The sequence below is a fragment of the Bradyrhizobium sp. LB13.1 genome (assembly GCF_054056815.1).
On the sequence record NZ_JBSRYQ010000001.1, the window covers coordinates 6,943,249 to 7,000,470 of the forward strand.

General features: G+C 59.4%; 50 protein-coding genes and 5 pseudogenes (2 of these 55 cut by a window edge). 33 read left to right on the forward strand and 22 right to left on the reverse strand.

Going from position 1 to position 57,222, the window contains the following annotated elements; translation table 11 throughout:
* Positions 1-1,090 carry the 5' portion of a recombinase family protein gene (locus tag ACVWYI_RS33570; RefSeq protein ID WP_456664250.1) on the reverse strand. It extends 74 nt beyond the left edge of the window, so only the first 1,090 of its 1,164 coding nucleotides appear in the window; it begins with the start codon at positions 1,088-1,090; its stop codon lies off the left edge, out of view.
* 70 nt (positions 1,091-1,160) lie between these two features.
* A complete protein-coding gene (locus tag ACVWYI_RS33575) occupies positions 1,161-1,376 on the reverse strand; it encodes a hypothetical protein (RefSeq protein WP_247447250.1) in 216 nt (71 codons plus the stop codon).
* 1,784 nt (positions 1,377-3,160) lie between these two features.
* Here ACVWYI_RS33575 and ACVWYI_RS33580 point away from each other — a divergent pair.
* Together ACVWYI_RS33580 and ACVWYI_RS33585 are read left to right on the forward strand one after the other, a co-directional pair.
* A complete protein-coding gene (locus tag ACVWYI_RS33580) occupies positions 3,161-3,715 on the forward strand; it encodes an ATP-dependent DNA ligase (protein ID WP_456664251.1) in 555 nt (184 codons plus the stop codon).
* An 856-nt stretch (positions 3,716-4,571) separates the two neighbouring features.
* Positions 4,572-5,209, forward strand: a pseudogene (locus ACVWYI_RS33585) (LabA-like NYN domain-containing protein).
* Positions 5,210-5,267: 58 nt separating this feature from the next.
* On the opposite strand, the gene ACVWYI_RS33590 reads toward ACVWYI_RS33585, so the two are convergent.
* Positions 5,268-5,474 (reverse strand): cold-shock protein, encoded by a 207-nt coding sequence (locus tag ACVWYI_RS33590; RefSeq protein ID WP_247447253.1) that lies wholly within the window; start codon positions 5,472-5,474, stop codon positions 5,268-5,270.
* Positions 5,475-5,782: 308 nt separating this feature from the next.
* On the opposite strand from ACVWYI_RS33590, the gene ACVWYI_RS33595 reads away from it, so the two are divergent.
* The 5 genes from ACVWYI_RS33595 to ACVWYI_RS33615 all read left to right on the forward strand — a co-directional run bounded on the left by ACVWYI_RS33595 (position 5,783) and on the right by ACVWYI_RS33615 (position 9,359).
* Positions 5,783-6,013, forward strand: coding sequence for a hypothetical protein (locus tag ACVWYI_RS33595; protein ID WP_247447254.1), 231 nt, complete (start codon positions 5,783-5,785; stop codon positions 6,011-6,013).
* Between the two features lie 84 nt (positions 6,014-6,097).
* A complete protein-coding gene (locus ACVWYI_RS33600; protein WP_456664252.1) occupies positions 6,098-6,286 on the forward strand; it encodes a hypothetical protein in 189 nt (62 codons plus the stop codon).
* 428 nt (positions 6,287-6,714) lie between these two features.
* Entirely contained in the window at positions 6,715-7,209 is a 495-nt protein-coding gene (locus tag ACVWYI_RS33605) for a septal ring lytic transglycosylase RlpA family protein (protein ID WP_354051780.1), read from the forward strand.
* Positions 7,210-8,244: 1,035 nt separating this feature from the next.
* Entirely contained in the window at positions 8,245-8,451 is a 207-nt protein-coding gene (locus tag ACVWYI_RS33610; protein WP_456664253.1) for a PilZ domain-containing protein, read from the forward strand.
* A 554-nt stretch (positions 8,452-9,005) separates the two neighbouring features.
* The gene (locus ACVWYI_RS33615; RefSeq protein ID WP_456664607.1) at positions 9,006-9,359 is read left to right on the forward strand and encodes a Crp/Fnr family transcriptional regulator; all 354 of its coding nucleotides are present in this window, start codon (positions 9,006-9,008) and stop codon (positions 9,357-9,359) included.
* A gap of 654 nt (positions 9,360-10,013) precedes the next feature.
* On the opposite strand, the gene ACVWYI_RS33620 is transcribed toward ACVWYI_RS33615, so the two are convergent.
* The gene (locus ACVWYI_RS33620) at positions 10,014-10,220 is read right to left on the reverse strand and encodes a hypothetical protein (RefSeq protein WP_247447258.1); all 207 of its coding nucleotides are present in this window, start codon (positions 10,218-10,220) and stop codon (positions 10,014-10,016) included.
* 1,228 nt (positions 10,221-11,448) lie between these two features.
* Here ACVWYI_RS33620 and ACVWYI_RS33625 point away from each other — a divergent pair.
* Positions 11,449-12,858 carry a patatin-like phospholipase family protein gene (locus ACVWYI_RS33625; RefSeq protein ID WP_247447260.1) on the forward strand — a complete coding sequence of 470 codons (1,410 nt, stop codon included), beginning with the start codon at positions 11,449-11,451 and terminating at the stop codon, positions 12,856-12,858.
* Positions 12,859-12,907: 49 nt separating this feature from the next.
* Here ACVWYI_RS33625 and ACVWYI_RS33630 read toward each other — a convergent pair whose 3' ends face one another.
* On the reverse strand, positions 12,908-16,258 hold the full coding sequence (locus tag ACVWYI_RS33630; RefSeq protein ID WP_456664254.1) for an AAA family ATPase: 3,351 nt from the start codon (positions 16,256-16,258) through the stop codon (positions 12,908-12,910).
* 1,636 nt (positions 16,259-17,894) lie between these two features.
* Here ACVWYI_RS33630 and ACVWYI_RS33635 point away from each other — a divergent pair.
* Together ACVWYI_RS33635 and ACVWYI_RS33640 are read left to right on the forward strand one after the other, a co-directional pair.
* Positions 17,895-19,494, forward strand: a pseudogene (locus tag ACVWYI_RS33635) (glycoside hydrolase family 17 protein).
* A 71-nt stretch (positions 19,495-19,565) separates the two neighbouring features.
* On the forward strand, positions 19,566-19,982 hold the full coding sequence (locus ACVWYI_RS33640; protein WP_456664255.1) for a hypothetical protein: 417 nt from the start codon (positions 19,566-19,568) through the stop codon (positions 19,980-19,982).
* Positions 19,983-20,455: 473 nt separating this feature from the next.
* Here ACVWYI_RS33640 and ACVWYI_RS33645 read toward each other — a convergent pair whose 3' ends face one another.
* Positions 20,456-20,776, reverse strand: coding sequence for a hypothetical protein (locus ACVWYI_RS33645; protein ID WP_456664256.1), 321 nt, complete (start codon positions 20,774-20,776; stop codon positions 20,456-20,458).
* A gap of 1,438 nt (positions 20,777-22,214) precedes the next feature.
* Entirely contained in the window at positions 22,215-22,931 is a 717-nt protein-coding gene (locus ACVWYI_RS33650) for a hypothetical protein (RefSeq protein ID WP_456664257.1), read from the reverse strand.
* Between the two features lie 1,240 nt (positions 22,932-24,171).
* Between ACVWYI_RS33650 and ACVWYI_RS33655 the strand changes: the two genes are divergently transcribed.
* The 4 genes and pseudogenes from ACVWYI_RS33655 (at position 24,172) to ACVWYI_RS33670 (ending at position 27,100) form a co-directional block, all read left to right on the forward strand.
* Entirely contained in the window at positions 24,172-24,408 is a 237-nt protein-coding gene (locus ACVWYI_RS33655; protein WP_247446118.1) for a hypothetical protein, read from the forward strand.
* 732 nt (positions 24,409-25,140) lie between these two features.
* Complete coding sequence (locus ACVWYI_RS33660; protein WP_247445023.1) at positions 25,141-25,563, forward strand: hypothetical protein; 423 nt, start codon at positions 25,141-25,143, stop codon at positions 25,561-25,563.
* 179 nt (positions 25,564-25,742) lie between these two features.
* Positions 25,743-26,714 (forward strand): annotated as a pseudogene (opgC, locus tag ACVWYI_RS33665) (OpgC domain-containing protein); the annotation flags it as partial.
* 176 nt (positions 26,715-26,890) lie between these two features.
* Complete coding sequence (locus tag ACVWYI_RS33670; protein WP_247446477.1) at positions 26,891-27,100, forward strand: hypothetical protein; 210 nt, start codon at positions 26,891-26,893, stop codon at positions 27,098-27,100.
* Positions 27,101-27,532: 432 nt separating this feature from the next.
* On the opposite strand, the gene ACVWYI_RS33675 is transcribed toward ACVWYI_RS33670, so the two are convergent.
* Both ACVWYI_RS33675 and ACVWYI_RS33680 read right to left on the reverse strand, forming a co-directional pair.
* A complete protein-coding gene (locus ACVWYI_RS33675) occupies positions 27,533-27,769 on the reverse strand; it encodes a hypothetical protein (RefSeq protein WP_354051725.1) in 237 nt (78 codons plus the stop codon).
* Between the two features lie 394 nt (positions 27,770-28,163).
* Complete coding sequence (locus ACVWYI_RS33680; RefSeq protein WP_247446479.1) at positions 28,164-28,553, reverse strand: response regulator; 390 nt, start codon at positions 28,551-28,553, stop codon at positions 28,164-28,166.
* A 192-nt stretch (positions 28,554-28,745) separates the two neighbouring features.
* Here ACVWYI_RS33680 and ACVWYI_RS33685 point away from each other — a divergent pair, with 192 nt between their 5' ends.
* The 3 genes from ACVWYI_RS33685 to ACVWYI_RS33695 all read left to right on the forward strand — a co-directional run bounded on the left by ACVWYI_RS33685 (position 28,746) and on the right by ACVWYI_RS33695 (position 30,776).
* A complete protein-coding gene (locus ACVWYI_RS33685; protein WP_247446480.1) occupies positions 28,746-29,054 on the forward strand; it encodes a hypothetical protein in 309 nt (102 codons plus the stop codon).
* An 876-nt stretch (positions 29,055-29,930) separates the two neighbouring features.
* Positions 29,931-30,368: a response regulator gene (locus ACVWYI_RS33690; RefSeq protein ID WP_247446481.1), complete on the forward strand. Its 438-nt coding sequence runs from the start codon at positions 29,931-29,933 to the stop codon at positions 30,366-30,368.
* Between the two features lie 180 nt (positions 30,369-30,548).
* Entirely contained in the window at positions 30,549-30,776 is a 228-nt protein-coding gene (locus tag ACVWYI_RS33695) for a hypothetical protein (RefSeq protein ID WP_247350976.1), read from the forward strand.
* 1,362 nt (positions 30,777-32,138) lie between these two features.
* Here the strand turns inward: ACVWYI_RS33695 and ACVWYI_RS33700 are convergent.
* Positions 32,139-32,351, reverse strand: coding sequence for a hypothetical protein (locus ACVWYI_RS33700; protein ID WP_247446482.1), 213 nt, complete (start codon positions 32,349-32,351; stop codon positions 32,139-32,141).
* 1,096 nt (positions 32,352-33,447) lie between these two features.
* On the opposite strand from ACVWYI_RS33700, the gene ACVWYI_RS33705 reads away from it, so the two are divergent.
* A complete protein-coding gene (locus ACVWYI_RS33705) occupies positions 33,448-33,666 on the forward strand; it encodes a hypothetical protein (RefSeq protein WP_354051729.1) in 219 nt (72 codons plus the stop codon).
* Between the two features lie 449 nt (positions 33,667-34,115).
* Positions 34,116-34,508 carry a response regulator gene (locus ACVWYI_RS33710; protein ID WP_354051730.1) on the forward strand — a complete coding sequence of 131 codons (393 nt, stop codon included), beginning with the start codon at positions 34,116-34,118 and terminating at the stop codon, positions 34,506-34,508.
* Between the two features lie 271 nt (positions 34,509-34,779).
* On the opposite strand, the gene ACVWYI_RS33715 is transcribed toward ACVWYI_RS33710, so the two are convergent.
* On the reverse strand, positions 34,780-35,016 hold the full coding sequence (locus ACVWYI_RS33715) for a hypothetical protein (protein WP_354051731.1): 237 nt from the start codon (positions 35,014-35,016) through the stop codon (positions 34,780-34,782).
* Between the two features lie 822 nt (positions 35,017-35,838).
* Here ACVWYI_RS33715 and ACVWYI_RS33720 point away from each other — a divergent pair.
* Entirely contained in the window at positions 35,839-36,651 is an 813-nt protein-coding gene (locus ACVWYI_RS33720; RefSeq protein ID WP_456664258.1) for a hypothetical protein, read from the forward strand.
* Positions 36,652-37,631: 980 nt separating this feature from the next.
* Here ACVWYI_RS33720 and ACVWYI_RS33725 read toward each other — a convergent pair.
* The 5 genes and pseudogenes from ACVWYI_RS33725 to ACVWYI_RS33745 all read right to left on the reverse strand — a co-directional run bounded on the left by ACVWYI_RS33725 (position 37,632) and on the right by ACVWYI_RS33745 (position 43,218).
* A complete protein-coding gene (locus tag ACVWYI_RS33725) occupies positions 37,632-38,756 on the reverse strand; it encodes a hypothetical protein (protein WP_456664259.1) in 1,125 nt (374 codons plus the stop codon).
* Positions 38,677-39,690: a LuxR C-terminal-related transcriptional regulator gene (locus ACVWYI_RS33730; RefSeq protein WP_456664260.1), complete on the reverse strand. Its 1,014-nt coding sequence runs from the start codon at positions 39,688-39,690 to the stop codon at positions 38,677-38,679. Before ACVWYI_RS33730 ends, ACVWYI_RS33725 begins: the two co-directional genes overlap by 80 nt.
* 263 nt (positions 39,691-39,953) lie before the next feature.
* Positions 39,954-40,577, reverse strand: coding sequence for a response regulator transcription factor (locus tag ACVWYI_RS33735; RefSeq protein ID WP_247446486.1), 624 nt, complete (start codon positions 40,575-40,577; stop codon positions 39,954-39,956).
* Between the two features lie 295 nt (positions 40,578-40,872).
* Positions 40,873-41,328: an MOSC domain-containing protein gene (locus ACVWYI_RS33740; protein ID WP_456664608.1), complete on the reverse strand. Its 456-nt coding sequence runs from the start codon at positions 41,326-41,328 to the stop codon at positions 40,873-40,875.
* 207 nt (positions 41,329-41,535) lie between these two features.
* A pseudogene (locus ACVWYI_RS33745) lies at positions 41,536-43,218 on the reverse strand (PHP domain-containing protein).
* 1,128 nt (positions 43,219-44,346) lie between these two features.
* Here ACVWYI_RS33745 and ACVWYI_RS33750 point away from each other — a divergent pair.
* From ACVWYI_RS33750 to ACVWYI_RS33775, 6 genes are all read left to right on the forward strand, one after another.
* Positions 44,347-44,517 (forward strand): hypothetical protein, encoded by a 171-nt coding sequence (locus tag ACVWYI_RS33750; RefSeq protein WP_247446488.1) that lies wholly within the window; start codon positions 44,347-44,349, stop codon positions 44,515-44,517.
* 287 nt (positions 44,518-44,804) lie between these two features.
* Positions 44,805-45,041, forward strand: coding sequence for a DNA ligase-like domain-containing protein (locus ACVWYI_RS33755; protein ID WP_345946940.1), 237 nt, complete (start codon positions 44,805-44,807; stop codon positions 45,039-45,041).
* Between the two features lie 82 nt (positions 45,042-45,123).
* Positions 45,124-45,333, forward strand: a complete 210-nt coding sequence (locus tag ACVWYI_RS33760; RefSeq protein ID WP_345946937.1) for an ATP dependent DNA ligase — start codon at positions 45,124-45,126, stop codon at positions 45,331-45,333.
* Positions 45,334-45,368: 35 nt separating this feature from the next.
* Positions 45,369-45,674, forward strand: coding sequence for a hypothetical protein (locus tag ACVWYI_RS33765; RefSeq protein ID WP_247446489.1), 306 nt, complete (start codon positions 45,369-45,371; stop codon positions 45,672-45,674).
* Positions 45,671-45,841 (forward strand): hypothetical protein, encoded by a 171-nt coding sequence (locus ACVWYI_RS33770; RefSeq protein WP_456664261.1) that lies wholly within the window; start codon positions 45,671-45,673, stop codon positions 45,839-45,841. The genes ACVWYI_RS33765 and ACVWYI_RS33770 overlap by 4 nt, the downstream gene beginning before the upstream one ends.
* Positions 45,838-46,044 carry a hypothetical protein gene (locus tag ACVWYI_RS33775; protein WP_456664262.1) on the forward strand — a complete coding sequence of 69 codons (207 nt, stop codon included), beginning with the start codon at positions 45,838-45,840 and terminating at the stop codon, positions 46,042-46,044. Before ACVWYI_RS33770 ends, ACVWYI_RS33775 begins: the two co-directional genes overlap by 4 nt.
* Positions 46,045-46,077: 33 nt before the next feature.
* Here the strand turns inward: ACVWYI_RS33775 and ACVWYI_RS33780 are convergent.
* From ACVWYI_RS33780 to ACVWYI_RS33795, 4 genes and pseudogenes are all read right to left on the reverse strand, one after another.
* Positions 46,078-46,941, reverse strand: a pseudogene (locus ACVWYI_RS33780) (3'-5' exonuclease).
* A 520-nt stretch (positions 46,942-47,461) separates the two neighbouring features.
* Complete coding sequence (locus ACVWYI_RS33785; protein ID WP_247446490.1) at positions 47,462-47,680, reverse strand: hypothetical protein; 219 nt, start codon at positions 47,678-47,680, stop codon at positions 47,462-47,464.
* 98 nt (positions 47,681-47,778) lie between these two features.
* A complete protein-coding gene (locus ACVWYI_RS33790) occupies positions 47,779-47,934 on the reverse strand; it encodes a hypothetical protein (protein ID WP_247446491.1) in 156 nt (51 codons plus the stop codon).
* A 224-nt stretch (positions 47,935-48,158) separates the two neighbouring features.
* Positions 48,159-48,368, reverse strand: a complete 210-nt coding sequence (locus ACVWYI_RS33795; protein WP_456664263.1) for a response regulator — start codon at positions 48,366-48,368, stop codon at positions 48,159-48,161.
* Positions 48,369-48,674: 306 nt separating this feature from the next.
* Between ACVWYI_RS33795 and ACVWYI_RS33800 the strand changes: the two genes are divergently transcribed.
* The 6 genes from ACVWYI_RS33800 (at position 48,675) to ACVWYI_RS33825 (ending at position 54,764) form a co-directional block, all read left to right on the forward strand.
* Complete coding sequence (locus tag ACVWYI_RS33800; protein WP_456664264.1) at positions 48,675-48,839, forward strand: hypothetical protein; 165 nt, start codon at positions 48,675-48,677, stop codon at positions 48,837-48,839.
* A 680-nt stretch (positions 48,840-49,519) separates the two neighbouring features.
* Entirely contained in the window at positions 49,520-50,263 is a 744-nt protein-coding gene (locus tag ACVWYI_RS33805; RefSeq protein ID WP_456664265.1) for a molybdate ABC transporter substrate-binding protein, read from the forward strand.
* A gap of 94 nt (positions 50,264-50,357) precedes the next feature.
* Positions 50,358-50,777 carry a cupin domain-containing protein gene (locus ACVWYI_RS33810; RefSeq protein WP_456664266.1) on the forward strand — a complete coding sequence of 140 codons (420 nt, stop codon included), beginning with the start codon at positions 50,358-50,360 and terminating at the stop codon, positions 50,775-50,777.
* Positions 50,778-51,577: 800 nt separating this feature from the next.
* Entirely contained in the window at positions 51,578-53,419 is a 1,842-nt protein-coding gene (locus ACVWYI_RS33815; RefSeq protein ID WP_456664267.1) for a glycoside hydrolase family 15 protein, read from the forward strand.
* The gene (locus tag ACVWYI_RS33820; protein ID WP_247446497.1) at positions 53,412-54,284 is read left to right on the forward strand and encodes an SDR family oxidoreductase; all 873 of its coding nucleotides are present in this window, start codon (positions 53,412-53,414) and stop codon (positions 54,282-54,284) included. Before ACVWYI_RS33815 ends, ACVWYI_RS33820 begins: the two co-directional genes overlap by 8 nt.
* 30 nt (positions 54,285-54,314) lie before the next feature.
* Complete coding sequence (locus ACVWYI_RS33825) at positions 54,315-54,764, forward strand: low affinity iron permease family protein (protein WP_354051746.1); 450 nt, start codon at positions 54,315-54,317, stop codon at positions 54,762-54,764.
* Between the two features lie 318 nt (positions 54,765-55,082).
* Here ACVWYI_RS33825 and ACVWYI_RS33830 read toward each other — a convergent pair whose 3' ends face one another.
* Both ACVWYI_RS33830 and ACVWYI_RS33835 read right to left on the reverse strand, forming a co-directional pair.
* On the reverse strand, positions 55,083-55,487 hold the full coding sequence (locus ACVWYI_RS33830; protein ID WP_247446499.1) for a hypothetical protein: 405 nt from the start codon (positions 55,485-55,487) through the stop codon (positions 55,083-55,085).
* 19 nt (positions 55,488-55,506) lie between these two features.
* Entirely contained in the window at positions 55,507-55,707 is a 201-nt protein-coding gene (locus ACVWYI_RS33835) for a hypothetical protein (RefSeq protein WP_247446500.1), read from the reverse strand.
* Between the two features lie 261 nt (positions 55,708-55,968).
* On the opposite strand from ACVWYI_RS33835, the gene ACVWYI_RS33840 reads away from it, so the two are divergent.
* Positions 55,969-57,222 carry the 5' portion of a carbohydrate porin gene (locus tag ACVWYI_RS33840; protein WP_456664268.1) on the forward strand. The gene runs 111 nt beyond the window's last position, so 1,254 of the gene's 1,365 nt are visible here — the first part of the coding sequence; the start codon lies at positions 55,969-55,971; its stop codon lies off the right edge, out of view.

A 57,222-nucleotide genomic window follows, 5' to 3' on the forward strand; every position in this document is an offset into this window, starting at 1 on the left:
GGTAAACAGATGGACGCGGCACGCCGGGAGCCGCATCAATAATGGCGCGAGTGAGCTTCCCCCTTTTTTGCAGGACAATTCTCAGGCGCTTCAGCATCTCTTCGTTGGAAAGACCTTTCTGGCTCTTGCGAGCTGCAATGATAGACTGCGCCTTCGCGAACAAATCCGCAGCAATCACCGGCTCGAATGCGCCGACCTTTCTGATCCATCGATCAGCAGGAGTCCTCGTGCGCCGTTGCCGAAGACGGTACGGATGGCGATCGTAGACGATGTTGCCGATGTAATTCTCGTTCACCAGCAGATTGTGGATGATCCAAGCCGTCCAAGGCCTACCCGTCGGGCAATGGATCCCAGCGGAATTCAGGCTCCGCGCAATCTTCGTCTCGCTCCTCCGTTCAATAACGAACTGCCGGAAGATCGAGCGCACCTGTTCCACCTCGTCCGCGGGGCCTGGTTGCAGAATGACTCGATCTGTCTGGAGGTATTTCCGCTCACCATTTTGCAGCACGCCTCGCGAGCGTCCATTCACATCAATCAACTCTCTGCGCAACGCGAGACAGGGTCGGCCGCCCTGCCTGAATCCCAATCGAGAGAGATGACAAGCTCCAGCATAGACCTTTTCTGATCGCTCCCTGCTCCATTCAGCAGCCATGGCCCGCTTCAGGTTCTTCCCAATACTTGACATGAGACCGCCATCGTTACCGAATAATTCGGCGCAATAGACGACCTTGATACCCGCCCGTTTGCAGATGAACTCGTAGTACGCGCTTTCATCAACGTCCTGAAATCGCCCCCACCGGCTGACGTCGTAGACGAGGATGTTACTAAAATCTGGGCGACCGCACTGAACGTCGTCGATCAGATCGAGCAGGCCCTTCCTGTTCTTGATGTGAAGGCCGCTTTTGCTCTCATCCCGATAGGTTCGAACGATCTGCCACTCGAGCCTTAGCGCATAGGCGGCGATCACCGCGGTCTGGTTCGCGATCGAATACTGCTGGTAGTCGGTCGACATTCTGACGTACTGCGCTGCGCGGCACGCCCACCGTGCTTTCGGTAAGCTGCTCTTAAGCGGGACGAGCGCATTGACCATCGGACCGAGCCTCAAAGCGCGGCGGCCTCCGTAACCTAAGTCAGTTGAGCGGCGCAAAGAATTCACGTCTTCATGAACCGGGCCACGGCCATTCTTGCCTCGCCAGCCACGTCAAAGCGGCCGTGATCAAAGCGACGATCAAGCCGCCCCATTGAGATGTTCGCCGCGCTGCACTGATCGAGCGCAAGTACAGGATGGCGCCAAGCAAGGTTCCGTAATTTCTTCTGAAGTCTCCGTTGAGATTAGCAATCTTCGATAGCTCGGTCGTCTCGACTTCATTCGACATTGGCTGGCTCTCGCGTTGGACCAGCACCCTATGAACCACTGTTTTGCCCGACGGCACAAGCGATATTTCGCTATTTCCGCAGCAGTGCCGACGTCCTTTTTGACGCACATCGCAACTTCTGATAGCGCTCCTCTGACTGGAGGGACGCAATGCTGGGGTCGTTTTGCAGCGCTGGCCAGTGCGAAGACTCGCGTTAATCTGCCCAAATTGCCGGAGAGACGCTTCGCTGGCCAACGTCTCGCGCGGTCGCACTATGCTTACAGGTTATCTGACCTGCGAAGGCTGTCTCCAGACCCCAGACGTTGCCGGATGGCATCTTGCAGCAAAGCCGCAAGCTCGCGACGGGTCACGTTCCACTTGAATAGGGTGCGGACATGGAATCGGGCCTCGCCCCTATTGCGTTTTCCACACCCACGACGCGCGGTAGCTCGCCGGCGTTCCAAGACCCAAGCGATTGACTCTTGGAGCCGCGGCGTTTCGATGGCGACATCCGCATACGTAAGCACGAAGCTGTGCCCCAAACCGGCGGCCACGAAGTCTGCTTCGCGATGGTCGGCCGAGCGTGTACCTCTACTGGGTCGATATCGCGGGACGTCGGCTCGCGCCGAACCTGTTGACCGGGGCAGAAGCGCTTGAGTAGGCCCGGGCACTCGCAAGAGCGGAACTTGCCGGCTATCGGGAGACATGATTGGCCAACCACGTTCGTGTCGTCCACTATTCGTTCTTTTAAAACCGCGTCCCACAACATGGCACTCGCAGCGTGTTCCGCACGGTGAACACCAGACTGGGCCGCCGCCAGATTTAAGTCGAGCAACAAGGGGTTAAAGCCGGCTAGCACCCATCATGCCTGCCAGAAGAACGTTACGGCAACCGAGAACGCGCCCGCCAGCGTGAACCGGCGGGGCTGCCCTCCCACCCTCGGCACGAAGCCATTTCGCACTCCTGGCGAAATCTTCTTGAAACATACCAGGTCGAAGCTGGCCGCATCAAATATGGGGATGCCACATGCTAGTCCTGATGAACCTGATTTGGCGTCGGCTTGCCTACACAATGCTGATCGGTATGCGCTCTTAAGCTCGTTCGGCAGTAAGGGTTAGGCGGCTTTCGTCAGGAGGCCACGACCATGCCCAAAGAGATCGCTATAGTGCTCTGGTCCTTGGCTGCTGCCTGCGTAGTCGCATTCAGTATGGCAGCTCTGGTTGCGCCTCGCTAAGAGAGATAAACCGCCAGCGCGAACCGGCCGCGTGCCGCGGCGGCGGCCAAAAAGCCGGCCCCTCAGGAGGATGAATCCTTTGAGGCCGGGAGTCTACGCTACGCTGCTCCGAGACACTGCCCGGAGCTGGAAGAAAACGCACTCGGATTGCCGGTTGTTCCCGACTCCCAAAATACCGCTAAAAGCCTATCTTTTCACGCGGAAGAGTCGGGAGCGATTGCTGCTCGCATCTTTGAGCGGATCACTGAACTCGAGCTGGAGCTTGCCGCGCGGGATTTCAACATCCCCACGAGCGGCGATGACGTGACGAGCCATCGGTCCGTGGCCGCGTCCTCGGCCTCTCGCTCGCCGCGGCGCGCAGCTTGGGATTACGGATCGTGGCGTGGCTCAGGTTCAATGTAGCGACATAGGTCTGCAACGGGCCTTGGTAGTGTAAAAACGCTGTTGCATGACGCAGACCGGCGCGGGCGAACTCAGGCTACCGCGGTCCGGTGAATTTGGGCAAATTTTGCGAGCCACTCGACCAGAACTCATCATGACGCAATGTCGGGGGCTCTTTTTTAGGCGTCCCATGAACCGCAATGGCGCGCGCCAGCGCCCGTTTCACGCCCTCACTGCCGCCAGCAGCGGTTTCATCCCGACGATGTTCAGCACCCGTGTCAGATTGTATCAGAGCACGCACAGCGCCATCTCGGTCGCAACTTTCGGCAGCGTCACCCACAAGAAGTGCGTCGCGCCCATGCGCATCTTCAGTGTGGCAAAACCGATTTCTGGCATAAAAGGATGGACTTCTGAATTCAACGCGCTGCGCTCGAGCAAGCACGACCATGAAGCCCAGCTTTATGCGAGCGACGTGCTGGCAATGGGCGGTGACGATAGCCGGCAGCTCCCGCTGCACCTGCGCAAGACCAACCTGCAGCGGCTATTGGCTCACCGGCCGGACGGGATCACCGTCGCGCCATTCGAGCGCGGCGAGATCGGGCCGAAGCGTTTCCGGGCGGCCTGCCGCATGGGACTGGAAGGGCTGGTCTCGAAATACCGTGATCGGCCGCACCGCGGCGAGCGGCAGAAACATTGGGTGAAGATCAAGAACCGCAGCCATCCCGCAATGGAGCGGGAGCTGTGACTCCCCTGGATCTGTGAGGGGCTCGATTTCCACCGCCAAGGCGTGGCATTTGAGTAAGGTTGCCGGCATCCAGCTGCAACGCCCTAAGGTCGTGTTGCTTACCCTTTTAGGGACGATGTTAGCTGCAGCGGCCGAGCAACCATTGCCCCGGGGTTTTTGGAAAGGCCGTGGCGCTCGACCGCTTGGTCGCGGGGCGGCCGCGACCACTACACTAATGTGAGTCGCGCTCGATTTCTGATTCTCCGTTGAAGCTAAATATTAGTTTGAATGATGGTCGTTAGCGAGTTCTCAAAACCTTGACGTGGGTCGTCGTCTGCACGCCTATAACGGCCCGACCTCCTTGTGTGCCTAGGCGATCCGCCGCCGAAAGCCCCTCCACGCGTTCAGGTCGGCGCCACGTGCCGACGTATCTTTAGATTTCATTCCATTGCGGTAAGGAGCCGTCAGCAGCAACTGGAACACGGCTCGAGCACCATGTATTGAGCTGCGGGGTCGGCTTCTCTCGGTTCCGACCAGGAGAACGTCTCCGCCTGGAGCTGAGACAGATCACCGACAGCCGCGGACCCGCCGGTGGATCCAAAGATCAAACAGAGCAAAATCGCCAACGGTCACGGCGCGAGCACCTTGAAACAAGCACCTGCAAAAAGATAGGACACGTTACAAATCTGACAGGCCGACTTTCGGCTGATGTCAGACTTCCAAGGCGTGATACGATTTGAAAATAGCTGAAGCTTAAAGCATCCGTCTCCTCGACGATCTTCGGTAGCGATCTATATAGAATGCGAAGGCCCTCTGCTTCGCGGGCCCGCGATGCTTTCAGCTTGATCCGCGCTGCTTCACCGAAAGCGTGAACTGAATGTCACCTTCCTCTACGGACAAGATCGCGCTCTTCATCGATGGAGCCAATCTCTACGCGACGGCGAAAACTCTCGGCTTCGACATCGATTACAAGCGCCTGCTGAAGGAGTTTCAGAGCCGCGGGACGCTGTTTCGGGCATTCTACTACACCGCGATCATTGAGGATCAGGAATACTCCTCGATCCGCCCCCTGATCGATTGGCTGGACTACAACGGCTACACCGTCGTCACGAAGGCGACCAAGGAGTTCATCGACGCATCCGGCCGCCGCAAGGTCAAGGGCAACATGGACATCGAGCTCGCCGTGGACGCCATGGAGCTCGCCGAACACATCGACCAGATGGTGCTGTTCTCGGGTGACGGCGACTTCCGCTCCCTGGTCGAGGCCGTTCAGCGCCGCGGCGTGCGGGTCACCGTGATTTCCACGTCGCCAGCCAGCCGCCGATGATCGCCGATGAGCTGCGCCGCCAGGCCGACGTCTTCACCGACCTCGTCGAGCTGCAGGCCAAGCTCGGCCGCGACCCGTCCGAACGCCCCGCCCCGCGCGATCGTGAAGCGCGTGGACACATGCCAAAATTCTTGCAGGAACCGAAGGGAAACGAGACCATGCAAGTGACTTTCTCCACGCGCTCCTGAGAGACCTCGGACAAAAGGTGCAGTGATCAATACCGCAGCGCCATGGTCGCGGCAGCCGTCAGACGCGCAGATTTTCCGCGCTGCTCTTGCCGCGCTTGCGGTCAAGTTGGACCTCATAGGAGACCTTCTGCCCCTCAGCCAAGCCCGATAAGCCGGCGCGTTCCACTGCGCTGATATGCACGAAAACATCCTGGCCGCCGTCATCGGGCTGGATGAAACCGAATCCCTTGGTTGCGCTAAACCACTTCACAATGCCTGTCGCCACGTCCGCCTCCCGGTTGAATAATGAACATAGCCTAGGTCGACTGCTTTGGGGCTGACAAGCAAAAATCCGCAGCGCGCGACGTCGGAGAGTGTTTTCGAAGCGATCAGTGGTCAGATAGGGGGCGAGCCATTGCGGGAGACGACCCGCCGCTGATTGTGAACTAGTTCACAGATCGGGAAAGAAAAGCTCACTACGATGGACGACCGCGCGGGAGACTCCGCTCCTGCGATGTGGTGCAATGCTGCTCGGCTCGCGCGCCCATTAGGCAAGCGATGAATGGATTGCTATATCCGTCACAGGAAGACACGATGATTGACGACCCCTTGGCGCGTGCACATTGCAACAGTATTCAACGCTATCGCCTTTTATTGCAGACCAATCTGACGGAGTTCGAGCGCCAGTTTGTCGAAAGGCGTCTAAGTGAGGAGCAATCGAAATTGGAGATGCGGGTCAGCTCGTGCTCAAGCGAAGCGCACTGCGATCAACCAAATAGCCTAGATACCTGCGACAGCTTCGGCATTCCGTTCCGAGACGGCTAGCCGGAGCACCGCGGGGAAATCGCTCAACCACTTGCGCTCGCTCTTCGGTTGCGGTTTGATCATGGTTTTTGGACTATTGATCAAATGGCCATCCAATTGATTGTGGCGAAGGTTCTCAGAGACGAGCTTGCTTTGCGGGGCATTCGATCCTTAACCGCGGAAGAATCGGAGACGATTGCTGCTCGCATCTTTGAGCGAATCACTGAGCTCGAGCTGGAGCTTGCCGCGCGGGATTTCAACGTCCCCACGCGCCGCGACGACGGATCAACGTGACGAGCCGGTCGTTACGTCCGTTTGCGATCCACTGCGAGCGAGGCTGAATAACGTACGGAGCATCTTACGCGGGCTCGCGGCCTCTCGCCCCATGAATTGTTGCGGTCCGTTCAATGTCCTCCCAGTCTCTATGATCAGGCGAAGACATTCACGCTACTGATTGAATCGCCTGCACGCACACGCGGTGTCGACGCTCACTTCGCCAGAGAGCTCTAGAACTGCTCGCCAATTAACGTGATGCGTTGCAGCGGGCTGTCTGCTTGCTGCACTGCGTCCACGCTGCGCCGTGCAACACATCCTCAACTATCGGTATGTTATCGCCTCTCGGCACAGGATTCCCGCACATGCCCGGAACGCGCCTCAGGAGTTTGCATTGTTCTTGTGTCTTGTGATCTTTAGTAAGGTCGATCATGCGTCTGTTTTCTGGAATGATCGTGATTGCAACAGTCTCCGCTTGGACGGGGCTTCACCCGACCCCTGCTGTCGGGCAAACATTCAATGACAGATGGTCCATCATTCCAAAGGCTCACGCGGAGCCCGCTCCTGAAGGACTCGATCAGATAAAGAAGGATGAGCCGCAAGCGCAACCTCCGAACAGACAAGAGCTCTTGAATGATCTTTCGGGCATTCAATCTTTCAACCGAGTCTTTTCCGGAAAAGCCTCCTACTATTCGTATTCCAAAGGGAAGACAGCGAGTGGTTCATCGTTTGATCGGAATCAACTAACCGCGGCGCCCCCCCCGTCTGCCGTTCGGCACGAGAGTCCGAGTCCTGATCTTGAGACGAATAATTCGGTGGTGGTTCGGATCACCGACCGCGGACCATGGGTTCGTGGCCGCGTCCTCGACCTCTCGCTCGCCGCCGCGCGCACCTTGGGGATTACGGATCGTGGCGTGGCTCAGGTTCGTGCTGAGGTGTTGTAGCAGTCGTCCATCGAGTTGCGAAAATAAGCAACCCGCCCCTTACATCAGCGGTCCGCCTTTGGGTCTGAACCTGCCGTGCCTCTAAGAAACCCCGACGCTATTGCGGTCATCGTGACCGCCCTCCAGCTAACTCACGGCGACCAAGCTGCACCAGGCATGGTGGTCGGCGGCATGAGCCTGGCCGCCCTGACAGAGGCGATGTTCTCCGCACCGATTGGGCAACGCGATGCCGTTGGCGGCTCTACGGCGCAGGCGACCCCTGCCCGGCCTGCAACGATGCCGCGCCCGAATTGATGCCGCTGCCGCCCGGATTTGAAAACAGCATCACCAGCATCGAAGTCATGCGCCCGCTGTTGAGGAACCCGCAGGGAAGCGGCGCCGGAAGCCGTGAAGCTACGACGTGTACTCATAAACGTCGGCCTACCAACGCAAAGCGGAAGTCTCCCATCTTGGCCGTGATAGGCGGCTTGTGATGCACAACGGACTCCGGCCACCTGCGCGAGAAACTGTGCGGGTATGGGCACTCTGCGGTCCGGAGCAGCCTAGGGTGCGCCAATATAGCGTGCCGTCCAGCGTTTTGATGTATCGTCCGAGTTAACCGGCGGAGATAGGAGCATGCGATATTCTTTGGTCATCGCGATGTTGCTTGGGTTGACGCTTTTCACGATCTCGCGCAAGCGCGCAAAGTAGCGCGGTCTCAGCAACCCGCGTCGACCCCGTCCGGTCCCCGTCGGCGGCCGCAGAGACTGACAAGTGCCCCGCGGGATCGAGATAAATAACCGACGGCTGTATGAGCGATCTTAAGCGCCGCTTGCACTAGTGCAGCCATTTTGCATTCGTCATAGACCTTCCGCTGTCGATTTAATTCGATTTAATTGCATCTTTGGTATAACAGTCTTCTGTTGTGGTTTAATTCAGGGCGCTAAGATTGAATCGGGTCTCGAGATTCTAGCGAACTCTTTTTTGATCGCAGTAGGTGCCCGACGACAATCGATTTGCGCTCTGCGGGGCGAACCCTTTACTCGGAGAAAAATTATGGAGCAGAACAGTTCTCATTCGACACGCATCCCAAAGTCCGGCTCAATCAGCTTCGGCCGTTCGAAAGCAAATTGCTTGATTCGCAGCATCTCTGAATACGGTGCCGCCCTTGATGTTGCAGGAGATGAAATGATTCCGGACGAATTCGCGCTGACTGTCATTCCGGACGGTGGCCACACGTCGCTGTTCAGTCGTCTGGCGTAAAGAAAAACGTATCGCCGTCGCATTCTATTGATGCGCCACCAACTCATGCGGATGCAGGTGGAAGATCTTGGGGCAAAGCGCTGACTTTTGTGAGAGGTAGCCTCGCATCAAGATTGAAATCCGGAATGCGCATCTCGAGAAACAGTAGTTTACTCGGTCATTGTGGCGCGTCAGGAGGGACCACGGGCGCGCTTGAGAGACCTAGCAGATCGACTAAATCCGCATGCTGAGCCGCTACGAGGATCGCTTGCCAAATGATATTGCGGCAACGCCTGCTGCCCTGACGGGGCAAGCCCAGCAGCTGCATCGTGGTGATCGACGGCTTTCTAGCTCGGCAAAGAGTGGTGAATGACCGAAATCAGATCTCGTCATTCTACCTGGCTGGGGACATGCCCGACTTGCCTACCCTGCATTTGCCGATCACGGATTGTGATCTTTGCAGCGTAGGCAATTCGACGATAGCCGCTGTGCCCCATTCATCTCTCAGAGAGATGATGACCCAATCTCTCGGACTTACACACGCGTTTTGGCGCGAAACGCTGATATAGGCTGCCATCTATCGCGAATGGGTTGAGAATGTCGGAGCGCGCCAAGCCTTAGGTCGACTCGCGCATCTTCTTTGCGAGCTTACCACTCGCATGGAATTCGTCGGGCTGGCGGAAAGCGGTAGCTACCGGATCCCGCTCACCCAGCAAGATGTTGCCGATGCATGTGGGCTTTCAGTAGTTCACGCGAACAGGACGATCCAGGAACTCAGGGCTTTGGGCCTCAGCGAATGGGAAAACCACACCGTTACTCTGCTCCGCGCACAGGAACTGCAAGCTGTAGCCGAGTTCAGCCCTGAATATCTGCATGAGCTAAACCCAAGTGGAGGATCAAAGATCACCAAAGCTGGCTTCGGGTTATAGTAACGTCCGAGCAAATACTGACTTAGCGCCGGATGCCGGCTAGCGGATAAAAACAACTCTGCAGCTCGGGCCGCTTATGAATCGTGGCGATCGAGGTATTCTGACGGACGCCGAGCGCATAGGTTAGCGCCGCGTAAGCTGCCGGTCTGAACAATCCGCAGCTGCTGCCCTTTTTTGTCGCAATCCGACTGGCAGACCACGACTGCTTTCAAAAGGGACAGCCGGTATCTTGCTCCGCGTTCGTCAGCTCTCCACTTATTGCAATTTCCCGGCTTCATTGTTGACGAGCTTGAGCGAGTGCGGGCCGCGATGTGCTGCGGCTCGTGGGCGCGTGTTTCAAAGCCGTGCGGCTGTTCACGCGCAACGGCCACAACTGTACCGACCGATACCCCTAGATCTCCAGTCGCGCTGAAGCACCGCGAGCAGCAATTCGTCATCGCGAGCAACGCTAGGTTCGAACGTGGTTGTAGTGGCGAGACCATGCTAGTCGGCCCGCCTGCGCTGGCGAATACGCGGCCCGACCGTTTGTCGAAAAGGCAGCCGTGGCTTCCCAATCCGCGAACCAAAGGGGAGTAGTGGACAAGCACGACGATCGGTGGCCCGACCGCTCGTTTCCGCTCTAGCGGGCCGCCTAAGTCGGCGGCCTTCGGCTTGTTACGAGCAGGCTGCTCCGGACATTTTTTGACGGGGGGTGCAGGTGGTCATCATCCTTTTCTGCGCGGCCGCGCCCTTCGCTGGTTGCGCCACCGGCGCCTTAGATTTTGCCGCACCGCTAGCGGGCGGCATGGTTTGCGCTTTTACTTCCAACGAAAACGAAACAATGAGAGAAGCAACAGCAATGATCGCGAGCGCACTCTTCATCTTACCCTCCGTTTGGTTTGGCAGTGAGGCGTTCAACTAGCGCGGCGGCCGGCATTCAAACGAGTACAGGTTGGCCACCCGTTCGACGCTCGCATCTAGACGAGCCTAACGTTGTTCCTTCTTACAGGCTGAGCTATCCGCTGTTTGAGTCGCGCTCGGCTGTCGGGGCTGCGCTGGCACTGAGTTTCCAATTCTGTCGTTCAGCTTTTTGTAAACCGAATACGCGGCGCGCTCCGCACATCCAATGAATATCAATATAACGAATCAAATAAACTGCTGATATACTTTTCTGATCTTTGCCTTACAAATCAAATCTAGAGAATTGAACTTCAAAACCGACAGAAGCCCTGACTGTTTTCCTGGCGCTAGTCGCTGCGGCCCCATCAACAGAGGGTTCATCGCCTACCAACTGGTTTAGCCGAGCTCCGAACCCAGAGCTGACGACACGGGCGAATATCGGGTTTGTCACACTGCATCACCAAGAGCTTCAATGATAGTGGTGATGAGACCGGACAAGCAAACGGCGCTGTCAGAGAGGCGCAAGCCATTCTTGGTGGCGTTCGCGGCCTCTGTGTTAATTACCTCATCACTCAGCGCAGAGACAGCAAACGCATAATATTGGGGTCGAGTGGCTGAAGCCATTTGCCTGCTCATCCGGCTCGGCAAAACAGAAACGGGCAGCTCTGTATACACAATGTCGTTCCGGGGGCCAGCGCTGTGGTCCCAAAGGCCCCTGCTCGGCCATTCACCGGGCCGTTGTGCAACACCGTGTATGGCCAATCTCGGAATGGCACCTATCGCATCTTGGTCGTATAAAAACACTATTGCATGACGCGGGGATCGGCGGGTCGAACTCGGGCTGCCGTAGTCCGATCAATTTGGGCAGGTTTGACGGCCGCTCGGCCAGAACTCATCCTGAGGCAAGTTCGAGCTCTTGTTTACGCTCCCCATGAACCGCAACGGGGCGCACCGCGCCAGTATCACGCCCTCACCGCTGCCAGCAGCGGTTTCATTCCAAAGATGTTCAGCACTCGTTGTGACCGCGCCGATACGCAAGCCCGCGCCCTCAGCGGAGGTGCGTTAGTGCGATGCGCAGGTCCGAGAAAGCGTCGAATGTCGACGTCAACCGCGCTTTCCAATGATCCCGAAAACGATTAATCTCTTCCTCTTCACGGAATTCGAAACTTGATCGGAGAATAAGCCACACGTAAATTAGATGGAGGAACCAATGGTGAAGAGAGCGATCACGCTCGGCGGCGGCGGACCGGCAGCAGGACTACACATCGGGGTTCTGAAAGCGCTTGCAGAAGTCGGCAAGACGTTCGACGATAAGTCTGATGTGTGGGCGTTGTCCTGCATCGGCGCTTGGGTTGGCATCGTCCACAATCAATTTAATGAAGAGAAAATCAAAAAAGAAAACAAAAGCAGAGCCGAACTGACCTATGAATTCTTCAGGGACGGCGTGTTTCGGGACGATGAAGGCTATAAGCGTTTCCCCATAAACACCGTATTCGGGGCGGATTGGAACGCCAACATCAAGGCCTTCCAGGACTTCGTCACCGATCCCAAAAGTTACAGTGATTTCCGATGGCAACCGTACAAGATGATGGAACAGATCCAGGGCACCATGTCCGCTTGGTTCAACCGTCTGCCTCGTGGTGAAGAACCCTTCAAGGAATGGCGCGAAGGAGACATCAACAACTGGATACTCAATGAGGTGCTCGCACCTAATCCATTCGTCCGATACCTCACCTCTCTGATGTACTTGTCCAAAGTCAACGGCCTGTCCAGGATCAACTATCCGGATAGCGAGTTTATGAAGAGCATAAACTTCGGCGAGCTGAAAAAGGACCGAATGCCACACATCTATCACAACGCCTGGAATCTCGACGAACAGAAGCTGGCGCTGTTTTCCAATCGTCGGATGAAAGAGGACGAGAAAAAGCAGTACAAGGGAGCTATCGACTCACGCAGCCTGTGTGCGTGTTCGTCTCTTCCCTTCGTCGAAGGGACGGTTGAGATCGACCAAGTTACATATTGCGAAGGGGCGTTAGTCGATACTGTGAACTTCGATAGCTTGCTCGAGGAGCACCCCGATTTGGACGAAATCTGGGTGAGCCGGATCGTCGATGCGAAGCAAATCCGCAGGCCGGAAAATCTTCACGATGCGCTAGCAAATCTCTGCCAACTGTTTGCGGCAACGGTCGGCGAGGATGACGTCAAGCTTTTCAAATATCACGTCAAAGAGGCGCACACACTCGACAGAGCAGCCGAAGCCGGGATACTCGAGAAAGCAGTCGAGTGCGGGATGCTCGACAAACCAGCCGCGGACGGGAAGAACGGGAAAAAACCTTGGAGAGGCGTAGTCATCGAGATTCACGTGCCGGGGCACATCAATTTCAAATGGAATCACAGCAATCTCGAAAATTCGATAACGCTGGGATACGCCGCCGCCAAACAAGCAATCGACGCGTTTAACAAAGCGGAAAACGAGATTAAGGCGAATAGTAAAGACGACAAGCTGCTCAAGCCCATTTTCATAAACGAGAATCCACAGGACGACCCGAATTGGTTAGAGCTGCGAGATCGTACTTATGCGGCTCTAAAGAAGGCGGCTAGTGGCGCCAAGCCAAAGTAAGCAGATCGCGTTGCGGATTTGGATCTGGGCATGCGTTGTCCCGGTTGGATTACCGCAGCCCATCGAGAAGCACCTTTGCCTCCTTTAGATCGTGCGTCTCGAAGCCTTCGGTGAAGCTGGCATAAATCGGCGCGAGGAAATTGAGCGCTTCCTCGCGTCTGCCCTGATCGATCCACAGCGCGGCACGGTCCATTGCGGCTCGAAGCTCAAGCGTCTTGGCGTGTTGGCTTCTTGCCGTATTTATTGCCTGCTCGAGCAGTGCCTGCGCTTCGGCTTCGACGTCTGGTCCGCCGCGGACGACCAGCACCCGTGCCTTCAGCCGATACAATTCGGCCTCCAAAATTCGTTCGCTATTTCGGCTCGTTGTAGCGAGGCCGTGCTCGATCAATTCCAGCGCCGCCTCGTAGTCGTGACCAATCAACAATGGCGGACACAAAAGCACGTAGAGCGCGGTGATGGCCAGCTGATAACCTGCGCTGCGATATTCGTCCAACGCGGCACGGATCTCCCCGAGTGCGCTGGGTGAAGGTTCGAGCGACGCCACGCATATGCCCCGAATAGCACGCGCCAAGCGCCATTGCCGGAATCCATGCTCCTCTGACAGGGCGATACAGCGTTCGGCATGACCTTGCGCAGTCAGGAACTCGCCGCGAAGGGCGTGAAGAATGCATGCATAGTAACAAGCATACGCCTGCGAATGCGGATGACTGATGGCGTCGGCACGCTGAATGGCGACGTTCACTCGCGTGAGTGCCGTATCAGCGTGGCCGAGCAGCCAGAGCGCCCACGACATCAACGCCAGGTCAGCCACGCCGGCATCCTGGCCGGCCACACGTGCCGCCAGCCTATCCTCCTCGCTGCTCGCCTCAAAGGCATCGTAGGCCCGTTCGATCGCTTCATGGGCACCGATCAGACGTCCCATGAAAAGGCGGATCATCCCCTGCCCTCGCATCGCATTGAGCAACGTCGGTCGATCGTCGCGCGTTTCGGCGAGTTGGAGCAGGGCGGCGATCGTTTCCTCAGCCACCGGCAACTCACCGCGCATTACGCTCGCGGTGGTCAACCAGAACATCACCTGGAGTTGCTCGGGAGGGTCTCCAAGGCGCTCGCACAGCTCACGCGCGCGGGCAAAGGTTGCCATCGCCTTGTTCGAGGCTGGTCCTTGAGTAGCGATCAGGCAAGGCCCAAGAGCGAATTGGAAGTCAAGTTCCAACCTGTCCTTTCGCGCGCTGTCGGGCAGATGGTCCGAGGCCTCGATACCTCGTTGCAAGTGCGCGATGGCCTCAAGGTTGGCCGAGCGCATGGCGGCCTTCTTGCCGGCGCGCAGCCAATATGCCTCCGCCCTTTGGAACTGCCCGGCCTCCTTCAGATGGTGCGCGAGAGTTTCAGGTTGAGTCTCCACAATTTCCGGGAACCGTTGCTCGAAGGCGTCTGCGATCATAGCATGCAGCGCTGCGCGTCGGCTCTTCAGCAGTCCCGAATAGGCAGCCTCCCGCACAAGCGCGTGCTTGAAGGTATAGACCGCCTGGGGTATCTCGCCCCGGCAGAATATCAACTCCGACCGAACCAGCTGCGCAAGCGCCTCCTCAAGTCTCTCTTTTGGCAACCCGGCTACGGTGCTCAGCAGTTCGTAGGAGAACTCGCGACCCACCACAGCGCCGATCTGAGCCACCTCCCTCACCGGAGCCAATCGATCGAGCCTCGCCATCAGTGATGCGTGCAAACTCGTCGGAATCGCCATCGGGGGCAGAGGACGGTTGAGGACGTAGTGATCGCCCTGCTCATGTAATAGCCCGGTTTCGAGCACAGTCTTAGTCAGTTCCTCCACGAATAGGGGCACGCCATCGGTGCGGGCGAGGATCTGCTCCATTACCTCTTCCGGGAGCGTCTTGCCGGAGGTGACGCGCTCGATTAGCGCCGCCCCGTTGCGTCGGTTCAGCCGCGTGAGCGAGATCGTGGTCACATGCGCATGACCTGGCCAGGGCGGCGTGAACTCTGGCCTCGCGGTGATGAGCAGCAGCACCCGAAGCCGCGGTAGCTGTTCCAAGGTCATCGTGAGCAGCTCCAGCGACGTCGGATCTGCCCAATGGACATCCTCCACAATGACGAACACGGGCTGTCGCTCCGCCAAGAGATTGAGCTGAGTCAAAAACGCCGCCAATGTCATCTCCTTGCGCTTCTGCGGGCTCAGCTCTGGAATGCGGTAGCGCTCACTTGGTGGTAGCGACAGAAGGTTGGCCAGAGGTAGCAACACGCGGTCGGCATCAGCCCGCACGAGCAGAGCCTCGAGCTTAGCGAACTTCTCTGCGGGCGGGTCGCCCCGCTCGAACCGGGCAGCGCGTTCAAGCTGGCGGGTGAAAGGATACAGCGCACTGTTGGTGTGGTGCGCCGAGCAGAACTGGCGCACCGTGATATGCGGTTCGACCTCGAGCCGCTCCTCAAGCGCCAGCGCAATGTGCGACTTGCCGATACCGGGCTCTCCGATGAGCATCACCGCGCAACCTTCGCCACGCCTGGCGTGCTGCCAGCGACGCAAGAGCATCTCGATTTCCTCGTCACGCCCAATTGGCGGCGCCAATCGGGTTTTGTGCTGAGCCTCGAAGCGGCTTTCCACTTCGGTTGTTCCCAGGACCTGCCAAGCTGGCATTGGCTCCGCCCATCCTTTAAGCGCGACAGGGCCGAGATTGCGGAATTCGAAATGCCCATCAGTGAGCCGGTGCGTACTTTCGGAAATCAGCACGGTACCGGGATTGGCGAAGGTCTGCAGGCGCGCAGCCAAGTTCGGCGTCTCGCCAATGACCGTCTGCTCTTGAGCTGAACCTTCGCCGGTCAAATCGCCCACGACCACCATACCGGTAGCGATGCCAACGCGAACCTGCAGCTCGGTGGCGGGGTCTGTCCGGAGGCTAGCTACGGCATCGACCAGCGCCAGCCCGGCGCGTGTCGCCTGTTCGGCATCATCCTCGTGCGCCTGGGGATAGCCGAAATAGGCGAGCACGCCATCTCCCATGTACCGCGCGATAACGCCCTCATTCCGGGCAACAACCTCTGCGATGCAGCCGTGATAGGTGCCCATTACGGCCCGCAGGTCCTCCAGATCAAGGCGGGCCGAAAGTGCCGACGAGCCGACCAAATCGCAAAACATAACTGTAAGCTGACGCCGCCCGGCCTGGTCCGCCGACGCCGGCTTAGCGCCCACTTGAGGCTTTCGCGGGACCTCTCCCTGAAGTTCTACGATCGCGCGCAGCATCTTGCGGCGATGCCCAAGCAGGACGCCCAAATCTTTTAGATCCTGCTCCGTGAGATCTCGAACGACCGAGAGGTCGATGGCGTTTTCGCGGAATCGCTCGGCGTACTCGCCCAAACCGATCGATGCTAGCCACTCTGCAATACCGGTCATGGTATACCTATGGCTTATACGAAGAGAATAGCACATTAGAGAGGCTTGCGAAGGCACATCTGTCGACCGAAGCGCCGATCACCGGACTTCTTCCCAATGTAACATAGTGGCCCAGGCGAAAAGTGAACGCCGCCAAGCGCGATGTCTGTTAAGGGTCATTGCGGTCCTTGCGCAACGCGCCGCTGACGTCCGATAAGCGCCCTTAACGGATTCCACGCTATTCGGCTCTCGGCCGTTCCGGATAGCAGAAGCCGCAATCGACGCGGCTGCCCTGCGCAGCTAAGCCTTCGACGCGCAGCTGCTGCGTTTTGTAGCGAGCCTACACATAGCTGGCAAACTCCTCCCAAGAATAGTTGACGCCGCGGCCAGGACGGTCCGGGCCGCAAGGTCCTTCGCCATTGCGACAACGCTCGCAAATTTATGCCGCAGGTCACGACGCTTAAGGCGCCGCCCTTGAGGCGCTTCCGCTCAAACCACGCCTAATCCTGACCACGCCGCAGCCTCGAACGGACGCGAGCAACACTGCGCCGATTTCAGACTACACGGGACGCAAGGCACTCGATGCCGCGATCGGAGCCACGAACCGTGATCGATAGCTTTGGTTGCCGCGTCTTCAGCCTCCCTACGAGTGGGAGAATTGCCGGTCCGATACCTGTGCTCGCTCAGCTTCGCGGTCTAGGCCGGTAAGGCTGCACGATCACCGATCATGGTCGGGAACCCATTCCTCAGCGGTTGAGTCCCAATGATGGGTGTCGTCGAAGTGTTTCCAGAGTGGCCGCCTTGACTTGCTTTCACCCTTCTGTCGGTTTGCATTCAGTGCGCGGAGTTGAACGACGAGCGTCCCAGCCATCGTCACCCATTCGCGAGCGTTATATCGGGAGTTCCATTTGATTGCGGTGTGCATCGGATGCCTCCTTCAAAGTAAGAAGCCTTCGCCACATTAGCGCGGGCCAAGAATACGGGGATGTAAACTGCTTCACAGTCGGTCAACATCTTCGACATAGCCGCGGGCGATCTTACTGCGCGGTGACCGCAACTACTTCGCTCAATATTCCGGCGCCCGGCATTGGTCATGTTGCCGCGCGATCAAAACGCACGCGACGAAACGTAGCATCGTACTTTGTGCGCGAACGCACGTCCTTTCGACGGAGTGCATTCATCGTTGGTGGGCGTGCGTCGATAGAGGCCAGCGTATGCTTGAGCTTTGGAACAGACCGGCACGACACCCTGGCCTCGGCGGAGGCGCTTGTCACGGTCCTCGTCATTGTCCCGGCGGCTGCCGGCGCTATTATGCTGGCGGAAACTCGGCGGATAAGCGGACGTGGTCAGATCGAGCCGGCACGTCTAGACGGGCCAACAGGCGACGTTCGTTAGCCGGCACGGCGACCGTCAGAGAAAGGCCACTCTGCTGCCGTTCCCCGAAGGCTATCTCGGGAGATGGCGAAGATTATTTCTACCTGCCCTGCCCTGCGGTAGCCTTAAGGCCTTCGTGGATGTTGACTCGCCTCTTGCGGCACGGACGATCTGGCAGCAGCTTTCACAGTCAAGTAGGTACCGGCGGACAATAATTTCTGTTGTTGTCGGGTCACGACAGCATGCCTTTTGACCGACGATCTCTACGTTGGAGGGTCACACTATCTCGCTTCGTACGCCTCTGGCGCTTCTTATCATATCTCTAGGTGCGATCGCCGCGGTCTGGTGGTGGCTGGCCATACCGATCAACTTGGCGCGCGCACCGATCGATCCGAATGCCAAACTGCAATGCATATCCTACGCGCCCTTCCGCAACAACCAAACGTCAGAGTCGCCGACACCAGTGCCGCGTGACCAGATCGCGGAAGATCTCGCCCAGCTTGCCAAAATAACCGACTGTATCCGTACCTATGCGACTGATCTTGGCCTCGATCAGATCCCCGAACTTGCGTCCAAGGTGGGGCTGAAAGTCATTCAGGGAATTTGGCTCGATAGGGACCGACAGAAGAACGCGACGCAGTTATCCACTGGCATACGCCTCGCCCAGCATTATCCGGAAACCATCACCGCACTCGTGGTCGGTAATGAGGTTCTGTTGCATCGGAAGATGACGCCTTCCGACCTTGCTGCCTTAATCCGCTCGGTCAAGGCACAAGTGCCGGTCCCCGTCACCTATTCCGACGTCTGGGAGTACTGGTTGCGCCATCGGGAACTCAATGACGCCGTCGATTTCGTCACCGTGCATATCCTGCCATATTGGGAAAATATGCCGATCCCGGCGGAATCTGCCGCTGCTCACGTCGACGCCATCCGAAAGCAGGTGGCGTCCGCGTTTCCGGGCAAGGAAATCCTGATTGGAGAAACTGGTTGGCCGAGCGAAGGACGGATGCGCGGTTCGGCACTACCGTCGCGCATCAATCAGGCGCGGGTGATCTCCGAGGTCCTCGATGTTGCCCGGCGCGAGAATTTCCGCGTCAACCTGTTCGAGGCCTATGATGAATTGTGGAAGCATGAGTTCGAGGGCACCGTCGGCGGATCGTGGGGCTTATTCGATTCCGCGCAGCGCACGCTGAAATATCCGCCCGGCATCCCCGTCAGCAATTATCCGCTCTGGAAACTGCAAATGAGCGGCGGAATGGCGCTGGCGATCCTGGTGTTCGGCGCTGCATGGCTGACCTCGCGCCGGAAGCTCTCGCAGCCCCGGCTCGTCTCATGGTTTGCGGTCGGAATATCGGCAACCACCGCCGGAGTCCTGTTTGGGGGGGCCGCTCAAAAAATGTTCTATGAAAGCTACGACGCGGGCAGCTGGCTTCTGTGGGGCGCACTTCTGGTGGCGGCAACTGCCTCGCCGCTGTTCGGCGCCAACGCCCTGATGTCGGGGCGCGCACCGCCCACATTTCTGGAATTGCTGGGTCCGAAGGACTACCGCACCTCATCGGTGCTGGCGATCATGCACGGATTGATCTTGATCGTAACCATCGTGATCGGCACGGAGACCGCGCTGGGCTTTATGTTTGACCCGCGCGAAAAGGATTTTCCTTTTGCGGCCCTCACTATGGCGGCGTTCCCTTTTGCGGCGATGACACAGCTCAATGGCCCCAAGAAAGGAATCCGCCCCATGGCGGAAGCGATATTTGCCGGTGTATTCTTGGTGGCAGCCATCCATGCGGCGCTTAGCGAAGGGCCAGAACAATTGGCAGTCGTTGTGGACTTGTGCTGCCTATATACTGCTTGCGGTTACGCTGTGGCGGGCGCGCGCTTGAGTCTTCTCCTTCGGGCCAATACCAGACGTCAGTCGATCACCTGATCTGCACGGCTGAGCAGCGTTGGTGGAATGATGACACCGAGTGCTTTGGCGCTGGCGACGCTGTCCGCTCAAACCATTGAGAAGCTCGCGAAACTGCTGCCGCCGGCAGCTTCGCTCGGAAACCCGGTTGACGTCGCCGGCGGCACGGATGCGGATCCTTCCGTCTTCGCCGCCTGCGCGAAGGCACTGCTTGAGGACACGAATGTGGATGGGCTTCTCATCACCGGACTTTTTGGCGGGTATGGCGTTAGATTTGCCGCCGCATTGTCGCAGATCAAACTGGTAACGACGGAAGTCATTGGCGAACTGGCAAAGCAGAGCGCCAAAGCCCGTGCTGATTCACAGCCTTTACGCCGCCCTGAAGGGAAGCGAAATGCCGCGACCGCTTTCGCACTCGAAAACGTGCAAAGAGAACATGTGCCGCTCAAGCCTGTTTGGGGCTAGAGTCGCTCCGAGCTCGCGAGCGGATGTCGTGTGCACGGTCGCGCGCCTGACAGCCGCCATGTTTGCAAACCGCAAACCTGGTTGGATCGAACGATCGCAAGTTGACGAAGAAGAATTCGAAATTGCGCGAGCCCGGCCGAACATTGCTACAAAATGCGTGCACGTCATTCGCAACCCTCGTCTGCCAATGCAGAGCAGAGAGCGTCACCGCAAAATCAATTCACGCAAATTGCTAGCGCTCGCTCGGACGGCGATAGGCACGCCACCAGCGACAATCCCTGCCAAGTTACGCAAAAGAACTAGCGGTTCCCCCTGCCCATCGTGGCCGGTGCTTGACCGTCCACGTTGGCAATTATTGATTCTGCAATATTCGCGGCTTCAGAAGCGACAACCGTGATCAAGAAGCGCCACGATCATTCCTTCCTGATTAAATCAAATCTATTTTAAATTAAAGCGCCAGTCTATTTTTTTATTTATTCGCCAAATTTAATGATTAATGCATCGAAATCAAAAACAAAGAGGCTCTTGCGCCCCTCCTTGCGAGGCGACACCGGAATTTTACGGCTTGTCTCCCAGATGCACTCGGTCCGCAAGATGATCTTTGCTTCGCGTGGATCGACAGTCGCAGGGAGCCAGCTGGAGCCAAACTCAGCCCTATCTGCGAAGACGAGGCATGAAAGCAACAGTCTCGCAATACGTTGCGCCAACTTGTGATTATTAACTTGCGCATCCGATGCGATCCGGGCCCGCCCGCCGTGAAGCGGCGAACTTGGCTTGAATGTGATGCTGGTCATCCTCATCGGGTCAGTAGCCGTCCTTGTCGCCCGGGCGCACGTTCCAGAGCTTGAGACCATCGCGGGACTCAATGGTGGTGCGCTCTAAGAGCCAGGCGCGTAGCCAGACCGCTGACGCAACCCAACTGCTGGGTTATGGCTCGGTAGCCGGCGCACGTGCCCTGGAGGGCGGCGAGAGTCCTCGGTTGGGATTTCTGACATTGCGATGCTCGCGCACGAAGCTACGCTTCTCGTGTTGCTGCCCCGCGCACGCTTCTCGTTCGCTTTACCGCGCAATAGGTTCCCCGCGAGCAGCATTCGAAATCGATGTGAAGCTTAAACCGAAACCAGTTCCCGGTCAGCTTACCAAGGGAACCAAATTGACGGCCGTTAAATGGTAAATTTGATTATGGTATATAATCGTGATGACTCTATCTCAAAATTGAAAAATATGGTTGGGGAAAACATGGGAGGTTGAAATGGAAGCTGCCCGCCGCCTTCGTGCAATGGCGCTGCTTTGCCGACAGACTGCCGCACTCCAACCTGAGAGAAGCTGGAAACTGCTTGCAGAGGCCGAGTACTGGGAGCATCTGGCGGCTGCGGCTTCAGCTCATTGAGCTTCGGTCGAGTGTCCTTTGTCTTTCGCTTTTCGTCGACTTCTTCCTTCAAGTCATTTTCTGAGGCATGTGATGTCGAGTACGCGTCAGATTTTCTCTAGTGCTGTTCTGAGCGAACGTCACCAGGCGCTTCTGGAGGAGCTTAGACAGGTGGAGAAGCTTCGACGTAAGCTCCGACATGTAGAAGCAAGAACAATCGGCAGAAGACGGCGTACCAAAGCGAGCGGCGGAGCAAGAGCCGTTTAGAGACCCGGCGGTCCGAAGGTTGACCCGCGTTGGCTCACTCGCGCGATTCGATGGACGGATTGCCCGCGTTCCTCGCATCTGCCACTATTTTGAAAGAGGACTGGCGCCTTCATCCCCGCAGTAGCGAGGCTCGGCGACGACGTCGCTGTGACGTGTCGGCAACCAGCCGGGCCGGGGTGCCCCACAACGCTCGAACTAACTCGGCGAGGAGACCGGCCGTCTATTCGGGGTCGCGCATTAGCTCCGACTTTCATTCGAGGTTGCGCTTCGGAACACGGCAACAAGTCGATCGCCTTCCCAAAGCTCAACGTCGTGCTCGTCCTGCATTTGCTCGGCTCGGCGTCTCGCCGCTTGCTCGTCAATGCAGTCGAGCTTTGCAGCGCAGATCACTTGCCGGCTGCCGTCCACCACGAACACTTTGTACCGCATGATGCAGGCCCATCCCAAAGGGCGACCATCATCGTAGTCGAATGTCCGTCTAAGGCGGTGCCAAATTTAGTGCGGCGTACGGAACCTTTGTACGTGGGGCAGTTCCGCTATACTGGTCCGTGGAATCCCATCGATCGCGCGGCGGCAGTACCTCGTATCTCGCTACCTCAGTGGCGTAATTTCACCGCGTACCGAAGCGTGCGGCTCGAGCTTAAGAGCGAGAGGCCGCCAAGCGTCATCAGCAGCACACCATACCAGGCCGTCCAGCTGCGGGCTTCGTCGCGCGCCTCTGCAGTGCGCGCGCCCAGCGGCATAACTTGAGGTGGGTCGGCGGACGCGGCGGCGAGAAGCTGCCCAACGTCGACTCGGCTGGGCATGGAGTGTTCGGGCGTGAGCTGGTTGCTGGGAAGATCGACAATGGGGACCGCCGACATCAGGGTGAGGCCCGTGAAGAGATCGGAAGCGGCATCAGCTACCTTCATTCCAGGTACAGGCGGCTGAGATTGCTCGGGCGGTGCGGAGCGCAGCAACTCCGCGCGCGCATCAACGACCGCGCGCCGCCTGGTCTGCGTGGTCCCGTTTTCGTCCAAACTGGCGCTGCGGTCTTTGGCCATGCGAGCCCGCATGGGCTTCTTCACTGTCGCGACGCCCTCGGCCAGGAACCAGCATTTGCGGTGACCGTCCGTTCGGTAGACCCAATGCTGTCCGCCGGTGGTCGAGGTACCGGGACGCGGCACGCATTCGGCTTGCGGCGGAGGGGTTACCGTGGGTTGGGACGCAGCAGTATTGAAGAAGTCGGCAAGAGAATTGGAAGACGCAGGCGCCGCCCAAAAACCTCCAACAAGGACTAGGCTGGCGAAGTACAATCGCAAATGACCGGACATCGAAAACTCCCGGGTTCGCCCCACCCCCGCTCGAGCCTCAGCGGCGACAACGGCTCCCATGCGGCTTAAATTGGGCAGCGCGACGAATTAATTGTACTCTTGTCTGATTAATATGCCGGTCCAGTACTCGGGGATTGCGACACGAGGCAGCGCGATCGATTCATCGAGCCACCTGAGTTGCGCCGGGCCTCGCTCCCGCCCGCGATCCGCGCCGCCGCCGCCCGGTCGATCGCCATCGTTGCGGGCCGAGATTTGGACGATTTCCTGATCGAGCGGGCTTCAGCCCAAAAGCGGCAGACAAATTGAGCGCCGATTGCAGTTTGAAATGGGAATGCTGACGCCGGCTGTTACCCACTGAGGCTCTGAGCTTTTCACATCGTCGTTCAATGCGGCTCATAACCATGCTTGGAGGCATCGCCATAGCGAGCGCGCTGGCGATCTGGCTGATGGTTCTCGCTGAATCGCTCGGAGGGCCCGCGGCGCGGTGAAGACATCGACAAGAATCTCAAGCGCGCGATGGCCCGCGTCTAGTCGTGGTGCCCTCTGAAGTGCCGCCTAACCGCATTCCACGCTCGAAGGACTGGAAGGGGGAGGACGACGAAAGAACTCTGATTGCAACCGGCATCATCCCGCGCCGCAGAAGTGGTGGGTCGTGATCGTCCGATCGACGGGCCATCGTGTTGATCGTCACCGGAGACGGAGTTCCTGCTCGCCGAGCAGGTGCCGTTCTGCGCGAGGGCAGGACAACTACAACGAACAGAACGTTCACCAGTAGTCATATTTTCCCACAATGAGAAGGAAAGTACGCACGAGAACGACCGTCGTTTGATCTAAAATCTGCCGAGGTTACTCCTGCCTCATACCCGGCACGCAGCCAGCAACACTGCGTTCGCGGACGGAGCTGCTTCACCGCAGCCAGCACATTGGCATCCCCCCGAGGCCGTTGGGCCCCGAGCGCTTCGCGAGCGTCTAGGATCGCTCGCAGCCTAGTCCGGCGCAACACTCGCGTCTGTGCGCTTTCGAACATTCATGCCCCTTCAGGTATGCTAATTCTATGCATCATCCGGCGAGTGCCGAACAGGGATGCCTCAGCCCGGGAGCCGCCGTGGCTAGAATAAGCGGCCAATTTGGCAGTTCGCAAAGAACCAATATCCTGTTTCGGTAGTTGACTCCCGCGTGATCCGAACAAGCAAACTGATTGTTCGGGCCGAGGATAAGTTTAGAAGCTGAGCCGGCACACATGAAGGACCTCCGACCACGTTTGGAAAAGGTCCGCGCTGACGCCAGAGACTTTGCGTTGATGAGTCAGCAGGCGACGGACACAGAAAAGTGCGAGCTGTTTAAGCGCTTGGCGGATGAACTCGCCATCGAAGCGCTCGAGCTTGAGCAAATCGTGAAGCGAAATGAACCATCGAATCCGTGCGACCAGCACGAGGTCGTGGAGTTTAAGCCAACCTCTCAGCGGAAGCGCGGCTGACGTGGAAGAGGTTAGGCCGGCGACGGCTTTCGCCGCATCGCATTGCGCATGGATCCAGACGTCGCTGTTCGTCGCTTGTCCTCGCCGTCGGCTTGAATGACTTGGCGCATTCACCACCTCCGTGCTGTTGTCGGATAAGCCGAGATGCGGACAGCGAGTTGGATGGGACAGCGGTGGTCCACCGTGGACTGCAGTCCGGGCGGCCGCTCATCTCCGCGGCGGGCGGGCGTTCACGGTCCTGTCCCAAACGCCGGCTCCTTGCGAGCGAACCAAGCGATTATAGCAAGTCGTGCAGGACTGAAGCTTGTCCGGCAAGTCGGGCGCATCGATCGCAAGACGAAGAAGAGACCATTGAGGACTCGACGGCCATTGGCGTCACGCTGGACCGCTTAGGACAGAAGGCTTGACCGGGCGTTTCGACGAACTGGTCCAATCGACAAGCGCAAGGGCGGCGGTGTTCTTGTGCCGCAGAAGGCAGGAACCGCGTTGCGGCGTCGTGGTTAATAGAAGTTTGGCAAAGGAGATCGTCAGATGCCCCACGCCAAGCCTTTGATAATCGCCACCATCGTCGCAAGCTCATCTCTGTTGGTCCTGGCGCAAGCCGGCGGCGCAAACGCCGGGTCCGCAGGCGCAGGCACCGGGACGGGCGCGAGTAGCGCCAGCGCTGGTCCGTCGGCATCTTCTGGAATGGGAACGGGTGCAGGCAACGCTGGTCAATCAGCGCCCCCAGGAATGGGAACGAAAGATACTGCCACCGGCGGAAATCCAGGCATCAACGCCGAGCCGAACAATCCGAACGTTCAGCCCGCCGCGCCGGCGCGGTCGCGGTCCGCCACCCAGGCCGCAAGAAATGCCGGGGCTGGTCACGCTCAGAATGGTCTGCCGATCGGCGCGATCGGGACGGGCACGAGCAATGAGGACCAACCAGTCGGCGGCGCCTTGTCCACTCGAAACAATTCTTCGCCAGCAGCGCGGGCCGAAGGAAATGGTCTGCCGATCGGAACGCGCGGGAAGGGCGCCAGCACATCGGACCAGGTAAGCCGGGCGCGCGCCGCAGGAGCCGGTGACAAAGTGCTGGACGCAAAAGCTCAGATCGAGCGAAGAACAACAGTTTCTTCCAAACGCGTTCCCAGCCGGGTAAAATTGGGTTTGTAGTCTGAGCGAGGCAGCCCGCAGACATGAGCGATGATGCGATACTCCTTTAGTGCGTGCGGCGTTCAACAGGCGCTCGAACAGGACGACGTCACCTCAGTTCATGAGGCGGCTTCCAACCCTTCCGTCATTTATGCCGGAATGATTGATCGAATGACATGCGAGCGGCCCGACGATGTATTCGAACGGTCAATACCGACGTATTGCCGATCTTCGTGCTCCTCCACCTCTTTTTCGCGCCTTTGCTGTGGTTGCTGCTCCGAATGCCGAACGCGACGCTTGGCGCCTCGCTGGCGCTTTATGCGCTGGTGCATATGTTCGGCTGGTCCATGCCGGCGTGGCCGAACGGCCACTGGGCTTTCAATCCACTGGCCTGGCAGCTACTGGCGGTCCTTGGCGCCTGGATGGTAATCGAGGGCGAAAGAGTGCGCCCCTGGCTAACGTCTCGCAAGGCCCTTGTGCCTGCCGCTCTCTATCTGGTCTTCAGCCTTGTCATCGCGTTGAGCTGGAGAATCAAGCCGCTGGAAGCGTTAATCCCGCAGGGCCTAACCAAGTTGGCTTACCCGCTAGACAAATCCAATCTCGATCCGTTGCGTCTATTGCATTTCTTGGCTCTTGCGGTTGTTGCGGTGTGGTTCGTGCCGCCCAATCGGCAAGCATTGACGACTCCGGCGATGCGCGGCGCCATCCTCTGTGGCAAGCACTCGTTGCCAATCTTTTGCCTCGGCGTTCTGCTGACGCTCGCTAGCCTGCTGGCGCTGCTTGACGTATCGGAAGGGCTCGCGATGCAGATCACGCTGAGCGTTGGTGGGATCCTCGTGATGATCGTGGCGGCGACGATGCTGAACTTGGTCGAGACCACGCCCAGGCTGCAGCCGACCGCTGCACTGCCTGCGGGCGTGCGCGCCCAGCCGGACGCCTGGGGCACCGTTGACTGGCGCCCCCTGGAGGCATTTCGCCGAGGATTGCGTGAGTTCGGATGGGCCGGCGGCCAGAATTCCGTCATCGATTGCCGGTTCGCGGATAGGCAAACCCGCCGGGTGTTTCGCGTCGCAGACAATGCGTCATCGCCGCACGGCGAGGTGGCGAACGCCAGAGAACCGCTGTCTCGTGCCGCTCACGGCCTCGCTGAACTAACTGCGCAGCATACCTAACTTGGCGATGGTCCGGACCTGCTTCAGTTCGTTCCAATTCCGGAACGAGGTGAAGCAAAAGTCTCGAGGCGTTGCACATTTACAACCCGCACAGGCATTCGAGGTACTAATCTCATTGATTGAGACGACGAAACATATTTCATTCTTAGTTCAAAACCATTAGGCGGGGGCGAACGGTGTATGATGTCTATCGCAATGACAAGCGCGACTTCCTCGTTCTAAGTACAGGCTGTGCCGTACCTGCGCTTTACTCTGCACACAAGTGGCGCAAGAGCAGGAAACGAGTTCTCAAGGTCAGCGACGAAATCAAATCAGCGGTTCACGCGCGAGGCTATTACCTCCGCAGCCTGCGGGCCAGCAAGGAGCGAACGATCGAGGTCGCGTAAGGTCGGACGCCCCGGTGACAGCATCACTACCAGCCGAACCGCCATCCTCGCGCTCAACTGAGTTGTGCGCCTATTTTGGTCGCAGCCTTTACCTAGGTTTCATTCTAGGAGGTTGCGGCCCCTGAACGCTTTCCTCTGCCGCCGCCTGCGAGGTTCTGCTTCTGGGGGCCTCAAACACCGCAATGCCCCGATCAAGCTGCCACAGCTCGATGTCGTTGGCATCAACTAGCTCCTGAACACGTTCCCGTGCTTCCTGCTCGTCGGCACAATGCAAATTGGCAACGCTTATAACGTGGCGGTCGTGATCCAAAAGGTAAGCTCGGTAGTGCGCCATCCCACCCCCTCATCCATCAGTGTCCGGTCGTTGTGCTGGGCTTGTTCCCTGTCAAATTGGTCCCCGCCACATCCTGGCTGGCTTGATCCATCGGACCATCACTTCAATATCTCAATGAGCGTTCTCCAGCCGAGCGCATCGTTCGCCGTCAGAAGCGAACCGCCAAGCCTTTCCAAGTAGTTTGGCAACTCGCAATCGGGACGCGCGTTGATATTCTCGACAAACGAGGCGACCGAGTTCTTAAGATCACCTCGGTCGAGATGATCGAAAGCTCGCTGCTTGCACCGCTCGACATATTTGTCGCGCGTCATCTCAAGTAACAGGGAACGTTCCATTCCGCCTCCCCAACTGATGGCTGCTTCCAATAGTGAAGTTGGAGCGGAGTGGATTTGGCCCGTCTGTTCGAAAGGCGACAAACGGATGCGCTTTTCGTCGCAACCGTGGGAATTAGGACACAGACACAGATCGCACAGCTTGTCGGCTCCGGGCGGACGACGGCACAAGTTCAAGCCGGTCTCAGGCCTGCACCTTGTCTATAGTTCCTGACGACTACGCCGAACGCCATGGTTGAACCGACCCATCCGAAGCCGATGCCAGTGATCCTCACGACGGATAAGGAGCGCGACGTCTGGATGCGAGCGCCATGGATTGGAGTGGCCATTTTGTCCCAAGCGGCGGTCCGTTGGCAGAAGTCGCCAATCCAGTTGGCTGGATGGCTGCAACTGGAACCTATGGTTCTGTCGAGGCAACGTTCAGAAGCTGAGCGACGGCGGTGACAACCTGAACTGGTGCGAACGGTTTGGTGAGAAGGATGCTGCCCGGCACGCCGTGAGAAGGCCACTCGTCGCCCGAGACACCAGTCATGTAGATCACCGGCATGTCGGGCTTGATCTCGCGCACGCGCTTGGCGACCTTCCAACCGCTCAATCGACCCGCCAGATTGACATCTGTCAGCAGAGCGCGAAACTTGTCTTTGTCGCCGCTGAGTATCGTCAGCGCCTCTTCGCCTGACGACAAGGATACGGCGCCAAAGCCGGCCTCGTTGAGTGCGTCCTCGATGAACCCCTGAACAGCGTGCTCGTCTTCGACGACCAGTACGACCGGCAGCAACTCTTTCACACCGAACTTCCCCTGAGACCTTAGCTTAAGTTACAAAGTGAACACTTGTTCCGGAAATTACCGCTAAAGCGGCAGCTTGGGCTGTCGGGAGGTTATCCGCTTGATATACCTCAAAATTTTCGAGTGCGCCCCTACACAGGGAGGCCGGAACGCGGTAAAGGTTCCTCTTCGCTCCAGCAGGAGTTGCTGTGTATGCCTCGCTCCCCCTCCATCGTGCCGCATGTCGATCACGACACCTATCTTGTGCTGAACGATTTTGGCAGGTTCGGGCGCGCCTGGTGCGAGGCGGACGAAAAAGACAGTGACCGCGCATCGCTTCTCCGACGTCTTTTGGAAGACCAATATAGTCATCCGGTGCGGATCGTTGCGTTCAATACCGCCGAGGGCTGGTCGCGCGACGTGACGGTAGATATTGCCGACGAGCTGCGTCGGCGTTTTGTCGAGCACGATGACGTGCCAAGTTCTGTGCAGGAGTTTGTGGAGACCGCAGTCCGGCGGTGACCACGCCGCAAGATTCGAGAGCAAGCGGGCGAGCGCTTCCGCGATGGAATGCCGGCCTACACGCCAAACGCGCGACTGATCTCGCGCACAAGCCTAAGCGCAGCGTCAGTATTGCGGCCATAGAAGAGCGCCTGATCGAACTGAGATAAAATGCCCAGCGCAAATAGCGCGATAGCAATGCCCTTAATCATAGTTGTGGACCGGGGGTGAACAATGCTGCGCAAGTTCAAAACGGCCCCAGCCGCAGGTTGGGGAGACAGCCGGGGCCGACATTCCCATTCCATGTGCCGCAATCAGCGGTAATCGGCACGCTCTCAGTTAGGCACACAGATCCTAACGAACTATTTCGCGGGAGCGGCGTCGAAACTAGCGGCGAGCCGCCGCTAGACCGGGAGAAACGTAAGTTCTCTGCGATAGGAGCGGAGCCGATCCCCCCGCTGACTGGGTGAGGCCCTGACGGACATGCCGCGCCAAGCCTCATAACCTCAGCAGCCTGACAGAAGGTCGTTCGGCTACAGTATCCAGCCTAGGCACAGTGATCGACCTCGTTTTGATCTTCCGCAAGGAGGCGCGTTCGGGCCAGCCGGTCAGAACAACTGATCGCGTCTCTGCACTTGCTTGGCGCTGCGCAAGTAAGGTTCGGTTGCGCGCAAAATTGTTTCGTTTCCTGCCTCACATTTCTTTCGAATGCTAGTGAGAGCTGGCAGGCGGCTCTTCGCAAACAACAATGGATGACATCGGCTCATTCCCCGCTTAGCGTCTGTTCCGAGGTTAGAGCCAAGTTTATGCGACGGCGCGAGCCGACATTGAAATTGAGTGTGACTGTTTCGGGCGAAAATGGACGCAAGGTCGCGTGAGGCAGCGGGGAGATCGAGGATGGCTGGCATCGCCACGATTGAGAACGTCGGCCTGAGCCGGGCGTGGCTTAAGTGTACTGCTGAGGTAGATAACCTGGCCGGATGCCGGGTTCTCGTTCTTGAGGATGAATACTTCTTGGCGAGTGATCTTGAGCAGGAATTAACCGCTCGCGGAGCGATTGTAGTCGGTCCCTTTGCCGAGATCTCTAAGGCAAAAGATCAGGTTGCGAACGGCGGCTTTGATGTTGCAGTCATCGATATTGATCTGCGTGGAGAGCCATCATTTTCGATTGCGGACGAACTGATACGCCGTCGTATCCCCTTTATTTTCGTGACGGGTTACAGCCCCGAGGTATTACCTGTCCGCTTTCAACGTGCGCGACGGTGCGAGAAGCCCGTCTATATGTCTGAGGTGCTCGAAGAGGTCGGACAATTGTGCGGACGGAACGGCGATTAGCTCGTCGGCCTGGTCTTACATGGGGGCCGCGGATTTTATTACGGCTGATCTCGTGCCCGCTCTTGTTCGACGGTGAAGAGCCGCAGGCGTCCTGCGATGGAGCGCGTGCTGGTCGCACGCCCAATTTGCTAGTTTCAGCGAAAGAACTCCTGCGATGCTGCTATTCAGCCGGGGACTTGCTTGGTCATTTACCGGATACTTCAGAACTCACCTCTTGGACCGGAAGATGTCATCCGGCTCGCAAACGCTTCCGAGCAAGCCCTGAAGACTATCGGCGTAAAGGAGCGGAACGATCCCCGTTCCAAAATGATCGCCAAGAAGATCATTGAGATCGGTCAGACCAGCCTGAAAGACCCAGTTCAAATCTGCATTCGGGCCGTCGAAGCGTTGGGCCTGCCGAAAAGGTGATCCGCGAGCCGGTCGCCGGATCGGTGGTGTCAAGCTACCAAAGCGCCTTCCGAGGTTAACTTATGTGAACCTTTGTCGGCCGACGGCGTTGTGTTTGCGAGACCGTCGCCCGCCGTCAGGTACGGCGCATGTCGCGGATAGCCAATGGTTGTTCATCACCCGCTGTCCACAACCGCTCGCGACAGATAGCCAAAGGCGGCGGTCTTGGCCTCAACTCCTGAAAAAGACAGAACGACAATGGCAGGGCAGGCTTTCGGCCAGAACAGGGAGTTCTGCCATGCGAACCCGTATTGACATCGACAGGGCGTTCAGCCGCGCAATCCTCCGAGAGATTGGCGAGAGACTGCAAGCATGTCTCGGGGACGACGAGTTAACACCTACCCTTAGACTTCAGCTTGATCTGTTACGCCGATTGGATGATCAACCGCCGCCGAGTACGCGTGGGCATCCGCCACGCGCTTAGGCTACCGGAGCGCGACTGAAGGAGTGAAAATGCCGGGAGGAGCCAATAAGCTCAAAGCCTTTGCTGGCCCCCTGCCGAAAGCATGACGCTCACGAGGGAAATAGCTTGTCGCGAATGCAGCGCGACGTGGACGTCAGTCTGATGCCTCGCGGCTTGAGCCATGCCGCCGTATCGATCTCGCGTGTTCAAGTGCCTGCCGTGCGGAAGAATACTGCGTAGGGTCGGACGCCGGTGACAGCATCACTACCAGCCGAGCCGCCATCCTCGCGCTCAACCGAGTTGTGCGCCTACTTTGATCGCAGCCTTTACTTAGGTTTCGTTCTAGGAGGTTGCGCCCGCTGAACGCTTTCCTCTGCCGCCGCCTGCGAGGTTCTGCTTGTGGGTGCCTCAAACACCGCAATGCGCTGATCAAGCTGCCATAGCTCGATGTCGTTGGCATCAACTAGCTGCTGAGCACGGTCGCGTGCTTCCTGCTCGTCGGCACACTGCAATTTAGCCACGCTTATAACGTGGCGTTTCTGATCCAAAAGATATGCTCGGTAGTGCGTCATCCCCGCGCCCCAGCTCTAGGACACCAGCGTACTCCATTGATGCAAAGGGAAACTACGGAAAATTTTAGCTCGAAGTTCACGCTTAATGTCTGTCCCTTTCGAAAAGTTGGTTCGATGCAGGCGCCGGGGCCGCATTTGGTCTCAGGCTTCGCAAGGACAACGCCAAATGAGGTGGGCGGGCTGATCCGCCCAAGCTAATGCCCCGGTCATTCTGGCGACCGACGAGGAAACGCGATGGCTGGATGGCGCACCATGGGATGAGGCCAAAGAATTACAACGGCCGTGTGCTCATGATCCTAGTCGTGGGGGCAAAGAAGATCGACGCAGATAGAAACGCGAACAGATCGGCTATCCCGTCGTTGCGCCATCCAACCGCGCCAGCCCTGCCTCGATCACGTCGATATCTTCCTCGATCTGCTGGATCGCTGTCCGGCAATCAAAACCGGTAAGCGCCTTCAAGTCCACGGCGAGCTTCCGGCGCTGCATGCGCAAATCGTCAAGAGCCCTCCTGTCATTTAAGCTGACGTAGCCGTCCACAATGAGCTCGATTGCGTTTGGCATTCCCCGATCCAACTCCTACCACCCACCGCAAGGCTTAGCTCGCGACACTCTTCGAAACGGCATCTCTTCGCAAATCGTCTGCAGCAGCCGTCAAATGGGACCCCTCGATCAGCCCGATCCGCCGCAACGTCAGAAGCGCAAGAGGGTCGCACAGTTCGATGGAGAGCCCGGCTCCCAATACTGCGATAGCGCGCCGTTCATCGTTATCGAGATCAGACCATGAGATGTCTTTCATTAGGCGCCTCGCTCAAAACAACGTTCAAAAACACAGACGTTAGCAATAGCCGCAGCATAGCTTTGGCGGCGCGGTATACCGACCGTAAGTTGGGATCAATTAGCTGAGCTGTACTGCTCGGCGCCACACTAGCCGGGAAGTCCATACTCCGGGCATTCCCTCTTGAAAGAGACCACCAATCCTTGGTCTTGCCCGCGTTCAAACCACTTCAGCAATTCCATGGCCGCAAACCGCGACTCATCTGCAATGGTGAGATGGTGACAACAACCGGTGACAAATTCCTTAATTGGGGCACCGACGGGCCGCGCGAGCAACGGGATGAAGTTTGGACGTGCGATAATGCTGACGACAGACGATGCACACGATTTCTGGGTGCGTGCGCCCACCCTCGCCCGGCGGTGACCTGCTGGTGCGGGGCGAGCCGCACCTGATCCAGCAATCCGTGCGACTAGCGCTCCTCTCGCCCATCATTGAGTTGGTCATCAAGTTCGAGGTCGCGCATGCTGGCGAGCTACGCCTGCTTGAGACTGGCCCTTTGCCTTATCGAGGCAGCAGCGCCGCCGAATGGCGGGCCGGGGTTGGTGATACGGATAGACCAGACACAAACTGCCGGTCGGTTCATTGGCGCAGCGACCTACAATGTTCCAAGTGCGGAACGAATGCCCGCCGGCAGCGCACCGCGCGTGAACGAATGCGCGATCCGAAGCCCAAACGAAAGTCTCTCGCAGCAAGCGCGCCATCGACCGATTGGTCGGCGATCGGAAAAACCTAAAAATACTTCTGGATTATAATCATGATGACTCTGACGCAAAAACAGAAATTAAGGTGGGAAAAAAGTAGAAGAAGGACGGGAGGAAGGGAATGAAAGCTGTACGCCGCTTGCGCGCGATGGCCTCGTTGTGCCGACAGAGCGCCGCATATCATCCTGACAAAAGCTGGAAGCTGCTCGCCGAGGCGGAGTACTGGGACCACCTAGCCGATGGGGAGCTTCTTGAGCACTACAAAGAATGCACGGGCGGCTCAATACAAGATCGCTGCGTAAAGAAGCATGCATCCGAGATCCAGCAACCCAACCTGTGAGCCCAAAGAGCCTTTCAGAATGTGAGTGTGCTGCTCGTTGGCGAGTTGAGGCAAGCGCTCCGCCGCCCCGCTGATTGCGGGCGTGTCGCGCTGGACGGTACGGCTTATTAGTGTCGGCGAATTCCGGTCTAGTCGCGTCGGCTTCACCGGATCAGGCGACTTCCGGTCTACGCCGGTGAAGGGACATTCTCAGGACAGGCGGGCAAGTCTCAACGCCAGCAGGCGACATTCAATCGAAAGAGGCCGCGCCAACAGCGAGTCCTACGTCTCGTCCTCCATCCAAGTGTGCTCGCCGGAGGCGCATTTGAACATACGGACTATTTTGTCATTTTGAGATGTAGAGACACCGCAGCTTGGTTCCTCCACAAAGGACACGAGGGCCGTCTAGCGGAACTGGGAACCACCGATTCACGTTTGTTCCAGAACGAGGATTGACGTCAAGAGGCGAGATGATGACATGCCACGTAGCACGTTCAATCGAGGGCTGCCGCGTTCTGATCATTGAGGATGAATACTTCCTGGCAGATGACTTGGCGAAGGCGCTTCGGTTAGTTGGCTGCAAGGTGATCGGCCCGGTCGCCGAACTTAGGGATGCAATGTCAATCCAGACGGATTCCTTTGACCTTGCCCTGATCGATATAAACCTGCGCGAATGTTTAGCCTACCCGATTGCTGACGAATTGATTCGTCTGGGGAAGCCCTTCATCTTTGTAACCGGCTACGGTGCTGATGCTATGCCCCACCGCTTCAAGGACGTGCGGCGGTTTGAGAAACCCTGTGACTTTAGGACGATCTCGGCTGAGATTAGCATGCTGTGTGGCCGTGTGCTTAGCTCGTCGTGACGAGTCCGCTGACTCAGCTCTGGGTGAAAATGCGAAGAAGTCAACCTGAGCAAGTCCGCCGTGCCTCAATAAGCGGATCTCAACGGGGTGCGCCGTCACTTCGCTGATGGGCCCAAGGCGAAGAACTCAGAGCCAGCGATACTGGTCCGATATTGCGTAGGCGGAGCAGTCCACATTCCTTTGATGTAGCGCGAACCTGCTCGCAGCGAAGGGCCCTTCGCGGTTGATAGCGCAAGCAAAAAAATGGCCCCGAATGTCGGGGCCATTTTCGTTAATCGTCGTAGTCCCAATGATGCTGACGCCTAATAACTACCGTGCGGTCTCGATTATGATTGTACCAGCCGTGGTGCCATCCGCGATCAAAGCCACCGTCATATCCGTAGTCCCTGTCGCGATAATATCCGTGGTCGCCACCGATCCGGAAACCGAACTCCTGAGCACCGGCGAGCGTCGGTGCTGCCACGCTGAGTGCCGTCACAGCGGCGAGAACATAACAATGCTTCCTCATTGTGCATCTCCCTTGCTGGTTACGATACCAACCAGTGGGGAATGTCGCCGTTCCGGGAACAGCCGCGAAACTTTATTGAACAGGCGTTCACCATCATTGCAATGTGGAAGCAACGTCCCAGATGATCTTGTCAATCTCAACACCGTCCAGCTGCGTTTGATCCGCAATACGATGGATAGCACCACCACGATAATCATCGTCAGGCATCAACAAATCTCGGACTGCTCTTGATGAAGCAATTCGGCGTGCTACTACGCACCCGGTAGCCACAAGCCATACCCAAACCAAAACGGCCCCGGCGCGTGAAGCACTCCGGGGCCGTTCAAGATCATCAGGCTCGGGTACAACCGCCGTGTCTTCTGATCATTGATGTCGCCGATTACGCCACTTGATTTTGGGCAAGATGTGGCGACCGCGCGGCATCGAGCTGCTCACATTCTGCGCGAAAGCGCTCGGCCTCCACCTCGGCCTTGCGCCACTCAGCGCGCCGCCGGTGCTCAGCCGGCTGCGCAACCCCGACCAGGCTCCGCGATCACACGTCACCCCGCGCCGAATGGCGGACAGCGCTTGCGAAGGGTCAAGGTTCCTTCCCTGGTTGTCCGGCCATCAACATAGTTTCGCCTCCTCGTCTGCGTTAAAAGCTCCCGTATAGTTCTGGGGTGAGCTGGCAAAAAAAACGACGTGACGTGCAGTTCCATGCTCATCCCTGGGAAAGCTTCGCAGGCTCAAAAACCATCTGCATCCCGTTGAATGTTAGCTCGCCGTAGCGCAGATGCGCGGATCGCTCTCAGGTGGGGTGCCATTGCATTGATGGAGCACCAAATGGATTCCACGCTGGACGACAAGCTCGCGGAAGAGCAGATCACGAAAAGCTTGGAGGAGCAGTTTTCTAACCGGGTCAACTTGGCGCACGAAGAGGAAGTCGGTCCTTTGGCCCCGCCGACCAGGAGGAAGACGTCTCGCGCCCCGCCGGCAACGATTCATCGCTCGGCGGGTCGGCGCTACGTGGCTTTCGTCGGTTCTCTGTTGGCAGCATCCATTGGTGTCGCTGCCTGGCGGTGGTCATCCTCCGTTGATACGGCGAAGATGGCCCCCTCAGACCCGGCACCCCTGACACAGGCCGCGCCGGACGCCGCCGCGCCGAAAGACGTTGCGCCGACTGCTGTTGCCCTGTCTTCCGAGTTTGCGCGACAGCTCCGACCGATGGCACACGATTTCGCTGCCTTGAGGCAAACGGTCGAACAGCTCGAGGTGAGACAAGAACAATTGGTTCGCGACAATGAAAATCTCGTGAGCCAAATCAAGGCGAGCCGGGAAGAAATGGCACGCAGCAATAGTACCATCGACCAGATCAAGGCGACCCAGATGCAGATGGCGCGCGACGGTCAGACGCTTACGGAGCGGCTCAACGCAAGCCAGGAACAACTCGCCCACATCATCGCCAATGCCTCAGAGCCAACTGTGATGCCTGAAGAGCCAAAGGTGATGCCCGAAATACCACTGCCGCGTCGGCGGCAGTCGGCCAATGTCGCCCAGACGCAAAAGCCGACGCCGAGCCCGGCGCGGCCGCAAGCCAAAAAGCCACAACCGTCATTGGCATGGCCATGGTCAGTGCACTCGAAGGCCACAGAATGATTCTAGGCACCCTGGCGAGACGTAATCGTCAATCAACGCCTTTCCCGGTTTCAATCGGCTTGGCTCTTTTGAAGGCAGCTATAGGGACCTCGGCGAGAGGTTCAATCAGCGTAGTGATAAGGTTTGGCATTGTGTGTAGAGCGGAGATCACCAGACCTTGCTCGATCACTCGGAGTTGCTAATCCGCGCCAGATCTTGCCCGATAATTCGGACTCACTGTCTTTCGCGGTAAACCAACCTGGAGTCCCTCTTTCCGCTTCTTCTGCATCTCGGCGAGCAGGCCGAATGGCAGCCGCTCAGGTGTTGAGCCGGCGGGTGCGGCGAACGGCTGTAACCGCTTAGCCGGAACCCTTGCTTAGGGATCGGTATAGCTGTGCGAAAGAAGCCGCCGGCTTGGACGGAGGTTTGGGATGGGATTAGACAGCAAAAAGGACGTCCATTTGGACGGCTCAACGACGGGGGCGTCGTGAAGGGCCTCGCGTCCAACCTGCTTCGGTCCTCCCACTCGCGTACGAAGGGCCAGCTGCGAACTGCTTGGCCTTGCGGGCATGAGCGGCCTTCGCCCTCTCCACCAACGAAGGGGCGCGACGAAGCTCCGCGCTATCAGCCGATGTGCCACCAGCTTCGCGGTGTCGCCTACCACTCCCTCGTTCAAGCCGTCGCTCACCATCTGGTCTGACCTTTAATGCCCGCATCCAGTGGGCGTTGTCTGAGCTTGTTCAGGAATATAGCAGCCGGGTGATGTCGCGGGAGAGCGCCGAGAGGTTCCGAGGCGACGGCTACTCCATCGGCTTGTAGGTCCCGTCCAGCCATCGAGCAGCTCCTCTACGACCCTGGATACCTTGATCTTATCGTGGGTCGCCTTGATGGCGTCGCGAGCGCCTCGAGGGGATGCTCGAATGCTGTGGTGAACGCCGACTTGGCCGACACGGATGATCTTGCTGTTCTGAAGGCAGCACGGCCCATTCGATCAGTAATTGCTACACAATCAAATCGTGAGCCGCATGGAGATTGGCGTGCCCCGAGTGATCGTGGTGCGCATCTGAAATATCAATCCCGTCAGCATCCTGGACCGGCTCCGGCCCCTCGCGTGCAACAGCATGCTGACCATCTCCATAGGTTTTTCCATTTCCGTGGCTCAGTTGCTGTAGGTCATACATGTCTGAAAACGTATTGTCGGTGCCATTTTTAAAATGAAAGGAATCGCCAAGTTCGGTGCCAACCGCTGATTTGGCCTGATCTGCGCTGCCGGAAGAAGGCCCGCTCTTTCCTGCAGTCGCAATCTTCAACGCCGAATGTGCGTCGTTGGCAGAATTTACGGACGCCGTTGGTATATCCCGCTGCGGCTTGGCAGTATCTAAATCACCTACCTGTGGATGCTGTGCGTGTTGCTTGCCGGCCCCGGAGCCATCTTCGAAAGCCTGCAAATCGCCGTGCGCCTGTCCGCGATTCGAATCTTCTCCCGCGGTCTCATGCTGGGCGTGCCCCATGGCGGCTCCGGAGCTGTTGTCGGACTCGTGTAGGGTCTTCTGCGATTGACCGTGATTTAAACCGTCTCCCGCGGCCTCATGCTTGGCGTGCTCTTTGGCGGCTCCGGAGCTGTTGTCGGACTCATGTAGGGTCTTCTGCGATTGACCGTGATTTAGACCGTCTCCTGGGGCCTCGCGCTTAGCGGCCTCGGAGCTGTTGTCGTAAGCGCGCAAGTCCGATTGCGATCGATCCTGATTGGACCCGTTATCCCGGCCTGTCTGCGTTGGGTCACGCTGCGAGGCTTCGTTCGTGGCCGCCGCAACAACGTCAACGGTCCCGGAACCTCCGGGAATAGTGATTTCTCGGTCGCTGCCGCCACCCTCCGCATGGGCATTGCCGACATAAAGCTCGCTGCCGCCTGTGGCGATTGTATCGCCTTGAGCGAACTCGAATGCGAACGCCCCATCGTACACGGCCGTGCCGCCGAAATTTGCGAACCTGGGAAGTGCGGATGCCAGTCCGTTGGCGTCGCTTGCGGTAGATGAAGTGACGATTTCATCGCCGAAATTGAACGCGTGCACGGCGTGGTTGGCACCATCGAGCTCGTAGATCAAGGCGGCGAAAGCTGCAGCCATGAAGATGCTGTAGCTGCTCGAACCCGGCCTCGGCGCGTTGAATGTTTCCTGCGCAAACAGGCTCGCGGCAATCTCGGCCAAGGGATCGACGATTTTGCCGGTCGGCGATGACGTCCCAGTTGCGGCGCCGGCGCGGTCCTTGGTCGCGCCTCTGGCCGGGGTCCCCGCCTGATACTGCTTCCTTGCGACTGATTTTGATGGTGACCACCTCCGCGCACCCGTTTTCGGCCATGACCGTGCAGCCTTCGGTTGCGGCGTGACCGGGCGAATCGTCCAATGCTGCCAAGATCGCAGCTGCCAGGATACTCATCGCGCCATAACGGCGCGACAGTGCCAGCGCGGCGAGCTCCATCCGGCTTTTGATTCCGAGCTTCTGTCGCGCGTGGTCGATGTGAATCCTGACGATCTCCAGAGAGACACCGAGCACCCGAGCAATTTCACTGTCCGACAAACCTTCGGCGATGAGATCCATGATCGTCTGCTCGTTGACGGTCAGAACCGCCAGAACGTTATTGCCGAACGAGGCGATCCCATTAGCTTCGTTACCGACCCTAGCCAGGTCGGACCCGGGTTTTTCCAGCCTCAGGGACTGCACCAGCGCTTCTGGTTTGGCGTTCGTCGAAATCGCGCCGCAAGCACCGGTCGCCAGTGCCCTGGCAAGATCGCCACAGGCGACAGTAGCAGTAAAGAACACCAGCCGGGAGGAAAGGCCTTCGTCGTCCACGACGGCGAGGATGTCGGAGGCGGTTACATCTGTGAACCCGTCCTCCAGTAACACCACATCGGGCGTCAAGCTGCGAATAGCCGCAAGGCAACTAGCTCCATCAAGACAGCACGCAACCACTTCGAAATCGGGCTGCGCTTCGAGCAGCGATACAAAACCCTGCAGAACAATGGGATGTCGATCTGCTATCACAAGTCGAACGCGACGCATGGGCTTCCTTCGCTCGGCCTTGCAACACAAAATGAGAAGCGGCGATTTAACTCCGCTCGGCCGATTGCGTTCCTAATGTGATAATGGAGTTCTTGCGGATGCTTCTGACGATGAGTTCAAACAGTCCGTGCGGATAGCTCCATATGGCTCACCCTGGCCGTCCAGAGGTCGTACCGCTCGATGGCATTTGATGAGCAGAACTCTCTCCGATGTCGCTATTGCGCGAAAACGGGCCGAAAAACAGGATCCCAGTCGACGACTCTTCACCGGTACAAATCGATCTCGACTGCAATCCGGACGAGGTCGGAGTGATTTTTAGCGCCGAGTTTGGACTTCAGCATGGAAGTCGTGTTGGCAACAGTTTTGTAGGAGATGCCGAGTTCGGACGCGACTTCTGAGATGCGGTCGCCGCGACCCAAAAGCCTCAGGATCTCGAGTTCGCGTCGGTTCATCTGCGTCAAAGGACTGGCCTTGATCACCGCGCCCACGAAGGTCGTCGCTTCAGCCAGACGCGGTGAGACGAAGCGCTCCCCGGCGGCAACCTTCCGGATGGCCTTGGCCAGGAGACGGGGATCATCGCTCTTTGAGACATATCCCTGAATGCCCATCTCCACAGCGCGCACCACGAACGCTGGATCTTCACTCACGCTGAACATGACTATTTTGGCGGCGGGATCATCCCTGCGGATTCGCCGGGACAATTCGAAGCCGGTAAGGTCGGGAAGCGTCACGTCAACCACGGTGACGTCGGGATGCTTCTGCAAGTACGCATGGTGGCCGTCCTTTGCATCGGAAGCTTCCAGGATCTCTACGGACGGGTCCGAAGCGAACAAGGCCCGGCAGCCCGTTACGACAACGGGATGGTCGTCGACGATCAGTATCCGCATGTCGTTCTGGCCCTCATTACACGTCCTCGCTTCCTCCAGTTGTGCAAACGTCGCGAGCGCTGGAAAGGTTCTGTGTCCGCGCGTGACGTCGGGCGATCCAACCATTGGAGCACGAGGTGCAGCAGGCGGCCGGGATGAGGTAGGCGGCGGCCAGAATGGCCGCGACCGCCGTCGCCTAGCGTACCCAGATTGGAAAGTCGGACTTGATCGTCAGGAGGCGGTGTAGAAAGGCTTTCATTCTAGAGAACGTACCCTCGGGGCTCGATGCACCGACGAGGATTCTCGCTCTCGCTTACTAGAGTTCTTCCGCGGTCGGTCTCGAGCTGCCTTCGCCGCACGGCGTGCTCCGCCGGCCGGTCATCGAGGACACGTTCATCAAGCGTTGTGCACGGCTCCTACAAAGCCGGCAAGGCCCCGAAGGAGGACGACGGGAGCCGAACCCGCGGGTATCGCCAGCCGCGACCGTCCCGCCGACCCGCACCACGCCTAGCACCCCGGATTTGAACGGGGGGCCCTTTTCCGCCGACGAGAGCATCTGTCGTTTAAGCCCGGCCCGGAAGCGGTCAATGAGGATGCAAGGCGTCCGGAGGCCGGTCAGCTCTATGACCGTCGAGGGCCCGAGCTCGATAAGGGTCCCGAGCGGCATCCGCTCGAGATCCAGGCCGGTTGCGGTGATGTTCTCGCCCAGGTCGCCCGCTGCGACCTTGAAGCCCGCTTCGAGAAGGGAGGCGAAGAGCTCGGACGGAATCAGGTGGACCTGTCGGAGATTGGCTAGGCGAGGCCGGCGACGGGCGAGATACCGGTGTCGGACGAACGCGCCGGCATGGGCGTCTTCCTCGACCGCCGTAGCCTTCCACCAGGACTATGCGTTCATGGGTCGGTTTGCTGAAGTGGTGCCTGCGATCGGCGGCGGCCGCCGCCACCGCTCCCTCGAGCGAGAGATCGGGCGCCTGCGGCATCAGGCCGCTCGGGCGAGCGAGCGCCGCTTCTGGCGGAAGTAGCGCGTGATCTCGGGAAGTGTCATCGCGTTCAAGACGCGGTCGGCGGGGACGCCCCCCTTGCGGGCCATCTGGACGCCCCAGTGCATGTGGTCGAGTTCGGGAATCAGTGAGCGTCCGGGTTGATGCTCAGCATGCAGTCGAAGTCGAGGGCCGCCTGGTGCCAGCGCCAGTCGAGATCGAGCCGCCATGGGTGGGCGTTGATCTCGACGGCGACTTCATGCTTCGCGCATGCCCGCAGTACCTTCTCGACGTCGATTTCGTACCCCGGACGCCGCTGCAGCTGCCGCCCGGTCATGTGGCCGATGATCGTGGTGTGAGGATCCGAGATGGCCCGAAGCAAGCGCTGCGTCTGCGCCTTGCGGCCCAGTCTGAAGCGCCCGTGGATGCTCGCGACCACGAAATCGAAACGCTCCAGCACCTCGTCCGGATAGTCGAGCGATCCGTCGGCCAGAATATCGGATTCGATACCTTTGAGGATCCAGAAATCCTTGCCGAAGCGCTTGTTCAGGCGGTCGGCTTCCCGGTGCTGCTGCGCGATCTCCTCCACCGAGAGACCGCCAGCGTAGTGGGCGGACTTGGAATGATCGGCGACGCCGAAATATTCGAAGCCACGCTGGCGGGTGGCCTTGGCCATCGTCTCCAGGGTCTCGGTGCCGTCGGACGCGTCGGTGTGGGAGTGTAGGATTCCGCGCAGGTCCTTGTCGGTGACGAGCTTCGGCAACTTGCCTTTCAGCGCCAGCTCGACCTCGCTCCGCCCCTCCCGGAGTTCGGGATCGATGAAGGGCAAGCCGAGGGCGCGGTAGATCTCGGACTCGTCGCCGGCGACCAGCGTGCGGCCCTTGGTGCAACCCGTCCGCCTCCAACCGCATTCCTTTTTCGGCGGCCAGCGCTTGGAGCTGCTCGATGTGAGCGGCCGAGCCGGTGGCGAAGAGAAGCGTAGCGCCGAAGTGCTTTCGATCGGACAGCCGGATCTGCAATCCGTCAGCAGCTGACGCCTTCGACCTTTTGTCCTTCTTGGGTGCTTCCGCGACGATCGCGAGGTCGCCGACGAGTTCGCAGCCGCGGCGGAACTCGCCTGCGATCGTGACGCGCTTCAGCTCGGGTTGAGACTTGCGGATCGAGTCCTTGGCGTGAGCGAGCAGAGCCGCCGCACGGTGCAGGTGGAGGCGGTCTTCGCCGCTCTTCGCGATGGCGAGGTTCTGCAGGATCTTGGTTTGCAACGCGGCCCCGAGGCCTTTGGCCTTCTTGATGCGGTCGTCCTTGGCGGCGGCCTCCAGCTCCGTTAGCGAGGCGATGCCGAGATCCCGGTACAGACGCAGCACTTTCTCGGGGCGGAGGCCAGGCACGGCGAGCATTTCGAGCACACCCTCGGGAATCCCTTTCCGCAGTTTTTCGAGGCTCGGGTGAGTGCCGGTCTTGTGGAGCTTGGTAATGATGTCCCCGATCGCCTCGCCGACGCCGGGGATTTCCGTAAGCCGGTCCTCGGCGACGAGCACATCGAGAGGGATCGCAAGAGCCGCCAGGTTATCCGCGGCCCGTGAATAGGCTTTTGCCCGGTAGGGATTGCCGCCGCGCAAGGCTGTTCGCTGTGCGTATTCTCGCAGGAGGCTCGCTACGGTGCGGGTGTCGAGGGAAGCCACTTAGCGAACCTCCCGCCCGGCGCGCGGCCAGCTCGACTGAGCAAAGTGACTTTGAGAGGGTGGGCCATCTCCAGGCCGCCGATCGAGGGATCTCTCGAGCTTCTGCGCAGCGCGGAAGTCCTCAAGGTGCTGCGTGTTCGGGCCGTAAGCCGCCTCCTTCTTGAGGAGATTATAGATCCGCCCGGCCAGCAGCTGCAGATGTTTCATCCTGCCGTGCGGCATCGACCGGGCCCTGCAAAGAGCTCGGATAGCGTAGGCCCGGAAGTAGTCAAAAGCGTCTGACATGATGTAGATAACGCCTGGTCTCCCCTATAGTTCGGTTGCTGGCCTCGGCCCTGCTGGGAGAGCGCCCCCAACATCCTCGCACATTCCCTTGAGAACGGATGCGTCGGCTCGACCCAACGCCTAGGAACGAAACGCAGCAGCGTGGCTTCTTCGCTAAAGGAGTCGCGCAATGAAACGCTCCAGCATTGCACTTGTCTTAGCTCTCGTCATCCCTTGCGCAGCATTTGCCCAAGGTGGGGGCGGAGGCGGTGGAGGCAGCGGCGGTGGTGCCGGCGGATCTGCCGGTGGAAGCGCTGGCGGTGCGTCGTCCTCTGCAGGTGCAGGGGGTTCGACTGCAGCATCTCCGTCCGCTGCAGGAGCCGCAGGCGCTGCGACCTCGGGCGGGGCGGCAAGCCCGTCGGCTACTGCCCCGAATGCAAATACCAATCCAACCACGGGCACCACCAATGCGATAACCGGTATCGCCAACGGCACTTCCAGCCCTCAATCCGGGCGCAATCAGGGAGCGGTCGAAGGAAACAGCACGAATGCCGCAAGCCCCGGCACCAATGCTGCCGGAACCGCAGCTTCATCGGGAACGCCTGCCGCTAATACCCAGGGAGCCGCTGCAGGCGGCATCGGTCGGCCGACGACCGCTGATCAACACGATAGTGACGCCAAGATCGATCAGGAGAACAGCAAAGTCGACCAGACCGTGAAAAAGATATGCAAAAATTGCTAAAGCATCGACGACAGAGGTGATGGGCCACAGAACCTTCGAGGTCCGGCGCGGCGACGCCAGGAACAGCGCACAGCAGTGGAGCGTTTTGCCCCGCTCTGCCGCCAGGATAGGACAAGGATAGAATGACCGAGAAGTTTGATCCCGCCCCGCCGGACAAGCACGCGCAGAATCCCAAGCAGCAAATCAGGAGTGACAAGGCTAAGGATGACGAGTTGCAAAAGGGACTGAAGGACAGCTTCCCGGCGTCTGACCCCGTCAGCAGCACTCAGGCATCCGAGACGACGCCGGACTGACGCCGGGCCAGAACTCGGTAATGGAAGGTCGACCGCCCGCCGGCCAACTTGGCGGTGGGTTTTTTTGTGAGTGGCGAAGCGTACCAAGGCATCGGCCCCGAAGCCGGGAGCCCCTCAGATGCCGGGCTTCATCAGCCCCCAATTGGCGACCCTGAAGATGAAGGCGCCTTCGGGGCGCGCAGTGGATTCACGAAATCAAATACGATGGCTACCGCATCCAGCTCCGCCTCTACTTCGCGTTCGATCTGCTGTGGCTCGACGGTAAAGACTTACGCGGAGAGCCGCAGATCGAGCGGAAGAAGCTGCTCAAGGAGCTGATCGAGGAGCACGAGCTCAATGAGCCTGTCTTCTATAGCGAGCACCACGAAGGAGACGGTCAGGCGCTTTTCGCCGCCGCCGGCAAGTTGAACTACGAGGGCATCGTTTCCAAGCGTGTGGACGCCCCATACCGGTCGGAGTGGGTTGAGGCCTGGCAAAAGATCAAGGTCGTTCAGAAGGGCAAATTCCCGTGGTCGGCTTCATGAAGGACCCGTCGGGCGTGGCCGCCCTCTATTTGGGTAAGAAGGAAGGGAAGGACTTGGTCTACATGGGCAAGGTCGGCACGGGATGGAGCCGGACCACGTCTGCGCAGATCGCAAGGCGCTCGACACCGTAGTGAGCCCAAAGCAGAAGCTGACGAAAACCATCAGGAAGCCCAAGGACACCTGGGTCGAACCCAAGTTCTACGCAGACATCGAGTACCGCGACATCACCTCCGAAAACCTTCTGCGGGCGAGTTCGTTCAAGGGCCTGAGCAAAGGAACCCGCCGTTCATAGGGGCGTTTGCCTTCCGAGTATCTGGAGTACCGGCGATGAAACCGGACAAGCGAGTGCTGAAGGCGGAGGAAGAGGCTCAGGACATACTGGCCCGTCATGTCGAGCCCGGCCGCAGAGATTGCGGCCAAACCAACAACCAACTGCTGGACGTGCTCGACGACGAAGCCGTCGTGCAGGCGGTCGAGGATTCAAACATGGAAAAGCCCAGCGCAGAACAACTCGCCGAACTCAAAAGGCTCTCCGCGATAGCGCGGGTGCCGGATGAATCGGAGATCGTCACCTCGAATGAGGAGGCCGAGATCCGAATCCGCGACCTGAAGGACAAGGCAAGGATGGAATGATGCCTGACGAGCCGATGAATGGCGTGGAGCCCGAGCGCTCCGAAGATGACATCCAGCGCGACGAGCTCGGTCCCCGCGGCGTGCCTGGAAAGGAAAGCCCGGCGAAGATGACGCCTCAGCGGGAGAAGAAGACGCCGAAGGACGTCGACCCCGGACATACTGCATGAATCCGATGGATACGTTCAATCCCGATATGCCCTGTCGGGTCCACGACAAAGTCAATGACCACATCTTTGAATGGAATCCACACAAATGGGCATCGATATTTCGCGAGTACGGGGCGATATGGCATGAAGGCGTCGTGGCTTGGGACGGCCTGTTGCTCGACGGATGGACCCCCATCATGCATGAGCACCCAAGCGGCCACTGATCGGCGTTAGGCAGAAACGACCGAGTAGGCTCGTCAGACTCGGCTGGAAAAACGGGTGAATGCGGTCAGGGTCTGCAGGCGCGGTTCGACGTCGCGAAGATAGATCTCGGTCCGGAGAAATGCGAGTTCGGCGTCGAACGCGGCCTCGCAGACGTCGACGTACCAAGACTTCGGTCTGCCGTCGCTGCCGTCACTCCAGCGGTAGCCGCGCCGCTTCAGCGAATCCTTGAGTTCGAACGGCGACTGCTCGGCCCATATTCGCACGGTTGGCTTGCGGGCGTTCTCGAGCAGGAGGGCGAGCGCGGGCGAACCCGTGGAGGCAATTGGAAGGCAAGGACTTCCAGCAGAGCGTGGCAGTCGTCGATCGCCGGTGCGCATGGTGAAAGAAGCCCGCGCCGTTCAACAAGTAGCCGAGCTGCGCGCCCGCGAAGCCGTGTTTGCGCCAGTCGATCTCGGTGGCGCTGCAGCCCCAGGCCTTGTGCTCGAATACCGGCCAGTAGCGCTCGACGAACTTCCTGTCGAACCCACTGCTGTGCGCGATCGTGATGGCTGAATCGTGGGCGAAGGCCGTGACGGCGGCCTCGTCGATTCGGTGGCCGGCCACCATTTCGTCGGTGATGCCGGTGAGCGCCGTCACCTCGGGCGGGATCGGCGCCGACGGCTCGTTGAAGGCCGAGAAAGTTCCCTGACGCCGACGATCCTACCGTCCGGCACGTAGTCGAATTTGACCATCCGGAGCTCGATGATCTCGTCCCTGCCGTGATCGAAGCCGGTGGTTTCGGTGTCGAGCAGGATGCCGGTTTTGAACTCCTGCCCGATTTCCGGCTGGGACGCGGGCCGCGGCACCAGGCGTCGCAGCACCCGGAAGTCGGGCGACCGGTCCAGGGCATCGGCCATGGCTGCCAGGCTGATGGTGTTCTGAAATATCGTTTCCCGCTGTCTATCGCGGCGACGGGCATGCCGGCCGCTGGCGCACGATACCGAGGCAGCCGGCGGCGAGGTATCGGAAATTGGCGCGATCCAACGTGTTCTCGGGACCGTCGTTGCGTTCTGTCGCGCTTCGGAAGAAATCGGCCGCCATCAGTCGGCCACGCAGAGACTCGGCGGCGGCCACCAGAGCGACGGCCCGGCGCCGGACCGGGTCGCGTTCATGGAGCTCAGCTTGTTGCCGCTGCAAGGCGCAGCGCCTCCCCCCACCCCGTTCCGAGCCGCTAGGATCGCGTTCAGGGCGAAATGCGATGCCGCACCCGCTTATGGCGTCAAACCCTCGCTGGTGAGGCCAGAACCACCGGCTGGGTACGCGAGCTTGGTCCTCGGCAGAGTCCGTCGGCGGCTCTCTTCGCGCGCTGCGGGAAGGCGGCCACGCTCGATCGGGGCGCGCTGCGCCACCACCAAGAACGACAAGAGGGCGTGGGCGTCAGGCCTCGCCCGGTCCGGAGAAGATCGACGCCGGCGGCGTCGTGCGCGGCACCGGCGGGGGGCGCTCGACCGCTCTCGCGGGCCGTACGGCGCTACCGCCCTTCAGGTCGTATTGCTCCGCCAGCTTCTGCAAACGCCTTCTGGTGAAGGGATCGGCCTTCTCGGCCAGGTCGCGCACGCGTTGTGCCAGACCTCTGTAGAACTCCTGCTGCTCCATGACGCACCCCGCAACATCACTGATCGCAGGAGTTGAGTATATCCGCGGCCGGCGAGTCAAGCCGCGCCACTCACGGAAGCGGCCCTGCGGGCAGTCGTTCAGAAGAGAGCGGCCCCGAGATCGAGGCTGAAGGTCATGACCGCCGCCATGGACAGCAGCAGACCCGCGCCACCGAAGATCGCGACGGTCTTGAATTGCTCTATGTCTACATCCGTGCCGGTCGCGTTCGCCAGCGCCTTGGCCGCCCAATCCATGCTTTGATCTCCTCGAAGAAAGCGAAGACGACGGCAAGGGTAGCGGATGTTCGCGCCAGCACGTGTGAACTGGCTCTCACGCGCCAACCGAATATGGATCTGTCCCTGGGATTAATCCCAATCGTGGTGCGGCGGCGGCTGAGCGCGGATATGTCCGCGAGGAAGATCTGATTGACGACCCACGCCGCTCGGCGGCTCTCCGTACTGCAATGGCCGAAGCCGCTTCACTTCGGAGGCTTGAGCTCGCCGGCGAGCCAGCCGACCGCGTCCGTCTTCATCGGATCCACGGCGATCGAGATCTTTTCGGTCCGCTCGCAGGTCGAGCACTCGAACGTGCGCTCTTCGAAGCCATGTGCGCCAGGCGAGATGCGCGCCAGCACCATCCGGTGCTTGCATACCGGACACATCGGCCGATCGGTGCTCGATGCGATCATCCCTCTAATCCCAGACGCGGATCATACGATGTCCGGAGCCGGAGTCTGCAACATTCGTGAGTTCGGAGCTTTTCCCGTAGCGAGGAACGACGCCGGTCCGGTGTCGTTGCTTCCTCAGGCTGCGCGCCAATGCGTGGCCTGCGTGGCTCCGCCCTCAAGCCCCCCCAGTCCCCAAAGGCGGGGCTGCGCTCATCCTGCATCGCGGGAAGTCCGGTTTCGGGTGAATTTTCTTGCAGCATTTTACTTGTTTGAATCCCGGCAGCGGACGGGGGATGCATCATGCGGCCATCGCAGGGGGATATCTCCATGTTCGACGCCGAAACGACAGCGCTCTTGCGCGCCGTCCTCGATGAGGTCTGCGAAACCGTGTCCCGCTATGAAACCGGCACCCGGACACATGTGGCCTCGAAGCTCCTGCTCAAGCAGGTCGGGCGGAGAGCCTGGAACGAGGCGCCCACCATGTGGCGATAGGCCGGCTGGCTCCGCAAAAGACCTCCTCGGGGCGAGGGCGAGGACCATCGCAGCCGAGGGGCCAGCGCATCATGGCGTAGCCGTCTTCACGTGCGCTGCGCCTCCGCCGCGCCTCTACCAGACAGATCCCGAGGACGAGGAGCAGGATCACGGCCCATCTGAGCTCACCGCCGATCGACCGAACGTCTACGCATGCTGCCCAACGCGTTCGCCGCGTAGCGGCACCTGTTCATCGCGCGATATTTCTTCCGCCGATCGGGCTTGTGGATCCGTCCTTGTCGCCGCACTCGCGGAGATCAGCATCGCCTTGGCTGATTCCAGACAGGAGCCTGGCCGCGTCTGGCAGTTCCTGCAAAAGAGCGCGTTTGAGGCGCGACGACCCCTTCGCGCTGAAAGCCAGTGGTGTCGCTCTTCTTACACCTTGAATGTCGCCTTCTGGCCCGATGGCGAAATTCGGTTTGCCTTAAATAGGATCTGCTGATCGGGGGAGACAGGAAGTGACACGAGGCCAGTCAACGGCGCTTTTGACCCAACAACCGAGACATCGGGCGTAGCCGTCGTCTATCTTGCAGGAATGCCGAGAAGCGTGAATATTCATGCTGGTGCGCGTGCCATCCGTAAAATCCCGTCATAGAGCGCCGCAAATGAGGTGTTTTGTCATGAAGAGGTATTCGCTCCCAGTGGCCGCCTCAGTGCTGGGTCTGGTGCTCGTGCTGTCGCCGTCCGCCAACGTGCAGGCTGCCGAACTCAGGCTTCTGGCGGGTGGAGCAATGTCAGGCGTTTGGGCAGATATCAAACCGCAGTTCGAGCAAGCCTCTGGTCACAGGCTTGAGATTTTCTTTGGCACCACTCCGAACCTCATAAAGGAGGCTACGTCGGGCAAGCCGTTTGATGTTGGTGTTGTACCTGTCGAAGTTATGCAGGACGCGTCGTCCCGAGCTAAATTCGCGGCAGGTCCGACAATCGATATTGCCCACGTTGGCCTCGGCGTTGCTATCCGCTCTGGCGCTCAAAAGCCTGAAATCGGCAACGCGGACGCGCTCAAGGCAACGCTGCTCAAAGCTCAGTCCATTGCCTCGATCCCGGAGAGCGCCACCGGCTATTCAATCGCAAAGGTATTTGATCGCCTTGGAATCACCGAGCCGATGAAGGCGAAGATGAGGGCGCAGCCCAACCCTGCGCAGGTCGTCGCGGTGGTTGCCCAGGGTGAAGTCGAATTGGGCCTATTCCTTATCAACGTTCTCACCGCTCCCGGTTTGGATGTCGTCGGGCCACTTCCGGCCGAACTGCAACAAAATGTGGTGTTTACGGCCGCGGTTGGATCAGAAACCAAAGAGACCACCGCTGCCAAGGCCCTCATTGATTACCTTAAAGGTCCGGCGGCAGTTGCAATCATCAAATCGAAGGGCATGAACCCCGGCTGATCCGACGGATCTCCCTGCGCCAGCGGGTGCTGGGATGACAAGCGTCTTAGATGTTGGGTCTCAGGAACGCCACCCGAAGGTGGCTCGACGATGAGTGCGTCATGAAACGCCTTATTTTTTCGGCGGGCCTTTTGTGGGCGGCATCATCATTGGGTTGGGCTTGCCCGACAGCATCCACGCTCAGGTGCCGGGATACGTAACCAAGCGAATATTCAAGACGGACTTGGTCAATCTGCCCGGCCAAGAGGCAATCATCTACGCAGCAGAGTGGTCGTCTGGCTTTCGGCTTCCGCTGCACCAGCATGAGGAAGGTTACGAAGCCGTCTACCTCATCGAGGGCGAGCAGATCTTTGAAATCGACGGTGTCGGAACCAAGATAGTTAACGCCAGTGAAGTTGTGTACACGCCACCGAACACCAAGCACTTCGGCCGGAACGCTACGGACAAGCCATCGAAGACGCGGGTGATCGGCATCAAGACCAAAGACAGACCCGTGATGACAGACGTGAAGTAGTTTATCGAGGTTGCCTCCGTTGGCGGTCTCTTTTATCTCTATCGGACCGCGCGGATGTCGCTTGTTGGCCCATCAGCGAAGTAGCGGCCCGCTTCATTGAGGCCTGCTCACTGAAGCATGGCGGACCAGATTTGCTCACGTCGAGTTCTTCGCATTTCTGACCCACAGCGGACGTTGTGCGCGTCGCGCCCGTTTAAGGAATCAATATCGCAATTGGTAAACTTCGATCTGCTCGGCTTTTGAAATGAGCCGATAATGCTCTTAGGCACATGTCCACGTACTTCCTCGCTGCCTGTCTGATCGTGATCGTCTTGAGTTTCGAGGTATCGTTCCGTCGATCCTTGGAATCTCTCACGGAACTCGCGCGGGGCTGCCCCGGCCCATCGGCTCGCACGCGGCGGCGGGCGCTTTGGCCCCTGCATTCGGCGCTCTCATTTGTACGCTGCTGGGGGCTGATCGGATTCGACCATGTTCAAGACAAACTTGCCTCTCCGCAACGGCCAATCTCATGATGCTTAGTACGGCTTTCTTCAGCGGATGGTTCCTTGGCGTCATTGCCGGGATGAATCAGGATTGAAGCCGCGACCGATGCCAAGCGAAAGGTGCATCAGCCTATTGGCGCGTCATTGGAGCGATCGCGAAAAAGGCCTGCTCGCAGGTCGCAACCTTCTGCGCCATCCGCTTTTCGAGCAGCAGGATGGTTCTCTGAGTGTGCCCAAGGAACATTGGAGCGCAAGAAGCATTGAGCCAACCCGGCTGGAGTCTACGGAGGCGGCACCTATTGCCCGCAATGTTTCCCTATGGCTCGAATCGAAGACTACGCACTGATTGGCGACTGCGAGACCGCAGCGTTGGTGGGTCTTGATGGCTCCATCGACTGGCTTTGCCTGCCGCGGTTCGACTCCGACAGTTGCTTCGCAAGGCTACTCGGGTCCGAAGACAACGGCTATTGGCGCGTCGCGCCCGTGGCGTCGCGCTCAGCCGAGCGCCGGTATCGGCCGGGCACGTTGATCCTGGAGACGACCTTCAGAACCGACGACGGCAGCGTTCGTGTCACGGACTTCATGCCGCCCAAATCCGACAAATCGCGCATCGTCCGGATCCTCGAAGGACTCGATGGCCGGGTCGAGATGCGGAGCGAATTGGCGGCGCGTTTTGACTACGGCGTCTCCGTGCCATGGGTCAGCCGGCTTGATGATGGCGCACGATCCCTGGTGGCCGGAGCCTCCATGCTGGTGCTGCGGGCTGACGTGCCGCTGCAGGGCGAGGAGATGGCGACCGTGGGCTCGTTCGTGGTCTCGGCGGGCGAACGTAGAGCCTTGGTGCTCAGTCATCAGATTTCCTATCAGGAGGAAACGCCAGCCGCGCATCCTTTCCAGCTTCTGGAGTACACCGAGCGTTTTTGGCGGGACTGGTCCAGCCGATGCCGGGCGGCTGGGGCGTATTCGAACGAGGTTCTCCGCTCCCTCATCACGCTGAAGGCGCTGACGTTCGAGCCGAGTGGCGGGATCGTCGCGGCCGCGACGACGTCTCTGCCCGAGCAGCTCGGCGGCCCTCGCAACTGGGACTACCGGTTCTGCTGGGTTCGGGATGCCACGCTCACGCTGCTCGCGTTCATGGACGGGGGATACTACGACGAGGCTCGCGCCTGGCGCGATTGGCTCATTCGCGCGGTCGCCGGCAGCCCCGACCAACTGCAGATCATGTACTCGGTCACCGGCGAACGCCGGCTGACCGAGTGGGAAGTGCCATGGCTGTCCGGCTACGAAAATTCGAAGCCGGTCCGGATCGGCAACGCCGCCCACCAGCAGCTACAACTGGACGTCTACGGCGAACTGATGGACGCGCTTTACCAGGCGCGGCGCGGGGGGCTCGCCGAGAACAAGCGGGCATGGGCCGTCCAATGCGCGTTGCTCGATCATCTGAAGGCAATCTGGACCGAGCCGGACGAAGGCATCTGGGAGGTCCGAGGCGGCCGCAAGCAGTTCACATACTCGAAGATCATGGCATGGGTGGCCTTCGATCGTGCGATCAAGTCCGCCAAGGAATTCGGGATGGAGGGGCCGGTCGACGATTGGACCGCGGTCCGGGATGCGATCCATGCGGACGTGTGTCGGCGCGGATACGACGAGGACCGCAAGTCCTTTGTTCAAGTCTATGGCGAGCCTCAGCTCGACGCCAGCCTGTTGCTGATTCCTGCCGTGGGCTTTCTCCCGCCGGATGATCCACGTGTCATCTCGACCGTAGGAGCCGTCGAACGCGACCTGGTCGTGGATGGCTTCGTGCGCCGCTACGACACGGGCGCAACCAAGGATGGACTGCCGCCGGGCGAGGGTATGTTCCTGGCCTGTAGCTTCTGGCTCGCCGATGCCTATCAGCTCATAGGCCGTGCGGCCGATGCGAAGGCGTTGTTCGAGCGGCTTCTCTCCTTGCGCAACGACGTCGGATTGCTCTCCGAAGAGTACGATGTCTCGAAGCGCAGACTGGTCGGCAACTTCCCGCAGGCATTCTCCCACATCGCCCTGGTGAACACGGCGCACAACCTCACTCACCGCGACAAGCCCTCCGAAACACGCGGCGGAAAGAAGTCGCTGCCGAGCGAAGGAGCGCAGAGCACGACTGCAGGAGCCAACCATGCCTGAAGCGACAACCGACCCTGCCGGACCCGTCCCGCCGGGCGCGAGACAGCGTTCAGCCGTCCGTTTTCCCGTCGTCCTGGAGGGACAACCGGCGTTGGTCACCGGCGCAAATTCAGGAATCGGCAAGGCTGTGGCGCTGGGTCTCGCTGCTTCGGGCGCCGACGTCGTCGTGAATTACGTGGCCGACCCGGCCGCGGCGGAGGAGGTGGCGCACCAAATCGAAGCCGGCGGTCGCCGCGCCATCGCCATCAAGGCCGACGTCAGCAAGGAGGACGAAGTCAATTCGATGTTCGCCCACGCGGTCGATCATTTCGGGACCCTCCACATTGCGGTGAACAACGCCGGCTTGCAGAGAGATGCCTCTTTCGACGAGATGACCCTCGAGCAGTGGAGGAAGGTGATCGACGTCAATCTCACGGGCCAATTCCTGTGCGCGCGAGAGGCCGTTCGTGAGTTCAAGAAACGCGGCGTGGTGAGCCGAATCTCCGCGGCGGCGGGCAAGCTCGTGTTCATGAGCTCCGTTCACCAGGAGATACCCTGGGCCGGTCACGTCAACTACGCAGCGTCGAAGGGCGGCGTCATGCAGTTGATGCGCAGCATCGCCCAGGAAGTCGCCCCATTTGCCATTCGCGCAAACGGGGTCGCTCCTGGCGCCATTCGCACGCCCATCAACCGGCCCGCATGGGAGACCCCGGATGCCTACGAACGGCTCATGACGTTGGTGCCGTACAAGCGCATCGGAGAACCGGACGACATCGCGCAGACGGTGGCTTGGCTGGTTTCTGACATGGCCGACTACGTCACTGGCGCCACCTTGTTCGTGGACGGAGGGATGAGCCTCTACCCAGGATTCGCGACCGGCGGCTAAGCGGGATTTCATTCGGAAAGGAGGAATGCCATGCGGCAGGGCCATCAGGAAAGCGAGCGCCGGCATCGGCGGCTGTTTGCGTCCATCGCCAACAAGGCCTCGCAGGGGGCGGGGCGTGCATCGACGTTTGTCCTAGCCTGCGCGGTAATCGTCATCTGGGCCGTTACAGGACCGCTGTTCCGGTTTTCCGACACTTGGCAGCTCGTCATCAACACCGGGACGACCATCGTGACCTTCCTGATGGTCTTCCTGATCCAAAACTCGCAGAACCGGGACAGTGCCGCGATCCAGGTGAAACTGGATGAGCTGATCCGGACGGGTATCGTGCAGAATAGCTTCGTGGGAATCGAGCATCTGAGCGCGGACGAGCTCGAGGATCTGCGCGCGCGCTGCGAAGAACGCGCGAAAGCCGTCGCCGAAGACGTGGTCGAGCGCAGCACGGGGACGGCCCTCAGGGGCTGGAAAGCCGCAACGGAATGATCTGGATCCGCGACCTGCTGTTCCGGAAGCCGTCCTGCTGGAGGACCACCGCATTCTCGGGAATTTGCCGGGTCCGCCGGCAGGCTAGACTACCCATCGGGACACCGGTTCGATCCGGCGCCGTCGCCTTCAGCCGCAGGGATCCGGCGATGGACGACTTCGGCGATGCCACCGTGATCCGGAAGTTCCGGGATTTCGGACGATCTCGGCGCCGTGAGTATCCACTGGTCGGCAACGAGATCACGCACCTGCGCGGATGCGCTCTCCTCGCCGCAATGAGCTGCGGCTTCGATCCCAGTAGCGTTCTGTACGGCGCCACTACGCAGAGGAAGCGTTCGCCCGCGCCCGTTCCCGCGCGCCGCGCGCACGCTCCCGACGTTCGCGACGCCGCCTCGCCCGCTCGGCCGGCTGCGGCAGCGACGGCAGCGGCGCGTCTACGGCTAGTTCCGACTCTATGGCCTGCTCGGCGACCGGGCGCGCCTCCATGAACTCCAGCACCATCCGCCCCTTGACGGTGATCTTCCAGCCGCCACTTTCGCGCGCGACCAGGCCTTGCGAAAAGATGTCGAGGTCCGGCATGCGCGCCGCCAGCCGCTTGGTGCGATCGGCCCAGTCCCGACCGCTGGTCGCCAGGATCGCCATGTCGCGCTTGAGGTCGGCCATCACGGCAAATCCATCCGGGTAGCCCACCAGGATCTTCAGCACCGTGACCTGAAAATTCACCCCCGCCCCCTCGGTCCGGTCAGCGCCACATGGTCGGCGCTTGCGAGAGAGCTTGGTGCCCGACCTGCCTGAGACCTTCGGGCGACACCTCTCCGCGCGTAGCAGCTTCCAGAATCTTCGCAGCGACGTGGGTGCGCACTCCGCTCTCGCGGCGCGAAACGCTCTCGCGGACTTCGTCGAGGACCGCGCGCAAAAGCGCGGTAGTGGAGGTGTCGAACATGAAATGCCCCATGCGGGAAAGCCCCATCCTAGCGCAATTTTTCGCTTTTGGAATTCGGAATCTTGAACACCGCGAGTGTCAGAGTAGCTGCCCCAATTCGGAAAGGCAGGCGACCTAAGATCCCAATCGACCGAAGGCAAGATCGCCCTCGTGGACCGGTGGACTTGCGCGGGAAGATCAGGCAAATCCCTGAAGGCACTTCCAGCATGAGGAGCTCCCGTGTCTCGGCCAAGGAAGGCATACCGGCAAGCGGCTCTTTCGATGTCGGTCGTTTTGCTCCTTGCAGCCAACGCCATGGCGCAGGAGGACAAGAAGACCGACGACGACAAGCCGGCCGATCCCGACACCGGAGAGAGCACCGTCGAGGAGAAGACGCTCGGCCTTCTGCCCAATCCGTTGCAGAAGTACGGCGTCAAATTCGCCGCGACCTACATCGGCGAGGTGCTCGGCAACGCGTCCGGAGGGTTGAAGCAGGGCGCGATCTACGAAGGCCGACTTAACCTGGCCGTGGACATCGATCTGCAGAAGCTCGTCGGGATCGACAAGCTCACCTTTCACGCCAACATGTTCCAGATCCATGGCGACGGGCTGTCGCGCTCCAATCTGCAGAATTTTTTCGTCGTCAGCGGAATCGAAGCTCTGCCGTCGACGCGGCTGTACGAAGCCTATTTCGAAAAGCAGTGGGGCGCGAAGAAGCTCTCGCTGAAGTTCGGGCAGCTGGCCGCCGACAGCGAATTCTTCAACACCAAGTACACCGATGTGTTCACGAATGCTTCCATGGGTTGGCCGGCCGTCACGTCGCTCGACCTGCCCAGCGGCGGACCTTCGCCGCCTTTGGCCGCGATGGGAGCCCGCCTGCTCGTCAACGTGACCGACCAGCTTGCGGTACTTGGCGGAATCTTCGATGGCGACCAGGCCGGTCCCGGTCCGGGCGATCCGCAGGAGCGCAACCGCTATGGCGTGAATTTCCGCGTCAACGATCCGCCTCTCCTGCTCGGGCAGATCCAGTACGCCTGGAACAACAAGAAGGGCGATCCGAACCTGAGCGGCCAGATCAAGCTCGGGGGCTGGCGGCACTTCGGCTCCTTCACGGACCAGCACCTCGCGTCGAATGGGGTCTCGCTCGCCGCTCCCGCCAGCAGCGGCGGGCCCCTGCTGTTGTCGGGGGACATCGGCGGCTGGGCAGTGTTCGAGCAACAGATCTATCGCGTACCGCATAGCGACGATCGCGGCATCGGCGTGTTCACTCGCGTTGCCGGCGCGCCTGCCGATCGCAACCTGATCGATCTGTACGCGGATGCCGGCATCGAATTCATCGGTCTGCGCGACGACCGTTCAGACGACAAATTCGGGATCGCAGCGGGTTATGCCCACGTTTCGAAACGGGCGCAGGCGCTCGACTGGGATTATCGGACGCTCGTCGATCCGAATTGGCCGGTGCGAAGCTTTGAAGGCCTGCTGACTGCAGTCTATCAATATCAGGTCAAGGATGGCTGGACGGTGCAACCGAATTTC

Bases quoted from the DNA above. Each gene is read 5' to 3' on its own strand.
- ACVWYI_RS33580 (WP_456664251.1), top strand. From the start codon at position 3,161: ATGAACCGCAATGGCGCGCGCCAGCGCCCGTTTCACGCCCTCACTGCC.
- ACVWYI_RS33705 (WP_354051729.1), top strand. From the start codon at position 33,448: ATGAAAGCTGTACGCCGCTTGCGCGCGATGGCCTCGTTGTGCCGACAG.
- ACVWYI_RS33765 (WP_247446489.1), top strand. From the start codon at position 45,369: ATGAAACCGGACAAGCGAGTGCTGAAGGCGGAGGAAGAGGCTCAGGAC.
- ACVWYI_RS33730 (WP_456664260.1), bottom strand. From the start codon at position 39,690: ATGCGTCGCGTTCGACTTGTGATAGCAGATCGACATCCCATTGTTCTG.
- ACVWYI_RS33630 (WP_456664254.1), bottom strand. From the start codon at position 16,258: ATGACCGGTATTGCAGAGTGGCTAGCATCGATCGGTTTGGGCGAGTAC.
- ACVWYI_RS33620 (WP_247447258.1), bottom strand. From the start codon at position 10,220: ATGAAGAGTGCGCTCGCGATCATTGCTGTTGCTTCTCTCATTGTTTCG.
- ACVWYI_RS33625 (WP_247447260.1), top strand. From the start codon at position 11,449: ATGGTGAAGAGAGCGATCACGCTCGGCGGCGGCGGACCGGCAGCAGGA.
- ACVWYI_RS33610 (WP_456664253.1), top strand. From the start codon at position 8,245: ATGGAGCAGAACAGTTCTCATTCGACACGCATCCCAAAGTCCGGCTCA.
- ACVWYI_RS33660 (WP_247445023.1), top strand. From the start codon at position 25,141: ATGGGAACGAAAGATACTGCCACCGGCGGAAATCCAGGCATCAACGCC.
- ACVWYI_RS33815 (WP_456664267.1), top strand. From the start codon at position 51,578: ATGGCTCGAATCGAAGACTACGCACTGATTGGCGACTGCGAGACCGCA.
- ACVWYI_RS33820 (WP_247446497.1), top strand. From the start codon at position 53,412: ATGCCTGAAGCGACAACCGACCCTGCCGGACCCGTCCCGCCGGGCGCG.
- ACVWYI_RS33595 (WP_247447254.1), top strand. From the start codon at position 5,783: ATGATTGACGACCCCTTGGCGCGTGCACATTGCAACAGTATTCAACGC.
- ACVWYI_RS33575 (WP_247447250.1), bottom strand. From the start codon at position 1,376: ATGTCGAATGAAGTCGAGACGACCGAGCTATCGAAGATTGCTAATCTC.
- ACVWYI_RS33655 (WP_247446118.1), top strand. From the start codon at position 24,172: ATGAAGGACCTCCGACCACGTTTGGAAAAGGTCCGCGCTGACGCCAGA.
- ACVWYI_RS33785 (WP_247446490.1), bottom strand. From the start codon at position 47,680: ATGGAGCAGCAGGAGTTCTACAGAGGTCTGGCACAACGCGTGCGCGAC.
- ACVWYI_RS33720 (WP_456664258.1), top strand. From the start codon at position 35,839: ATGGATTCCACGCTGGACGACAAGCTCGCGGAAGAGCAGATCACGAAA.
- ACVWYI_RS33770 (WP_456664261.1), top strand. From the start codon at position 45,671: ATGATGCCTGACGAGCCGATGAATGGCGTGGAGCCCGAGCGCTCCGAA.
- ACVWYI_RS33800 (WP_456664264.1), top strand. From the start codon at position 48,675: ATGTTCGACGCCGAAACGACAGCGCTCTTGCGCGCCGTCCTCGATGAG.
- ACVWYI_RS33750 (WP_247446488.1), top strand. From the start codon at position 44,347: ATGACCGAGAAGTTTGATCCCGCCCCGCCGGACAAGCACGCGCAGAAT.
- ACVWYI_RS33605 (WP_354051780.1), top strand. From the start codon at position 6,715: ATGATCGTGATTGCAACAGTCTCCGCTTGGACGGGGCTTCACCCGACC.
- ACVWYI_RS33650 (WP_456664257.1), bottom strand. From the start codon at position 22,931: ATGTCCGGTCATTTGCGATTGTACTTCGCCAGCCTAGTCCTTGTTGGA.
- ACVWYI_RS33835 (WP_247446500.1), bottom strand. From the start codon at position 55,707: ATGTTCGACACCTCCACTACCGCGCTTTTGCGCGCGGTCCTCGACGAA.
- ACVWYI_RS33790 (WP_247446491.1), bottom strand. From the start codon at position 47,934: ATGGATTGGGCGGCCAAGGCGCTGGCGAACGCGACCGGCACGGATGTA.
- ACVWYI_RS33775 (WP_456664262.1), top strand. From the start codon at position 45,838: ATGAATCCGATGGATACGTTCAATCCCGATATGCCCTGTCGGGTCCAC.
- ACVWYI_RS33825 (WP_354051746.1), top strand. From the start codon at position 54,315: ATGCGGCAGGGCCATCAGGAAAGCGAGCGCCGGCATCGGCGGCTGTTT.
- ACVWYI_RS33640 (WP_456664255.1), top strand. From the start codon at position 19,566: ATGATGACACCGAGTGCTTTGGCGCTGGCGACGCTGTCCGCTCAAACC.
- ACVWYI_RS33600 (WP_456664252.1), top strand. From the start codon at position 6,098: ATGGCCATCCAATTGATTGTGGCGAAGGTTCTCAGAGACGAGCTTGCT.
- ACVWYI_RS33700 (WP_247446482.1), bottom strand. From the start codon at position 32,351: ATGCCAAACGCAATCGAGCTCATTGTGGACGGCTACGTCAGCTTAAAT.
- ACVWYI_RS33675 (WP_354051725.1), bottom strand. From the start codon at position 27,769: ATGGAACGTTCCCTGTTACTTGAGATGACGCGCGACAAATATGTCGAG.
- ACVWYI_RS33735 (WP_247446486.1), bottom strand. From the start codon at position 40,577: ATGCGGATACTGATCGTCGACGACCATCCCGTTGTCGTAACGGGCTGC.
- ACVWYI_RS33690 (WP_247446481.1), top strand. From the start codon at position 29,931: ATGGCTGGCATCGCCACGATTGAGAACGTCGGCCTGAGCCGGGCGTGG.
- ACVWYI_RS33710 (WP_354051730.1), top strand. From the start codon at position 34,116: ATGATGACATGCCACGTAGCACGTTCAATCGAGGGCTGCCGCGTTCTG.
- ACVWYI_RS33760 (WP_345946937.1), top strand. From the start codon at position 45,124: ATGGAGCCGGACCACGTCTGCGCAGATCGCAAGGCGCTCGACACCGTA.
- ACVWYI_RS33725 (WP_456664259.1), bottom strand. From the start codon at position 38,756: ATGGCTGCAGCTTTCGCCGCCTTGATCTACGAGCTCGATGGTGCCAAC.
- ACVWYI_RS33685 (WP_247446480.1), top strand. From the start codon at position 28,746: ATGCCTCGCTCCCCCTCCATCGTGCCGCATGTCGATCACGACACCTAT.
- ACVWYI_RS33795 (WP_456664263.1), bottom strand. From the start codon at position 48,368: ATGATCGCATCGAGCACCGATCGGCCGATGTGTCCGGTATGCAAGCAC.
- ACVWYI_RS33645 (WP_456664256.1), bottom strand. From the start codon at position 20,776: ATGACCAGCATCACATTCAAGCCAAGTTCGCCGCTTCACGGCGGGCGG.
- ACVWYI_RS33715 (WP_354051731.1), bottom strand. From the start codon at position 35,016: ATGAGGAAGCATTGTTATGTTCTCGCCGCTGTGACGGCACTCAGCGTG.